The sequence below is a fragment of the Haemophilus sp. C1 genome, from assembly GCF_001276515.1.
Lineage (GTDB): Bacteria > Pseudomonadota > Gammaproteobacteria > Enterobacterales > Pasteurellaceae > Haemophilus.
The window spans coordinates 1-57671 of sequence record NZ_LDVZ01000012.1; the positions used below are offsets into that span (position 1 = coordinate 1).

A 57671-nucleotide genomic window follows, 5' to 3' on the forward strand; every position below is an offset into this window, starting at 1 on the left:
TATTATGAAACTCGAAGCAAGCAAGCAAGCAAGCAAGCAAGCAAGCAAGCAAGCAAGCAGAAGTTTAGTTTAGTCTATTTCTTATTGATAGCATTTTTATTTATTCCATATTCTGTTAGCGGTGAGCCTAAATATGTTCGAGAATATTTTGTCAAAGAAAGAGGACTTCAGTATCTTGGAGAGGGAAGTGGTGCTTCCGTATTCTATTCATTAAAAGATATGCTTGATCGAAATTCTGTAGCTTGGAGTCCTGTTCCTAAACAAATTATTGATTATATAACAAATGCTGAAACCTGCTATTTTTCACAACCAGATTCCCCTAAAGATGATTGTGAACTATTTGGTAGCAATACTTATGAAAAAAAATGGTTCCTTACTGATTTTTCAGAGAAAAAATATATGGCAGAAAAAGAAGGGGAGTGGTATGATTTTAATGCACCATATGCGAAACATTTTCTTCACCCCTTCCGAGAAGATATTCCTTTTTATAGTGAAAGTGAAAAGCAGTATAATTTACCCGTTTTGTATCGATCTTATCTATATGATAACGATGAAGCAGGAAAAACAAGCCGACCATTAAATGCGTTAATCAATAACAGGGTATATGATTTTAATGTACTTGCTATTGACAACTATCGATTTAAGTTTCCAGGTGAAACAAGAGGATTGACTCTCACTGTGAAAAACCAAAGTGAAGTACGCGGTGCCACCCTTCAGTTATTAAAAATGGTTTTACAAGATTCTCTTTGGGAGCCACGCTTTGACTCTGATGTACATCACTTAGAGACACAAAATGCCAATATTCGCTTTAATAGCACAAATACAAGATTAACTGTGCATGAGAATTACCAGGGAGACGGCTCTCGCTTTTTTATTAAATTTGATCCCAAAGAAGCAACTCAACCTGTTTTAACCTTTGATAAAGATGTGACAGGAACGTCTAATATCATTTTTGAAACGCCAATTGAAGACTTAAAAACCCTAGATGGACATCAAATTATCAAAGTAAACGGCACAGCAGATAAACACGCATTCCGTCTTTCTGGCAAACACCAAAAGGGAATTTATACGCTTTCTTTACAACAACGCCAAGATGGCTTTTTTACCAAAGTACAAGAACGCGATGATATTGCGATTTATGCACAACAGGCTCAAGCCTCCAATACTTTATTCAACCTACGTTTGAACGACAAAAACAGCGATATTTTTGACCGCACTTTACCGCGCAAAGGCTTGTGGGTGCGTTTAATTAGCGGTCACTTAAGTCAAGATGTTCAAGGCAAGACCGCACCAGTAGAAGGAAATCGTAAAGGCATACAACTTGGTGGCGATGTTTTCTCCTTACAGAATCAAGACTACCAACTTTCCTTTGGTTTAATGGGTGGACAAGCAGAACAACGTAGTACTTTCCGTAACTCAGATACAGGCAATCTTACAACAGGAAATATGAAAGGCTTTGGTGCGGGTATTTATGCCACTTGGCATCAACTTCAAGACAAACAAACAGGTGCGTATGCGGATAGCTGGGTACAATATCAACGTTTCCGCCACCGCATTAACACTGAAGATGCTACAGAACGTTTTACTTCAAAAGGTATCACCGCCTCAATTGAAGCAGGTTACAACGCGTTATTGGCAGAACACGTAACTGGAAAAGGGACTCAAATTCGTTTTTACCTACAACCACAGGCACAATTAACCTATCTTGGTGTAAATGGCGGCTTAACCGATAGTGGTAATAGTAAAGTGAATTTACTTGGCTCTCGCCAATTACAAAGCCGAGTGGGCGTTCAAGCTAAAGCACAATTTGCTTTCACTAATGGAGTCATTTTCCAACCATTTGTTGCCGTCAATTCAATCTACCAACAAAAACCTTTCGGTGTTGAAATAGACGGAGAACGTCGAGTGATAAACAATAAGACGGCAATTGAAAGCCAATTAGGTGTAGCAGTGAAAATCAAATCTCACTTAACCTTGCAAGCCTCATTCAACCGCCAAACAAGCAAACATCATCAAGCTAAACAAGGCACACTGAATTTACAGTGGACGTTTTAAGTTAAGTTGTAACAAAATAAAATCGGCAGGAAATTCTCTGCCGATTTTTTATTTTAAAAGAGCGGTCATTTTTCGTGTAATTTCCACCAATTTTTTACCGCTCTTTCAATATCAGCTAATGTAGCCAATGTAGGGTGGGCGTAAGCCCACGCGTATTATTAATAATATTCTTTTTTCGTGGGCTTACGCCCACCCTACGGGCTGTGAACGCCCTTTACCATACCAAACATTTCGGTGTGGAAATGGACGGGGATCGTCGAGTGATAGACAATAAAGCGACAATTGAAAGTCAATTAGGTGTAGCAGTGAAAATCAAATCTCACTTAACTTTACAAGCAACATTTAATCGCCAAACAAGCAAGCATCATCAAGCTAAACAAGGTGCGTTGAATTTACAGTGGACGTTTTAAGTTAAGTTGTAACAAAATAAAATCGGCAGGGAAATTCACTGCCGATTTTTTATTTTAAAAGTGCGGTCATTTTTCGTGTAATTTCTACCAATTTTTAACCACATTTTTCAATTCCAGCTAATGTAGGGTGGGCGTAAGCCCACGCGTATTATTAATAATATTCTTTTTTTCGTGGGCTTATGCCCACCCTACGGACTTAACTTTACAAACCACATTCAACCGCCAAACAAGCAAACATCATCACGCTAAACAAGGTGCGCTAAATTTACAGTGGACGTTTTAAGTTAAACCGTAAAAAATAAAATCGGCAGGGAAATTCACTGCCGATTTTTTTATTTTAAAAGTGCGGTTATTTTTCGTGTAATTTCCACCAATTTTTTACCACATTTTTCAATTCCAGCTAATGTAGGGTGGGCGTAAGCCCACGCGGATTATTAATAATATTCTTTTTTTCGTGGGCTTACGCCCACCCTACGGGCTTAACCTTACAAGCCACATTCAACCGCCAAACAAGCAAACATCATCACGCTAAACAAGGTGCGTTGAATTTACAGTGGACGTTTTAAGTTAAGTTGTAACAAGATAAAATCGGCAGGGAAATTCTCCGCCGATTTTTTTATTTTAAAAGTGCGGTCATTTTTCGTTTGATTTCCACCAATTTTTAACCCTACTTTCAATTCCAGCTAATGTAGGGTGGGCGTAAGCCCACGCGTTTAACTCAAATCGTTATTATTGATGATATTCACTTATCGTTTGATTTCCACCAATTTTTAACCGCACTTTCGATATCAGCTTGAACAAGTTCAATAGTCTGCTCTGCATTAATTACGACTGCTTTTGGATTATCTTTTACTAACGCTAAATAGCGTGCTCGAGTGCGGTGGAAAAAATCTAAATCCATTTGCTCAATACGGTCTAACTCGCCACGTCCACGAGCTCGCGCTAAACCGACAATCGGATCTATATCCAAATAAATGGTGAGATCTGGCTCAAAATTGCCTAATACAGTTTCTTTCAAAGTAAGCATAAAATGCGGGTCTAATTGACGTCCGCCACCTTGATACGCCTGAGATGACATATCGTGACGATCGCCCACCACCCATTTTCCTTGCATTAAAGCAGGTTTAATTACGTTATCCACCAACTGAATACGTGCCGCATAAAGCATTAATAACTCTGCTTTCGCAGTCACGGGTTCTTCGGTTTCATGTTTGATGAGATGACGTAATTTCTCTGCCAATGGTGTTCCACCAGGTTCTCGTGTAAATACGACGTCTTGAATACCAAGTTCATGCAAAACTCGCACAACAGACTGATGAGCGGAACTTTTCCCCGCACCTTCCAAACCTTCAATGACAATAAATTTTCCTTTCATATTTTCTTCCGCACTTTTATTTGGTATTTTTTTGGTTGCGATACCAACGTAAATATTCTTGCACTGCTTTATTATGCTCATTCAGATTACGAGTAAATTTATGGCCGCCGCTGCCATCGGCAACAAAATAATAAAAGTCCGTTTTCGCTGGATGCGCCACAGCCTGCAAAGCACTTTCACTCACCATCGCAATCGGTGTTGGTGGTAGCCCCTCAATCATATAGGTATTGTAAGGAGTTATCGTTTCCAAATCTTTCTTACGAATATTACCGGTATAGCTCTCACCCATTCCATAAATCACCGTTGGGTCAGTTTGTAGTTTCATATTAGCTTTTAAACGGTTAATAAATACCGAAGCCACTTGTGGACGCTCCTCTGCAATCCCCGTTTCTTTCTCCACAATAGAAGCCAAAATCAGCATCTGATACGGATCCGCTAATGGGAGATTTTCATCGCGCTCATTCCACGCTTTATCTAAGGCTTTTTGTAAACGAGTAGCTGAACGTTTTAATAATTCAAGATCAGTCGAGTTTGGCGTGTAGTTATAGGTATCTGGATATAACCACCCCTCCATGTTATTCCATTCGTAAACGGCTTTTGCAACGGCTGGAATATCCAATAACGCCATAATTTCTTTATCACTTTTACCTTGCAAGGTTTGTTTTAAGTGCGGTGCATTTTCAAGATCTTTTCGCCAATCTTTAAAGGTTTTTCCTTCAATCCATTTTACATTAAACTGCACTTCCTTACCTGAATTAAGCAAATCCAGTAAATCTTGTACAGTTTTAACGTTCTCAAGAGAATAAGTGCCTGCTTTTATTTTATTTAGCTCGGGTTTCAATTTAAGCAAATAAGGCAGTAATTTCCCATCATCAATTAATTTTTCTTGCTCAAAAAGTGCGGCTAATTTTAAACCTGTTGTGCCACGTTCAATGGTTAAAAGTTGATCTGCCTGCGCATTTACTGGTGTTTTTACAAATTCAGTCATTTTGTAATAACCAAAACTAGCCACGCCCGCTAAAATCAAAATTAAAAGTAAAATCGCAATTAAAAATTTCTTCATAAGGTATAAGAAAGAGAAAATAAAAAACAACAAAAGGGGCAATTAAAGCCCCCTTTCTTTTTGATACTTTGTTATTTATTAAAATACTGAATATTGGCTCTTTTACGCAATGCCTTTACCCAATCCTTTGTCGCATCTTGTAATTGAGTGTTCACTAAACGTTCATATGCTTTTTGTGTGTAGGATTCTGATGTAAGATCGCCATCACGTGTGCCAGTTACTTCCAAAATATGCCAACCGAACTCGGTTTTAAATGGTTCAGAAATCACACCTTGTTTACTTTTCACAACGGTTTGTGCAAACTGTGGTGCATAAGTTTCTGGGAACGCATAACCTAAACTCCCACCATTTGCACCTGATAAATAATCTTTAGAATACTTTAATGCGGCATCAGCGAAAGTTGTTTTACCTGCAATAATATCAGAACGGATTCTAGTTAATTCTGCTTTGGCTTGTGCATCATTTAATATCGGGTTAAGTTTTAACAAAATGTGACGCACTTCGTATTCTTTACCTGTAACTTTTTGTGCGGTGCCTTGTGATTTTGCTTCATCCAACATTTTTTGACCAAGTGCAACCACTTCTTCACGCGTTACATCAATGCTTTCTTGAATAGCTTTGTTACGTACAGCCCCCATCACCATTTGATTGGCAATTTGCTGACGAAATGTATTTAATGAAATACCTTGGTAATCTAACGCATCCAAAAATTGACCATAAGTTAAACCATTTCTTGCCGCAGTATCTTCCACAACACGATCGATTTCGCGAGGATCAATTTTCACACCAGATTCTTGAATCGCTTTTTGCACTAAAAGATCATCAATAATTTTATCAAGTGCACTTTGGCGATCGCCTTTTTTACCCATATTTGCACGAACTTGGCTTTCTAAAATAGGAATACCATCTACCGTTGCTACAACACGTTCCCCTGCTTGAGCCATAGAAGTAAAAGCAACACAACCTAAAGCAGCCAATAAAAAAGATCTTAAAACAAATTTTTTCATTTTCATCTCATCCAAAAAGAGTCAATAACGTTGGTTAGAGTAACAATTCTACTGAAGGTTCACAATAGGCAAAATTTATTTCCCTAAGATAGCAACTTCGTAACAGCCATCTTGTTTTTCAGTGCGAACTTGTACAAGCTCATCACGACTTGTTGGCACATTTTTACCTACGTAATCAGCGCGAATTGGTAATTCACGATGGCCACGATCAACAAAAATCACTAATTCAATTTTTGTGGCACGCCCAAAATCAGTAAGTGCATCCATTGCTGCTCGAATGGTTCGACCAGTAAACAATACATCATCAACCAAAATGACGGTTTTATCTTGAATATTCAAATATTGTGATGAACCACTATAAACTGGCATTTTATCTTCCTGATCAACCAAAGTTAAATCATCGCGATAAAAGGTGATATCCAGTTCCATTGAAGGTAAATTTATACCACTTAACTCTTCAACTCGACGTTGTAATAATTCGGCAATTTCCGCACCACGGCGTTTAATCCCCACAATAACAAGATCATCCAAAGATTGATGCTTTTCAATAATTTCGTGAGAAATACGCGAAATCGTGCGAAGAAAACGATCGTGGTCGATAATAATTTTTTCCATTTTTCCCAGCTTTATCAATAGTATTTCAATGCGCAAAGTATAAAGAAAATGCGCCTAAAAAGCGACGGTATTTGCACCATTTTTCTTGTTCGTTATACTATCCAAAACATCCCATCAAAGGAAATAAAATTATGCGCTACTCTATTCAAGATTTTATTCAACTCATTGCCCAACTTCGCAATCCAAATGGCGGATGCCCTTGGGATTTAAAACAAAATTATGAATCCATGATTCCCTGCTTAACGGAAGAAACTTACGAAGTAATCGAAGCGATTGAGAAAAAAGATATACCAAATTTACGCGAAGAATTAGGGGATTTATTGTTACAAGTCGTTTTCTTCAGCCAGCTTGCTACAGAAGATAAATACTTTACTTTTGACGATGTATTGCAAGATGTTGCTGAAAAAATTGTGCGCCGTCATCCTCACGTGTTTGGTGATGCAAAAGCGGGGGACGAAACAGAAGCCCTTTCCCGTTGGAACGAAATGAAAGCCAAAGAAAAACAAGGTAAAAGTGAAGAAACCTCTATTTTAGATAATGTGCCTCGTGCTTTACCTTCTCTTACGCGAGCGGCAAAATTGCAAAAACGTTGTTCAAAAGTAGGCTTTGATTGGGAAGAAATTTCACCCGTATTTGACAAAGTGCGGGAAGAATTAGAAGAAGTTCAAGCTGAAATTAACCGCACGTCGATTGAACAAAATAAAGTGGAAGAAGAAATCGGTGATTTATTGTTCGCAACCGTCAATCTTGCTCGTCACTTAAAATGTGATCCTGAAGATGCATTACGGAAAGCGAATTTAAAATTTGAACGTCGTTTTCGAGCAGTAGAACAAGTGGTTCAACAACAAGGTAAGCAAGTTAATGATGTGCCACTTATTGAGTTAGATTTGTTGTGGGATGAAGTGAAAAAACAAGAAAACTAATTGAGAAGTGCGGTAAAAATTTCTCTCATTTTTACCGCACTTTCTTCGTTAAAGTTGCTGAATATCCAATGCCATTTGGTCTAACATTTCATAACGTTTACGATACATAGAACGTTTTTTACTTGCGATATCTTCTAACTGTTTGCGTTCAATATCTAAAGGTAATTGCCAATAATTATTGCGATATTCCCCTTGATTCTCTTGCCAGAACTCATCGTAATTAAACAAAATCTTACTGCGCGCAGAAAGACGATATTTTCCTTGCGCTTTGTGTGGAATGCCCACTAGCTCACATTGCCATTTTTCAGCAAGTATTTTGAACGCATTAACCAACATAAACATTGGACGCATACCGTGTAATGCTTTCGTAGCCTGTTTCACAAGTTCTTGAGCATTGTCGCTTGAGGGGCCTTGAATCGAGGCGATAAGCAATTTATTCGGGCTCAAAAAAGTGAAAGACGCATCATATACTCGCTCGTTATTTTGGTTGCGAATATTAATAGAAAAATACCCTTCAAAGGGATCGATATGATTGATACTCAAAGATAAACGCAAATCTTCTGTTAATTGGGTTAACACGATATTTTGTTGTTCTAATAATTGTTGGCAAAGCGAACACCCCATTTTATCTTCTGCCAAACGTAAATTCTCCGTAATCGCCGTTAAACGTTCTGAAGCAGAAAAGCGTTTATCGCAAAAAGTAGTCAGCACTGTATTTACACGATAATAATCTTGTGTAAATAAAGGCTGCCATTGAGTTTCTGTATTAAGAAAATCCACTAATTGGCTACATTGCTTTTGATACAACCATTTGTAGCCATAATAGCGTAATTTTTCCCGCACTTGTTTGAGAAAAGGGCGATCCTTAGAATAAGGATACATTTGAACGTAAGTGGGGAAAATAAAATTATTTTTCGTGGACATAACTCAATATTTTGTGAAATTTAATAAAATTGTCAGTCATTTTAACGATTATCACGTCATTTGCCAAAATTCTTTTTTGTTTAAAACCCACTTTATAACTCAGATTTTGTTATAATCTTTTCCTTGAATTCCTTTTTCCCTACCCCAATATTTACCCAAATTATCGGAAAGAATTAAGAGAGATAAATTATGGCGAAGAATACCCAACGTACGATGCCCGTATTGCCATTACGCGACGTCGTCGTTTTCCCTTATATGGTAATGCCACTTTTTGTAGGGCGTGCAAAATCAATTAATGCCCTTGAAGAAGCGATGAACGATGATAAACAACTTCTTTTGGTATCTCAAAGAGAAGCAGATTTGGAAGAACCGACCCCTGAAGATTTATTTGATGTGGGTACCATTGCTAACATTATTCAGTTACTAAAATTACCTGATGGCACAGTGAAAGTGCTAGTTGAAGGTCAAAATCGCGCGAAAATTAACAGCCTTGAAGATGGCGAAAAGTGCTTTTCCGCAAAAATTACCCCTATAGAAACCACTTATGGTGATGAAAAAGAGTTAGATGTTGCGAAAAAAGCGGTACTTTCTGAATTCGAAAATTATCTCACCTTAAATAAAAAAATCCCTGCTGATGTATTAAATGCACTTCATCGCCTTGGTGATGCAGATCGTTTATCAGACACAATGGCTGCTCATTTGCCGGTAAGTGTTCGCCATAAACAAAGCGTCTTGGAACTTGCTAACGTGCAAGACCGCTTAGAATACTTGCTTGGTATGATGGAATCAGAAGCGGACATTCTCCAAGTTGAAAAACGCATTCGCGGTCGCGTAAAAAAACAAATGGAGAAAAGCCAACGTAACTATTATCTAAGCGAACAAATTAAAGCTATTCGCAAAGAAATGGATAGTGGCGAAAATGAAGATACGATTGATGAAGTTGAACAACTTCGTCAAAAAGTAGAAGCAGCAGGCATGCCCGCAGAGGTACGCGACAAAGTGGAAAATGAGTTACAAAAACTCAAAATGATGTCCGCCATGTCTTCTGAAGCAACCGTTGTTCGTAGCTACATTGAATGGATGATCCAAGTGCCTTGGCATCAACGTTCTAAAGTGAAAAAAGACATTTCGAAAGCACAACAAGTATTAGATTCCGATCACTATGGTTTAGAACGAGTGAAAGAACGTATTCTTGAATATCTTGCAGTACAAGCTCGCTTAAACAAAGTGAAAGGACCAATTCTTTGCTTAGTTGGCCCTCCAGGCGTAGGTAAAACCTCTCTTGGTCAATCTATTGCTAATGCCACTGGTCGTAAATATGTACGCATGGCATTAGGCGGTGTTCGCGATGAGGCAGAAATTCGTGGTCACCGTAAAACCTATATTGGGGCATTGCCAGGTAAATTAATTCAAAAGATGGCAAAAGTGGGTGTGAAAAATCCATTATTCTTGCTTGATGAAATAGACAAAATGGCATCCGATATGCGAGGCGATCCTGCCTCAGCATTGCTTGAGGTACTCGACCCCGAGCAAAACACTACGTTTAACGATCACTATTTAGAAGTGGATTACGATCTTTCTGATGTAATGTTTGTGGCGACATCAAACTCCATGAATATTCCAGGCCCATTATTGGATCGTATGGAAGTTATTCGTCTTTCTGGTTATACAGAAGATGAAAAACTTAATATTGCGATGCGTCATTTGTTAGCGAAACAAATTGAACGTAATGGTTTGAAGAAAGGCGAACTTACCGTCGAAGAAAGCGCAATTTTAGATATTATCCGCTATTATACTCGTGAAGCGGGCGTTCGCGGATTAGAACGTGAAATCTCCAAAATCTGCCGTAAAGCCGTGAAAAATTTATTGGTAAATCCAAAACTTAAATCTATCACGGTAAATTCAGATAATCTGCACGATTATCTTGGTGTCAAACGCTTTGAATTTGGCAAAGCCGATACACAAAACCGCATTGGTGAAGTGACAGGCCTCGCTTGGACAGAAGTGGGCGGTGATTTACTCACGATTGAAACCGCCTCCGTTGTCGGTAAAGGAAAACTCACATATACTGGTTCATTAGGTGATGTGATGAAAGAATCCATCCAAGCAGCCATGACGGTTGTGCGCGCACGTGCTGAAAAATTGGGTATCAATTCTGAATTCCATGAGAAACGCGATATTCACATTCACGTGCCAGATGGTGCAACACCAAAAGATGGTCCGAGTGCAGGTATTGCAATGTGTACTGCATTAGTTTCTTGTTTAACAGGTAATCCTGTGCGTGCTGATGTGGCAATGACGGGAGAAATCAGTTTACGCGGTAAAGTATTACCAATCGGTGGATTAAAAGAAAAACTTCTTGCGGCACATCGTGGCGGAATTAAAACCGTATTAATTCCAAAAGAGAACGTTAAAGATCTTGAAGAAATTCCAGAAAACGTGAAACAAAATCTTGCAATTCATGCGGTAGAAACCATTGATGAAGTGCTTGGTCTTGCGTTAGAAAATCCACCAGAAGGCATTGAATTTGTTAAAGTAGAGGCTAAACCTAAAGCACCACGCCGTAAAGTGACGAGTAAATCGGAAAGAGCGGTCAATTAATTGAATGTTTTAGGGCTTGTGAAAACAGGCCCTTTTTATCAACATTCACAGTATCAGCTAAAATTTCATATTTACACAACGTTAATTTGTACTTTTTCTAACTGTTCTCACATTTAAAACTTGTAAATAACAACATGCTCAAACTTCCTCCACTTTCCCTTTATGTACACATTCCATGGTGCGTTCAAAAATGCCCTTATTGTGATTTTAATTCGCACGCACAAAAAGGCGATATACCAGAACAAGACTATATTCATCATCTTCTGAAAGATTTGCAGGCCGATTTACAGCACTTTAACGATTCCATTCAACAACGAAAACTCCATTCAATTTTTATTGGTGGAGGTACACCAAGTTTATTCTCAGCAGAAAGCATTGCGTATCTCTTAAAAGAAATAAAAACACAGATTGATTTTGAAGATAATATTGAAATCACATTAGAAGCTAATCCTGGCACGGTAGAAGCTGAACGTTTTAAAGGTTATGTATCTGCAGGCATTACGCGAATTTCTATGGGGATACAAAGTTTTAATGATGACAAATTACAGCGTCTTGGGCGGATTCATAATGCAGCGGAGGCAAAAAGTGCGGTCAATTTAGCGAAAGTTTCTGGGCTAAAAAGTTTCAATTTGGATTTAATGCACGGTTTGCCGAACCAAACGTTGAAAGAAGCCTTAGATGATCTTCGTCAAGCTATTGAGCTATCTCCTCCTCACCTTTCTTGGTACCAGCTTACTATTGAGCCAAATACGATGTTTGCTTACCGCCCACCTAAATTGCCAGATGACGATGAACTTTGGGATATTTTTGAGCAAGGTCACCAACTTTTAACGGCGGCAGGCTACCAGCAATATGAAACCTCTGCTTACGCAAAGGCTGGTTTTCAATGTAAACATAATTTGAATTATTGGCGGTTTGGGGATTATTTAGCCATTGGCTGTGGCGCACATGGAAAACTGACCTTCCCAAATGGAGAAATTACCCGCTTTTCTAAAACAAAACACCCGAAAGGTTATTTGCGTGGCGAATATCTTTACGAAGAAAAAAACGTACCAGAAATTGACCGCCCTTTTGAGTTTTTTATGAATCGCTTTCGTTTGTTAGAAGCGGTACCCAAACAAGAATTTGAAGATTACACAGGTTTATCGCAAAGTGCGGTGAAAAATCAAATTGATTTTGCCATTCAACAAAACTATATTGTGGAAAACGCTGATTCTTGGCAAATCACTGAGTATGGCAAGTTATTTCTCAATGAACTATTGGAATTATTTTTAACGGAATTGTAGTTCATCCGTTAAACCTCTCATTGCTGAAAAATTACTCTTGTTTATTAAATACTCTCGTAATAAAGTAACGCAATCGTTTACTTATTAAAATAAGGAAAAGAAATGAATCAATTAGAAATGAAAAAACTCGCCGCACAAGCCGCATTACAATATGTAAAAGCTGACACAATTGTTGGCGTGGGAAGCGGCTCCACGGTGAACTGCTTTATTGAGGCTTTGGGTACAATCAAAGATAAAATTCAAGGCGCAGTTGCGGCTTCAAAAGCATCAGAAGAATTATTACGTCAACAAGGTATCGAAGTATTTAATGCAAATGATGTCTCTAGCTTAGATATTTATGTGGATGGAGCAGATGAAATCAATCCACAAAAAATGATGATTAAAGGCGGCGGCGCAGCACTCACTCGTGAAAAAATCGTCGCTGCATTAGCGAAAAAATTTATTTGTATTGTGGATTCTAGTAAACAAGTAGATGTGTTAGGTTCGACTTTCCCATTACCAGTTGAAGTTATTCCAATGGCTCGTTCACAAGTAGGCAGAAAATTAGCCGCACTTGGTGGCGCGCCTGAATATCGTGAAGGAGTGGTAACTGACAACGGCAATGTGATTTTAGATGTGCACAACTTCACTATTTTAAATCCAGTCGAAATGGAAAAAGAATTAAACAACGTTGCGGGTGTCGTCACTAATGGGATATTCGCGTTACGTAGCGCAGACGTTGTGATTGTCGGTACGCCTGAAGGCGCCAAAATTATTGACTAATTCATAATAAAAATCATAAGGAAGAAAACATGGCAAACAAAGTCTCTCTAGACAAATCAAAAATCAAATTTGTATTATTTGAAGGTGTGCATCAAAGCGCACTTGATACGCTCCATGCGGCAGGCTATACCAATATTGATTACTATAAAAAAGCACTAGATGGTAATGAATTAAAAGAAGCCATTAAAGATGCACACTTTATCGGCTTGCGTTCTCGCACCCATTTAACGGCAGAAATGATTGAGGCCGCACCCAAATTAATCGCAGTGGGATGTTTCTGTATTGGCACCAACCAAGTGGATCTAAATGCGGCAAAAGCGCGTGGAATTCCTGTATTTAATGCCCCATTCTCAAACACTCGTTCCGTTGCAGAGCTTGTATTAGGTGAGATTTTATTACTTATGCGCAATGTGCCACAGGCTAATGCCGAAGTACATCGTGGCGTCTGGAATAAATCAGCGACTGGATCTCATGAAGTGCGAGGTAAAAAATTAGGCATTATTGGTTACGGACACATTGGTTCACAATTAAGTATTATTGCGGAATCATTAGGCATGGATGTACATTTCTACGATATCGAAAATAAACTTCCGCTCGGTAATGCCAAACAGGTTCGTAGCCTTGAAGAATTACTCAGTTCTTGCGATGTTGTTTCATTACATGTGCCAGAACTGCCATCTACCAAAAACTTAATGAACGCTGAGCGTATCGCACAATTAAAACAAGGTGCAATTTTGATCAATGCTGCGCGTGGCACAGTAGTAGATATTGATGCTCTCGCTCAAGCCTTAAAAGACGGTAAAATTCACGGTGCGGCAATTGATGTATTCCCAATTGAACCTGCGTCAATTAATGAAGAATTTGTCTCTCCGTTACGCGAATTTGATAATGTGATTTTAACGCCACATATCGGCGGTTCAACAGCAGAAGCACAAGAAAATATCGGTTTTGAAGTGGCAGGCAAATTTGTTAAATATTCAGACAATGGCTCAACCCTTTCTTCGGTAAACTTCCCAGAAGTATCTTTACCAGAACATGGGGGAACAAAACGCTTATTGCATATTCACGAAAATCGTCCCGGTGTATTGAATAAACTGAACCAAATTTTCGTCGAAGCCAACCTCAATATTGCTGCGCAATATTTACAAACTGACCCGAAAATTGGTTATGTTGTCGTTGATGTAGAAACAAATGATGCATCGCCATTACTGACAAAATTGAAGGAAATCGATGGCACAATTCGTGCGCGGGTACTTTACTAAATGACAATTCGTACGTAAAACACGAGGTTTTTAGCCCCCTATAAGGGACTATACTTCACAAGCCTCTCTTGGGGCTTGTGAAAACTGACAATCCCTGTCCCTGATTCCCCCTTAAAAGGAGCTACATATTCTTTCATTAAAAAATTAGGGGCTGACGTAGACTAGCACTCTTGCTAATCTACGTCAGCCCCAAAATAATTATTCACCTATAAAAATAGACAGGCTCCCTATTTTTGACAACATGGATAGTACAAGAGCCAGCAAAGAACAAAACAACTTAAATAAAGCGAAACATTTTACATTCAGACCAAAGCTGTAAGGATTATTTGGATTACTATAATCAGCAACAAATTAAACTGAAATTCAAAGACCGACTTCGATTCTATGTCATCATCACTCCTTAAGTAAATAGTCTATTTTTGGCTAGATCAAAATTTCACCGCACTTTTGTAAGATGTTACCCCACCATTTTCTTTAACTGATACAAATATGCCAATGCTTGTTTAGGGCTTAAATCATCGGGATCCAGTTTTTCAATAGCTTCTCTTAGTGCATCCGTTTCTTGCTCAAACAATAATTCACCTTGAGTGTGATTGGTTTCACGCAATGCTTGAATTTGCTGATCAGCTGAATGCTCTGATGTTTTTTCTAATTGCGTCAATTTCTGTTTTGCCAGTTTAATAACAGATTGTGGCACGCCCGCCAAAGCTGCTACTGCCAAACCATAACTTTTACTTGCTGCGCCATCTTGTACGGCGTGCATAAAGGCGATGGTGTTATTATGCTCAAGAGCATCTAAATGAATATTGGCGATGCCTTCTAGTTGTTCCGGCAATGCGGTTAATTCAAAATAATGGGTGGCAAATAATGTAAGCGAGCGGATTTTTTTCGCTAACCATTCTGCACAAGCCCAAGCTAAGGATAAGCCATCATAAGTGGATGTGCCACGACCGATTTCATCAATAAGCACGAGACTTTGCGCGGTAGCTTGATGAAGAATATTTGCCATTTCTGTCATTTCCACCATAAAGGTTGAACGCCCCGACGCTAAATCATCAGACGCACCAATTCGAGTAAAAATACGATCAATCGGTCCAATTCTTGCGCTGTCTGCCGGCACAAAGCTACCGATGTACGCCAGCAATGTAATTAATGCAGTTTGGCGCATATAAGTACTTTTACCGCCCATATTTGGCCCAGTGATAACTAATAAATGACGATTGTGATTGAGCTCCACTGGGTTGGCGATGAAAGGATCTTTCAATACTTGTTCCACAACAGGATGGCGACCATTTTCAATTTTCACACTCACTTCATCACAGAATGTTGGCATAACGTAATTGAGGGTATCTGCGCGCTCGGCAAGATTGACCAATACATCCAATTCAGAAAGTGCAAGGCTAGCCAGCTGTAACGTGCCTAAGTGCGGTAATAATAAATCAAATAATTCATCGTAAAGTTGCTTTTCTAATGCTAACGCCGCACCTTTCGATTTCAGTACTTTGTCTTCATATTCTTTGAGCTCAGGAATAATGTAACGCTCTGCATTTTTCAGGGTTTGACGGCGAACATAATGAATTGGGGCTTTATGCGCTTGGCCTTGGCTAATTTGAATGTAATAACCATGCACTGCATTAAAACCGATTTTTAATGTATCAATGCCCGTGCTTTCACGCTCCCGTTTTTCGAGGTTTTCCAAATATTGAGTTGCACCATCAGACAACATACGCCATTCGTCTAACTCGGCATGGTAACCTTCAGCAATCACGCCGCCATCACGAATTAAAAGCGGAGGCGTTTCAATCAATGCACGTTGCAATAAATCACATTGCTCGCTGAAATCGGCAATTTGGCTGAAAAGTGCGGTTAAAAATGGCGGTGTTTTTTGTTGAACAATAGTGCGTAATGCAGGAATTTGTTCTAAGGCTGTGCGTAAGCGAGTGAGATCACGAGGGCGAGCAGAACGCAGTGCCACACGCGCCAAAATACGTTCCATATCGCCGACTAATTGCAAATAAGGCTGAAGTTCATCGACTAAATCAAAATTCAGAATTTCCGCAATCGCTTGTTGGCGTTGTTTTAATTTTTCCACATCACGAATAGGCTGATGAATCCAACGTTTCAGCAAACGACTGCCCATTGTCGTAACGCATTTATCCAAGACAGAGGCTAACGTATTTTCTGTGCCACCCGAAAGATTTTGTGTTAATTCAAGATTTCTGCGCGTGGCGGCATCTAACTGAATGCAGTCTTGGTTTTGAATTAAGCTAATGCTTTGAATATGGGGTAATGCGGTACGTTGGGTTTCTTTTGCATATTGCAATAAACAACCTGCCGCACTTAAGCCGAGAGGGGATTTTTCTACACCAAAGGCGCGTAAATCTTTTGTGCCAAATTGACGATTTAATAACGTAATGGCAGTGCTAAGTTCAAATTCCCAAATCGGGCGACGGCGTAATCCTTTGCAATGTTCAATCGCAGCCATTTCGTTAAATTCTTCACAATACAGCAATTCCACAGGCGCAATACGTTGCAATTCCGCACGTAATGTTTCTTTATCTGCAGGTTCACAAAGCTGAAAACGCCCAGAAGTCATATCTAAAGTGGCTAATCCAAATTTTTCTTTTTCTTGATATACCGCAGCAATCAGATTGTCTTGGCGTTCTGGCAATAGTGCTTCATCACTGACCGTACCAGGTGTAACAATTCGCACAATTTGGCGTTCTACAGGTCCTTTACTCGTCGTTGGATCGCCAATCTGTTCGCAAATCGCCACAGATTCGCCTAACTGCACTAATTTTGCTAAATAACCTTCCACCGCGTGATAAGGCATTCCTGCCATTGGAATGGGCTGTCCTGCAGATTGACCTCGTTTCGTTAAAGAAATATCCAACAATGCCGCCGCTTTTTTCGCATCGTCATAAAACAACTCGTAAAAATCCCCCATGCGATAAAACAACAAAATATCTGGATTCTCTGCTTTGAGTTTTAGATATTGTTGCATCATTGGCGTGTGCTGTTGGAAATTTTCTTCAGAAGTCATGTCATTACCTGTTTTGGAAACTGAATAAAGAGAGATTTTATGGCGGTTATTTTAGGTGTCGAAAGGGGAAAAAGCCAGATAAAAAAGAGCGGTGAAAATTTGTTGAGTTTTTTCACCACTCTTTCAGTTGATATTTATCCTTTAAAGACAGGCAAATAGTCAAACATTGCTAGAAAATGGAAAATAGCCACAAAAACACCAAATAATGCAATAAAGATTATTAAGCCATTTCCACCACAAACTCGGAATGTTGTTGCTGCTGCATTTATTTTGCGAGATTTATAAGCAAGAAGTGCTGGAATTATGCAGGTCCAAATTGTCGCTACTGCGCCAGCATATCCAATGGCTTTTAAGAAACCCAATGGAAATAAAATTGACATAATTAGTGGAGGTAGGAAAGTCACTGCCCATGACTTTGTTCGTCCAATTTTGCAATTATCAAATTTAAAGAAATCAGCCAAATAATCAAATACCCCTAATCCTACGCCAATAAAAGATGACAAAATTGCAGCGATAGAAAAGGCATTAATCATTTGTTTAACCGTGTTAGATTCTATTACCCCACCTAAAGCGTTAAGTAATATATCTAGATTGCCATCACTGGCAATTACAGGTGCAAATTGATCGCGAGGCAAATTTCCGAAAATTGAAAAAATCCAAAGTAAATAAAGCGTAAGAGCAATTGCTGTTCCGCCTAAAATGGCGTACTTAGCTTTTTTCTCTTCCCCATAGTAGGCTCGCATCGTACAAACAGAATGATGGTAACCGAAAGATGTTAACGCAACAGGAAACATCCCTACTGCATATTTTGCATAGTTTGTATCTTTTCCAGCAATATCTAATAAAGTATCTAAACTAATATTAGTTGCTAATCCATAAGTACTAAAAATAAAAGTAAATCCCATGAATACAATCAATAAAACAGATATTCTGTCTACAATGCGAGTGGAATGCCAAACAAAGAAGGAAAAGACTAATACAAATACGGTCGAGCAAATTGCCAATGTGGATGAACCAAAATCAATCCACGGTTTAATAAGGTTTTCTAGTATGCCTCCAGATGCAGTGGTATAAGCATAAAGTAAAATACCCCCGACAAAATACACAGCAAGATTATTAATAGAATTGACAGTTGAACCGAGCATATCTTTAGTTACAGTACTAAATGATGCTCTTAAATCATAAGTGGAATAAGCCTCAAGTAATAACCAGCCTGATAATGTCATGATTATCATCGTTAAGCAAATTGCTAATGCTGACCATATTGTCCAAGCACCCGCACCAGATGTTGGTAAACCAAGCATTCCAGCTCCGACGCAAACACTAGCAATAATACAGGCGCCACCAAAAATGGAAGGTTGTTTTTTCATAGAACATCCTTATCAATAACAAATTATTGAGTTAGCTGTTGATAAAAAAATGCAGTTCAAAATGAACTGCATTTTTCGTGATATTATTCAACTTCTTTTAAACGTGCCGTAAAGTGGCGGAGAACTTTTGGTTCATAAGTAAAAGTTAAACCTTTAATATTCTCTGCATTTTCTTTCACTTTTTGGAATGCCTCAATAATGAAATCCATATGAGTTTGCGTATAAGTTGCACGTGGTACAGTTAAGCGTAAAAGCTCTGCTGGACATGGTAGTTGTTTACCCGTCTTCGGATCTCGTCCTAATAAAAATGAGCCAATTTCTACCGCTCTTATACCTGCAACTTTATAAAGTTCGCAAGAAAGTGCTTGTGCTGGGAATTGGTCGGCTGGAATATGTGGTAATAATTTACCTGCATCTACGAACGCTGCGTGGCCACCCGGTTGTTGACAAGGCACACCAATTTTTTCTAAGCCTGCAACCAAATATTCAATTTGCGCGATACGATAAGCCAGCCATTCTTGGCGCATACCATCATGCAAGCCAACAGCCAAGCGTTCCATTGCACCACCTTCTAAACCACCATAAGTAGGGAACCCTTCTTGCACAACACAAAGCGTTCTACATTCGTGATAGACTTCCTCCATTGATTTATCTTTAAACGCTAAAATACCGCCCATTGGTACCATCGCATCTTTTTTGGCGGACATCGCTAAACCATCAGCATAGCGATAGCTTTCGTAAGTAATTTGTTCAATAGTCCAGTCTTTATAAGCTTCTTCACGTTGTTGAACAAAATAGGCGTTTTCTGCAAAACGAGCTGAATCCATGATGACTGGAATATCGTATTTACGCGCAATTTCATACATGCCTTTTAAGTTTGCAATAGAAACCGGCTGACCACCCGCAGAATTACAAGTAATGGTACATACAATGTAAGGTACATTATGTGCACCCACTTCTTGAATGCCTTTTTCTAATTTTTCTAAATCGAAATTACCCTTAAATGGATGTTTTGCTGTTGTATCAAATGCCTCTTTTATATAAACATTGCGAACCGTTGCCCCATTAATTTGGCTATGTCCTTGTGTGGTATCAAAGAAATAGTTAGAGAAAACCACCATTTTGCTGCGATCTAAACCTTTCTCACGTTCACGTTTAGCAATCAATACCGGAATATAAATTTGTTCAGCACCGCGGCCTTGGTGAGTAGGGATTGTATATTCATAACCAAAAATATCTTTCACAGCTTTAGCTAGTGCATAATAACTGCGACTGCCGCTATAGGCTTCATCGCCACGTAACATTGCAGCTTGCATATCTTGTGTAACAGCGCCAGTACCGCTATCTGTGAGTAAGTCAATAAAAATATCTTCACTATCCAATAAAAATGGATTCATACCTGATTTTAAGATCGCTTGTTCACGATACTCGCGGGTAGTTCTTTTTACTGGTTCAATAACACGAATGCGGAAAGGTTCAGGTAAATGTTTAAAATTTTCCATAGCAAAATCCCCAAAAATTAATTTGCTTAGTTTAAATAAAAAATTATTTTCTAAAATGAAAACACGTTGATGGTTAATAAGAAAGGATTAATAAATTATGGGAAAATAAAAAGATAATCTTGGATCAATAAGAACCCAAGTTTGGTTAGGAGAGAGCAAGTTGAGCATATTAAACTCCTTTTAAGAGAAGAGAAACTTAATAAAACTTAACACTGACTTCTAACTACGAAGTATTATCAGAATAATATAAAATTTAACATTGTCATCTATTATTTTTTTATTTTGTGATATGCCTCACAGAATATTTTTAATAAAAAAAGAGCGGTGAAAATTTGTTGAGTTTTTTCACCGCTCTTTGTTAGAGGAAGATTAATGTCTTGGGAGGTAACGTACTGGATCCACTGATTTGCCTTTGTAGCGAATTTCAAAGTGAAGTTTCACAGTATTTGTACCGGAGCTACCCATTTTTGCGATTTCTTGACCAGCTTTGACTTCTTGTTGATCGGTTACAAGAATTTTGTCGTTATGCGCATAAGCACTTAAGAAATCATCGTTATGTTTGATGATGATTAAATTACCGTAACCACGTAAAGCATTGCCAGCATACACTACACGACCTGATGCAGCCGCTTTAACAGCCTGTCCACGAGAACCGCTAATATCAATCCCTTTATTTCCGCCATCAGTATTGGAGAAACCCTGAATGATATTACCTGAAGTCGGCCATTGCCACGCAACATTAGAGGCGATTGGTGCAACAATATTTGCATTAATCGGGGTGCTATTGGTGTTATCTACTGGCGCGGTTGGTACTGATGGTGTTGTCGCAGGGGCAACTGGAGTTGTCACAACTGGTGCCATTGCTGGTGCGCTATTCGCTACACCTGCTCCAGATTTAATTGGTCCAATGATTGTACCATCAGAACCCATTTGCGTACCATTTGCACCCGGAGTATAGGTTACTGTGGGCGTTGTTGCAACGGTTGCCGCAGGTTGTTTTACAGGAACCGTTGTTGTCACTGTTTTTGTACCACAATTAGAGATTTTTAAAGTTTGCCCTAGACTCAAATTATAAGGCTCAGTCATATTATTCAATGCGGCTAATTCTTTTACATCAATACCTGCTAAGTAAGCGATCAAGAACATCGTATCGCCTTTGTTCACTTTATAGGTATTACCTTTGTAAGAGCCTTTTTCAATTTTGCTATAATCTGGCGCATTGGTATTTGGATTACGTGGCACATTTATATGTTGCGAACCTACGCAATCAGAAACAGTTTTAGTGATGGTTTGGGTTTGCATAGCTGGCGCAGGAGTAGCTGATTTTTGAGCAGGCTGAAATGCTGGTTGAGCAGGTGCAGCTGGCATGGCAGGCTGTTGATAAGTTGGTTGGAAATTTGGCTGTGGTGTTTGCACGCCTGTTGGAACTCCACCCATTGGCGGTACGGTGTTTTTTTGAATTTCAGGTTGCCAAGAACCGCCCGTGCTCTCGCCATTTACAGGTTGCATAATACCAGGTGAAAGGGTGTTATCTGCATTGGTAATTGGCGCAGGAGAATTAGAGGTACAAGCTGATAATACAACAATACTTAAAGGGAGTAAGAGAAACGATTTTTTCATAGTAATTCCTTATTGTTCCTTTATTATTTCATTTGTGCTGGCATTGTGTTTTTTTGAATTTCTGGCATAAAACTACCGCCAGCAACGGCACCTGTGCCTTCTACAGGTTGCATAATGCCATTTGGTAATGCATCTGGATCTTTAACTGGTTCTGATGCACATCCAACCAATACGAATCCAGCCATTAAAATAAGACCTAATTTATTCATTTTTCTATCCTAGTTTTTCAATATAAAGTAAGCAATGACAGCCAATGCCACCACTGACCAACCAATAATTTCAATAGATTTTCGCAATTTTGCTGAGAATTTTTCACCACCCCATGCGGCTAATTTTGCCACCAGCAAGAAACGCGCTAAACGTGAAATAAATGCGGTGATGACAAAAGGGAAAAATGCCATTTGCATCACGCCAGAGCAGAGCGTAAACACCTTGTAAGGAATTGGGCTAAAACCTGCCACAAACACAACTAATACGCCCCATTGCTCAAACCAACTGATGGCTTTTACCCAATGCGCACCATATCCCCATTGTTGTACAATGTTTTCCACCCAATCCGTTGCATAATAACCAATTGCATAGCCAATAACGCCACCGACGACAGAAGCAATTGCCGTATAAAATGCAAATTTCACCGCACTTTTGGGCTTTGACATAGACATTGGGATCAACATCACATCGGGCGGAATAGGAAAAAATATTGCCTCGATAAAACTTACAAAAGAGAGCCAAAAAGTAGCAAAACGATGTTTTGACCATTCCATCGTCTTATCATACATCGCGCCGAAAATTTTCATATTTATTCTCTATTTGCTAACACAAGCCATTATTCCTGCGCTAACCAATCTTGTAAAGCCGAAAGTGAGTGATGTGCAGTAAGATCTGCCTGAATTGGCGTGATAGACACATAACCATTTTTCACTGCATGGAAATCTGTTCCCTCGCTTTCATCCTCAGGTAATGCTGAAGGGCCAATCCAATAAATGGTTTCATCACGAGGATCTTTTTGCTTAATCACTTCTGTTGAGGATGCACGATAACCTAAACGACATACCTTGTAGCCTTTTAATTCCTCAAAAGGTAAGTCTGGTACATTGATGTTAATAATTTCACGAGGATTTAATAATTGATGATGTAATTTTGGAATGAGATCACACACCACTCGTGCTGCGGTTTCATAATGTTGACGACCATCTAATGAAACCGCAATAGCAGGCAAGCCTAAATGACGCCCTTCAAGAGCTGCAGCTAATGTGCCTGAATAAATCGTATCATCGCCCATATTACAACCCGCATTAATGCCCGATACCACCAAATCTACTTGGCCAGATAAAAATCCATTTAACGCTAAATACACGCAATCTGCAGGTGTGCCGTTTACACAATAATCGCCATTATCTAAATGGCGTGGGCGCAATGGCTCCACTAATGTGAGCGAGCTTGATGCTGCACTTCGATTACGATCGGGTGCAACAACAATGACTTCGGCAATTTTTCTTAATTCTGTTGCTAAAACTTGAATGCCTTCCGCGTGAAAACCGTCATCATTACTGACTAAAATTCGCATTGTACTTCCTTATGCTTCTGTATAATTTACTAACTCACGAACTAATGCCGTGGCATAACTGCCCGCTGGCAAATAAAATTTTAAACGCAAGCCTTCTGTCTCAAATGCCCAAGAAAACCCTTTTGCTTTCATCAATAATGGGCGACGTGCTGCCTTCATTCTTTCTTGTTTCATTAAAGGATCGAAGACTGAATGTTGATTTACGATTTCATTTTCAATATCACTTGCTGCCAACACATCTTCGCCAATTAAAGGGGCGGTGAGTAAAATATCTTGATTTTCTAACCGCACTTGCAAGGCATTTAAGTCTTCTTTTTCATCTGCTTTAAACCAGCTGTGCGAACCTGCTAATTGCACAATATCGTTTGGCAAAACTTGATTTGTTGCGCCCTTTGCAATACGCTCCGCCACAACTAGATTAAAAATTTCACTGCGCGCGGAGGAAAGATAAAAACTGCGTTTTTTGCGATCTTTTACCTTAATTTCCCCTTGCGCCCAACGCAATGCTTGCGTGAGGTTATAACCATCTCGACCAAAACGTTGTTCCGTAAAATAATTGGGGAAACCAAAATTTGCCACAAAATCTAACCGCACTTTAAGCTCGTCAGATTCTTCTGCACCGCGTAATAAAATATCAAAATAATTTCCCTCAAGGCTACCCGTGCGAATTTTTCGATTATGTCGAGTAACCGTTAAAATCTCTAGGCCCTCTAATTCAAATTGACTGAAATCGGGCGTTTCCATTCCAGGCATTTGTAAACAAAACCATTGTTCTGTTACTGCTCGACGATCTTTCAACCCCGCATATCCCATATTGCGTTCAGAAATGCCGGCAAATTTAGCTAATTTTTCGCCAACAAATAAGGTGTTGCAATCTGTTTTGCGTACATACAACGCAACAAACTCTCCATAGCCTGACATTTCATAGCCCAAATGCTCTTTTACAATAAAATCCGCACATTCAGCCTTTAAAAGTGCGGTAGTTTTTGGCGGAGTTTTTAATGCCAAATAAGAGAGTTGTTCGAGCATAGTTAAGGGCTCTTTTTTATAGAAAATAATTGTGTGAAATTCTATGCGACTTTTCGTGATTTATCCACTAAAATAACCGCACTTTTGTTCTTGTTGAAGGATTTTATTATGTCAAAATTGGCAGAGTTACAAGCAGAAACCCGTGAAATTATCGAAGATTTACTGAATGATGGCAGTGATCCAAATGCTCTTTATATTATTGAACATCACATTGCTCATCACGATTTTGATTTGCTAGAAAAAATCGCGGTAGATGCGTTTAAAGCCGGTTATGAAGTGTCCGAAGCGGAAGAATTTGAAGATGATGACGGTAAACCCATTTTCTGTTTTGACATTATCAGTGAAGTAGAATTAAAAGCGGAGATTATTGATGCGCAACAAAAAGAAATCCTTCCGTTATTAGAAAAACATAAAGGTATTTATGATGGTTGGGGAACTTATTTTGAAGACCCAAATGCCGATGAAGATGAATACGGCGATGATGGGGAATTTTTTGATGATGAAGATGAAGAAGAACCTCGTTTACATTAATCATTCTTTTTAACCGCACTTAATAAGTGCGGTTATTTTTTAGGTATGAGAAAAACAAACTACTCATCATTGTTGCTGTGCATTTTTTATCACATTCACAATTTCATCTTTCTCAAATTGGGTTTTAAAAACAATTTTTGTATCCGATGCAACGAGATTAAACAATTTTTCTGCGTGTTTAATTTTTTGCTGTTCTTCCGAACGTAAAGATTGATCGTCTGGTACATTTTTGCTTTCTACAATCAAATTCAACGTGTCGCCCGAGCTTGTTTTTATAATATAAGCAAAATCGGGCGAGTATGTGCCGCCGCCTGCCACTGGGATTTTGATGGAATTTTTGGGAATTTTGGTAAACACAATCACTTCTTTTACTTGATTTTTCGTTATGTTTGCGTGTTCCAATTCACTATCAAAAAACACACTTTCAAACAAAAACTCAGCCAATGGACTACCCGAATCAAACTGTGTGCCTAAATCCGAAGCATTCACTTCTGCCAACGCCTTACCTTGATTATCCGTAAATTTGGTTGGGTGAACACTGCCTCCCACACGGCTAAATCCTACTTCAAACGCATTAAAGGAATTGAGCAATAACCAGCGGTCAAACCCTGCTTTTATCGTGTGAATCGTGCGTTCATTCAGGAATTTTGAAATATCCAACACATCACGAAGCGCAAAAAATGCCTTGTGCAAAGTCTGCATTTGAATCAAAGCCGTTTGCGATAATTTCAATAAAAACTCACGATAATTCAGCGTATTAATCGGTTCAAAAACTTCATCATTCAGGCTTCTTGTTTCAGTGGCAGACAATAAACCATTATCCACACGAATTTTATTTTGTACGGTGCGTATGCCAGTTGCCGTAAATTTATCCGCATTTTCTTTCAGATAACAGATAAACAAACTCAAAAATTCATCTTCATCTTTAATTTTGTATTGCAACAAGGCTTTTTGGTTAATGATTTCCCATAAGGCTTTTAATTCATCATATTTAGCGATACGCATTTTGACTTTTTCAGCTTTTTCACCTGAACGTTTGATTTTTCCATCTTTCAGACTGCCTGAACTTTCAAAGGCTTTTGGGAATAATTTTTTCGTTTCAGCAAAGCCATTTTCCAAAAAGACATCATCGTCATCGGTTAAATCTGCTAATTGATTGCGAATCTGTTTCTTACTGAGATCAGGATAAGCCGTCTGAATTTTCTTAATTAATTCATCAGTTAAAGCCGTAAAAACAATCGGTTTTACTACCGCACTATTCACTTCATCAGTTAATTTTTTAACGAAATCCGTTTCGCTATTATCCACAAAATAATTCAAGAAAAAGGCGTGATCTTTTACTCTTGCCATATATTCATTTACAGGTAAACGTAAGCCACGACCGACTTCCTGCAATTTGCTCGTTTCAGAGCCACTAGAACGCAATTTGCAAATTTGAAACACATTAGGATTGTCCCAACCCTCTCGCAACGTCCATTTGGAAAACACAAAACGACGTGGATTAGCAAGCGATAACAAGGTTTCTTTATCGTGCAAAATTTCATTTACTTCTTGCTCGATTTTGTCGTCTTTATCGCTGTTATCCTGCGAAAAATAACCGCCGTGAGTTTTAGAAATATCGTTTAATGCCGTTTGCCAATATTGGCGTAGAAATTCATCATTTTCTGTTTGCAAACGATGTTCTAATTCCGCTTTTACCATTTGCTCAAAAACGGTTTTTAGGCTGCCTGAAAGTTGATTTTTCTCATCACGATAGCCTGCAATATCATCAATGAAAAATAATGTGAGAGGTTTAATCCGTCCACCATTTCTCGTAAGCAATTCTTTTTCCAAGACAAAATGCTCTCTAATTGCTTGTCGCATCATTTTATCCCGCACAGTATCGCTGTATGAATACGGATTGATGGTATCGCCTTTTTTCAACTCAATACCATTGCTCAACACCAGCACGCTTTTATTCATTTCAGACACAAACAAATCGCTAATGGCTTGATGAATACGGTTTAAATTTTCGCCTTTACTTAACTTAAATGCTTGTTTATCTAAAATAAACGTCGCTTCTTTGCCGTCTAAATCAATCAGTTTAATCCGCTCGCCATTGTCGCCGTCAATTTGTTCAGTAAACGCACGAATGCCTTTTACTAAATCATCATTAAATGCATCAATCGCACTTAATCGATAAAGTAAGTTTTCATATTTTTGTATGGTTAATTTAACAATTTTTCCTTGTTCATTTTTAACATTTTTGCCGTTTTCATCTTTTTTATTTACTTCAACACTAGGGAATGTTGCCCCATATCGCAAGATAAATTGAGCATTAAATTTTTGTATGTTTTGCCAAGTAACGCCATTTTTATCAAACTTATGCGGTTCATCAACAATCACAAAGGGATTAGTTGAAGCCAAGGCCTCAAAGGGCACAGAAAACTTATCTTTAATCAAACGGCTGCCGTCATTGCCCTTATCTTTTCCCGCCATTGTGTCGGAATTAATCATACCTGCGTTAATCAATAAAACGTGAATTTTCTGCTTATCTTCCGTCCCCACAAAACGCACAATTTCAGAGGGCATAAAGGCTTTTTTTGCTTTGTTTTTTTGGCTTTCTACCACATACAATTCAATTTCTGTTTCGCCATATTGCCCTGCAAAATCCTTGCGAAAATGTTCTGCAAGCGACGCGTTTTGCAAAAAGTTTTTCGTTCCTGCTTTAATGGAAAGAGTGGGTATAACCACGATAAATTTAAACACGCCCAGCACACGATTGAGCTCAAACATCGTTTTTGTGTAGGTATAAGTTTTGCCTGTCCCCGTTTCCATTGAAATATCAAGCACATTGCTATGGGATAACGCTATATCGCCCACGTTATTGGCTTGTTGGATTTTTTGCAAATTATCCGTTTTTAGGTTGCCTGCAAATTCAATTAAGGGATTTTCATCTGTTTGCACATTTTTATTTAAATGTACACGGTCAAACACTGCCAAAACGGATTCAATCGCTCGCTCTTGGTGGGACAAATTTTTTTCGTAAGTAAAACCTGCCATTTTAATACCTCGCCAATACGCTTAAATTGTTCAAGCCTTTTTTATTGGCATAGGTTTTTACCGCTTGCGCCAATTCTTTTTGCATCGTGCTATCTATATTTTCGCCAAATAACACTATGCGTTCAGGCACGAAATCCCTATCGTTATCCAAGTGTTCTATCAGGGCTTTTACGCTTTCTGATGTAAAACCACTTGCTAATAAATATAAATGCTGACGGCAGTAATAAGCGGTATAACCTACTAAATCAATGTTTTGCACTTTTTCAGGCAGCCTACAACCGTCAAACACTCGCCAAGTGGTTAAAAGCTGGTGGAGTTGTTCATCGGTTAAGTTGTTTTTCGGCAAGAAATCAATTTGTGGGTCAAAATCAGTATTCAATGCCGTCTGAAAGTGCGGTTCGGTTTTGAAAATTTTAAAACCTAAATCGCCTGTGTAATCAGGGTTTTCAGTTTGGATTTTCTTTGCAGCTAATTCTATTCTCGCTTTGGTTATTTCAAATAAACTGTGTGGTTTATTGTGTTCATTCAACCAATCTATTGCAATTTGAATATTCTTTTTGGCTTCCTGTGTTACGTTTTCTAATGTTTCGTCTAAATTTTCAGTTAATTGTACGCAAATAAATTTACGATTACCCTTATCTTCGGCATTAAGTTGCATCAAAGCATGAGCGGTTGTGCCAGAACCTGCAAAAAAATCTAGAATTATATCGTTCTGATTTCCTTTAAAAGTTGATGAAAGGACTAGTCTTTTCAATAAATCTAATGGCTTGGGTGTTCTAAAGGGAGATAGTCCTTTAGCCACATCAAATAACTCTTCCAATTCACGAATACCATCAGCAGTCAAATGTTTATTAATATTTCCAATATTTAAAATACTATGGAATTTTGAAAAATCATCTGATATTTTTCTTAATTTTCCAATCACGGTTTTGCCATAAGTTTTTGGAACTAAGACATATTCATTATTAGCGATTCCATCATCAATTTTTTTCTTAAATTCAATACCTTTGATTTCTTCGATATCTTCGTAATGTAAATTACCATATTTGCCAAATTGCTCTCGAATAGCATCTTCTTGAATCCAATACAATTCATCATTTATAACAATTTTTTTACCACGAATATCTTTAGGTCGTTTTAAATTATCAAAATTATCAATATTCTTAGCATATACAAGAACGGTTTCATGACCATTAACTACATATTTTGCGTTACCACCACCTTCAGATGTATTAATAATTAGGTCTTTTATAAAATTCTCTTCCCCAACCACTTCATCACAAAGTAGTTTTAATTGTGCTTGTTCATTATCATCAATAGAAATAAAAATCACGCCGTCATCACGCAACAATTCACGCGCAATATACAAACGCGGATACATAAACGTTAGCCACGCACTGTGTGAATTGGATTTTTTAGCAGTAAATTCCAGCACACGCTTGGCTTCTTCCAAATCCATCCCCAATTCAACCAACTGCTGCGGCGTAAATTTTCGGTCATCTTGATAAACAAAACCGTCTGAACCTGTGTTGTACGGCGGATCGATGTAAATCATCTTGATCTGATTTTTATAGGCGTGTTTTAGGTGTTTTAACACTTCCAAATTATCGCCTTGAATCAGTATGTTTTCGCTATTTTGATTTTCCGGTTTTTGGTTGTGTTCAATATCTTCCGCTAAAAGCGTTTCAGGCTGCCTGTCTTTTAAAATTTTGGCATAGGATTTGCCCAGCCAATTGAGGCTGTAGCTTTCTTTTTCTGTTTTAATGCCGTTTGATTGCAACGCTTCTGCCATTTTTTCAGGCAAAAATGCGCCTTGTTTATCAAAACAATTTGGGAAATGGCGTTTTAATATGCTTAGCTGTTCGTTTTCAGCTTGGATGTTTGATGAAAACAAGGTTTCTTTGGTGATTTCGGCCATAATTTTTCTGCTTGCTTGTTAATATAATTATTTGATTTTGCCGTATAACAGGCTAGCTTTGCAAGTGTTGACCTTGATAACACAGCCTAAATTTAAAAACAAAGCCACATTAATTTAAAATTTGTTAAAGTTAAATAATGAAAGGCTATTAAATTTTAGCCTTGCGCGAGGAATAATTTTCGTTACAATGATACGGCTTTTTTAACGGATTTTTTATAAGGAAAACATAATGAAAGTAGAAAAAAATGTAGTAGTAAGCATTGCTTACCAAGTTCGCACACAAGATGGCGTATTGGTAGATGAAGCTCCTGCAAATCAACCACTAGAATATTTACAGGGCCACAATAATTTAGTGATCGGTCTTGAAAAAGCACTTGAAGGTAAAGAAGTAGGCGACAAATTTGAAGTTCGCGTTCAACCTGAAGAAGGTTACGGCGCATACAGCGAAAATATGGTTCAACGTGTACCAAAAGATGTATTCCAAGGTGTTGATGAACTTGAAGTGGGTATGCGTTTCTTAGCGGATACTGACATTGGCCCCGTTCCAGTAGTGATTACTGAAATCGATGGCGATGAAGTTGTGGTTGATGGAAATCACATGTTAGCGGGTCAAGAATTACATTTCACGGTTGAGGTTGTCGCAACCCGTGAAGCAACGTTAGAAGAAATCGCACACGGCCACGTTCACGGTGCGCACACCCACGATGATGACGAAGAAGGTCACGGTTGTGGCTGTGGCGGTCATCATCACGAACATAATCACGGCAGCTGTGGTTGTGGCGGTCACTAATTAAAACAGCCCAAAAATTTACCGCACTTTAGCAATGAAGTGCGGTATTTCTTTATTAAAACCAGACAAAATCTGTTGAAAATCTTGGATCCTGTCGAACTTCTCGGTAGACTATAGGGCAATACACTCAAAACGTTTAGTCCTAAAATGAATAAAACACTGCTAAAACTTACCGCACTTTTTTTAGCATTAAATTGCTTTCCTGCCTTTGCTGAACAAACCGTTGATATTGAAGTTCAAGGCATCCGTGGCTTCCGTGCTGTTCGTAATACGGATCTCAATGTTAATTTGATTAATAAAGAAGAAATGGACGGTTCTGAACGCTATCAACATTTGGTAACCAACGCGGTGGATCGTGGTTTGCGAGTGTTTGGTTATTATGAATCTTCCGTACGTTTTGAACGAAAACAACGTCAAGGCAAACGCGATTTGTTGATTGCGCACGTTACACCAGGCGAGCCAACAAAAATTGCAGGTACTGATGTACAAATTGAGGGAGAAGCCGCTCAAGATGAAAATTTTAATGCGTTACGTAAAAACTTACCGAAAGAAGGCGTTTTGGTTGAACACCAAACTTACGATGATTACAAAACAGCGATTTCACGTTTAGCATTAAATCGAGGCTATTTTGATGGGGAATTTAAAATTTCACGTTTAGAAATCAGCCCAGAAACCCATCAAGCGTGGTGGCGAATGTTATTTGATAGCGGCGTTCGTTATCATTATGGCAATATTACTTTTAACCATTCACAAATCCGCGACGATTATCTCAATAATATTCTTAACATAAAATCTGGCGATCCATATTTAATGAATAATTTGTCGGATTTAACCAGCAATTTTTCATCTTCAAATTGGTTTAATTCAGTTTTAGTTCAACCTAATATCAATCATAAAAGTAAAACGGTAGATATAGAAATCATTCTTTATCCACGTAAAAAAAATGCGATGGAACTGGGTGTGGGCTTTGCCACTGATGGCGGCGTTCACGGACAAATAGGCTGGACAAAACCTTGGATTAATAGCCGTGGACATAGTTTGCGTTCAAATCTTTATCTCTCCGCACCGAAACAAACGTTAGAAGCCACTTATCGAATACCATTGCTGAAAAATCCATTAAATTATTACTATGATTTTGCCGTCGGTTGGGAAGGGGAAAAAGAGAACGATACCAATACGAGAGCGCTTACGTTGTCAGCGTTACGTTATTGGAATAATGCGCGTGGTTGGCAATATTTTGGCGGACTTCGAGCAAGATACGATAGTTTTACACAAGCGGATATCACTGATAAAACCTTACTTCTTTATCCAACTGTTGGATTTACTCGCACTCGATTACGTGGTGGTTCCTTTGTCACTTGGGGCGATGTGCAAAAAATTACTTTTGATTTAAGCAAACGAATTTGGCTATCAGAATCTTCTTTTATAAAAGTGCAAGCATCTAGTGCGTGGATTCGTACTTATGCAGAAAATCATCGTATTGTTGCTCGTGCAGAGGTTGGGTATTTACATACAAAGGATATTGAAAAAATTCCGCCCGCACTTCGTTTCTTTGCTGGTGGCGATCGTAGTGTACGCGGTTACGGCTATAAAAAAATTGCGCCTAAAAATAAAAACGGAAAATTGGTTGGTGGCTCGCGATTACTTGCGGGTTCTTTAGAATATCAATATCAAGTTTATCCGAATTGGTGGGCGGCGACCTTCGCAGATAGCGGATTAGCAGCTAATGATTACACAACTAAAGAATTGCGTTATGGCGCAGGCGTTGGTGTCCGTTGGGCATCACCAGTGGGCGCAATTAAATTTGATATTGCCACACCCATTCGTGATAAAGATAACAGCAAAAATATTCAATTTTACATCGGACTTGGTACAGAAATTTAAGGTGAATTTATGACAGAACAACTACAACCATCAGAAATTTCACCAAAATCACCTGAGCAGCCTAATAAAAAACATTGGGTACGCAAGGCTGTTTGTATTGGAAGTGCGGTCATTTTGGTGCCTGTTTTAGGTGTTGCAGGGGCACTTTCTTTCGATGCGGGGCAAAGGGGGTTAATTCAACTTGCTGATAAACTGCTTGATAGTTTTTCCGTTGAGCAAATTGAAGGCGGATTACAAAATGGCTTGGTGTTAAAGAATGTTCGTTATCAAACCGCTGGGATTGAGACACATATTGCACAAGCACGTTTACAGCTCGATTTTGGTTGTTTGTTTTCACGTGAAGTTTGTTTACGTGACTTTACCTTAAATAAACCGACGATTGCGATTAATACTGCATTATTGCCTCCATCAACGCCTGATGATTCTAAGTCTAGCCCGATGAAGCGTATTTCCTTGCCAATTAGTATCAATGCAGAAAATTTGGTGGTGCAAGATTTATCTGTAAATATTGATCAGACGAGTATTACGCTTGGAAATTTTGAAAGTGCGGTAAGTTTAAATAATGAAAAAGGCTTAACTATTGCGCCGACTGAAATTAACGATATTTCAGTAATTGCAAAAAAATTGCCTGAAGTTAAACCTGAGCTGAAAGCAAAACAACCGAATAAACCTGTAGATTGGGCTGCAATTGAGCAATCTTTAACGCCTGCTTTTTTAGGTAATGTATCAGAAATCATTCTTCCTTTTGATTTACATATTCCTGAAATTTCAGGCAAAAATTGGCGTTATCAAGCAGTGAATGAAAAAGGTGAAACACTTCACTCTATTGAAATCCCAAGCCTGATTGCACAGGCGGATACCGTCGATAACCAACTGCAATTACAAAAATTATCGGTTGAAAGTTCGCTCGGTAATCTTTATTCACAAGGTAAATTACAACTTGATGGCGATATGCCATTAGATTTAACTTTAAAATCCCATTTGGAGCCGTTGAAATCCGCTGGAAAAGAAATTCTGCCAGCGAGTGATGTGGATCTTACACTTTCGGGATCATTGAAAAAATCCACCGCACTTTCTTTGAAAATAAAAGGTGTAGTAGATGCTGAACTGAATGGCGACGTGCAATTAGCACAAGACAAAATGCCCTTAAACCTCACATTAAACGTGGCAAAAGGACAATACGCTTTTGTAAACACAATGGCACCACTTAAAATTAATGATGTGACACTTAAGCTCACAGGGGATTTACTGAATTATCACGCTGAGCTTAAAGGTGGCGTAGATGGAATGGATTATATTCCTGCATCTAAAGTGGATCTTAATGCCGACGGTAAACTTTATGAAGTAACCGTCAATAAATTAGGGATAGCTTCGTTAGATGGTAAAAGTGAATTTGTGGGTAATGCAAATTGGAAAAATGGTGCAAACTGGGATATTCAAGCCGATTTAGAAAAAATGAATATCGGTTTTTATGTACCTGTAATGCCTGCAACACTATCTGGTAAATTGCATTCGCGTGGTTTTGCAGGCTCTCAAGGCTGGCAAGTAGAAGTGCCTGTGGCCGATTTAAACGGAATGCTTTCTGCAAAACCTATCAGTTTAAAAGGCTCTGCAACACTCAATCAAAATGTACTTCTCACTGTACCTGATTTACAGGTTAAATATGGTGAAAATCATCTTAACGCAAGAGGGGTATTAGATGACCATTCTGATTTTGTATTAGATGTTGATGCACCGAATTTGCGTGGTTTATGGTCTGATTTAAGCGGTAATGTGAAAGGGCATGCTGCTATTTCTGGTCAGTTCACCAATCCAAACCTTGATCTTGATTTAGTCTCGTCTAATTTACACTTGCAAGGTTTCCAATTATCTAAAGCGAGCGCGAAAGGGAATATCAAAAGCGATCCTTTAGCTAAAGGACAATTCAATGTTAAGGCAGAGCAACTTCATTATGGTGAAAGTGTTAAACTCCGTTTACTTGATCTCGCCTTATCTGGCGATGAACAAAATCATCTGTTAACGCTTAAATCCCAAGGTGAGCCTGTTGCTGCAAATTTACAAATTAACGGACATTTTGACCGCACTTTGGAACAGTGGAAAGGCACACTTTCACAAGCAAAATTCGAAACCCCGATTGGCGATGTAAAATCCAATCAAGCGATTGCGGTGTCTTACGATAACAAACAGACTCAAGCCAATATTGCCGCACATTGCTGGCAAAACACAGATGTAGAGTTATGTTTCCCACAGGCATTCAATGTGGGCAAACAAGGGAATATTCCTTTCCAATTTAAACGTGTTAATTTGGATTTAGTGAATAAACTTATTGAACAAGATAGCCTCAAAGGAAACTTGCAGGCACAAGGTAATGTTGCTTGGTTTACGGATAAACCATCCCAATTTACCGCCAAAGTAGATGGCAATCATTTAGCCTTCTCTCAAAAATTGGATTACCGCACGTTTAAATTAGATATTCCAAAATTAACACTTAACGCCGATATTCAAAATAATAATTTGGTTTTGAAAACAGATATCAACGTACATAATCAAGGCAGAATTGTAGGCGATATTCATTTAAACGATCTTGCGAAAAATCGCCAACTTGGCGGTAGCCTTGTGATAGAACGATTAAACCTATCGATCGCAAATCAGCTACTTACTAGCGGTGAATCAGTGAATGGTGAGGTAGTCTCGAAGTTGAGTTTCGGCGGGAATTTAGAGAAACCATTATTAAATGGCCACTTCAATATTCGCAATATTCGTACCAACTTAAAATCTATGCCAGTCAATATTACTGATGGCGATATTGCCGTACATTTCCACGGTAATAATTCCACTTTACAGGGCAAAATTGAAACTAGCGATAGCCGTTTGAATTTAACTGGCCGAGCAAACTGGGCGAATATCGAACATTGGACAACAGAATTGAATGCGCAAGCAAATAATTTCAACGTGGATATTCCTTCTATGGCGAAACTACGTTTCAGTCCAAATATCACGGTAAAAGCCAATCCGAAGGAATTGAATTTAAGCGGAACAGTGGATATTCCTTGGGCGCGTATTAAGATTGATAGCTTACCAGACACCGCGGAACCAGTCAGCGAAGATGAGGTAATTTTAAATGGCCCTCATAAAAGCAAAGAAGAACTGATTAAACGTGAATTTGCCGCAAAAACGAAATCAGGAATGGAAATTCGCTCTGATTTACGCATCAATATTGGTAAAGACGTCAGCCTTGATGCCTATGGCTTAAAAACCAATCTTGATGGTTTACTTTCTGTGAAACAAGACAAAGGCAATTTAGGTTTATTCGGGCAAATCAATTTAACCAAAGGTCGCTATGCTTCTTTCGGACAAGATTTACTCATTCGTAAAGGGCTTATTAGTTTTTCTGGGCAAGCGGCACAACCTACGTTGAATATTGAGGCTATTCGTAATCCTGAAGCAATGGAAGACAGCAAAATTACTGCTGGAGTGAGAGTGATTGGCATAGCCGATAGCCCAGAAGTCACTATTTTCAGTGAACCGAGCAAACCACAAGATCAAGCACTTTCTTATTTATTAACAGGTCGTTCGTTGGAAAGCAGCGGAGAAGTGGGTTCAACGGGATCAGTTGGCGCAGCATTAATTGGTTTAGGTATTTCCAAGAGTGGTAAATTAGTGGGCAGTATTGGCGAAGTTTTTGGTATTCAAGATTTAAACCTTGGTACATCTGGCGTGGGCGATAAATCTAAGGTTACAGTAAGTGGAAATATTACCAATCGCTTACAAATAAAATATGGCGTAGGTTTATTTGATGGCTTAGCTGAAGTCACATTACGTTATCGCCTAATGCCACAGCTTTATTTTCAATCCGTCTCTAGCACCAACCAAGTGTTTGATTTGCTTTATAAATTTGAATTTTAGGAATGTTATGAATAACGCTATTTTAGAACCCAAGCATCGTGGCAATGTACGTGAAATTGCCGCAATTGATCTTGGCTCAAACAGCTTTCATATGATTGTTGCTCGTATTGTAAACGGCTCAATCCAAGTACTTTCTCGCTTAAAACAAAAAGTTAAACTCGCGGAAGGCTTAGATGAAAATGCGATGCTTAATCAAGAGGCTATCACGCGTGGCGTGAATTGCTTAGCCTTATTTGCCGAACGTTTACAAGGTTTTCCTATGGAAAACGTCAATGTAGTTGGCACTTACACATTACGCAGAGCCATCAATAATGACGAATTTTTACGTCAAGCAGCCAAGGTTTTCCCCTATCCTATTAATATTATTAGTGGGCAAACGGAAGCTAAAACCATCTACGCTGGCGTATGCCACACGCAACCAGAAAAGGGCAGAAAGCTCGTTGTGGATATTGGTGGAGGCTCGACAGAAATGATTATCGGCGATGATTTCACGCCGCTTATGGCTGAAAGCCGCCACATGGGATGTGTGAGTTTTGCGACTCAATTTTTTACCGATGGTGTCATTTCTCCAGAAAACTTTCAACGCGCGCGTCAAAGTGCGGTCAATAAAATCGAAGATTTAGGCTTTGAATATCGCAAATTAGGTTGGCAATCTGTGCTAGGTTCATCTGGAACGATAAAAACTGTTGCACACGTAATTGCCTCTAATCTTGATCCTAATGGAACCATTACTGCTGAGCGATTAAATGCTTTAATTGAGCAAACGCTACAAGCCAAGCATTTTACTGAGCTAAATATTAACGGTTTAAACCAAGACCGCGTAGATGTTTTTGTACCAGGTTTAGCCATTTTAAGTGCGGTGTTTGAAGTTTTTCATATTCAACAAATGCGCTATTCTGACGGCGCATTGCGTGAAGGTGTCATTTATAGCCTAGAGAAAAACTTTCAAGTAGCAGATATTCGAGCACGTACAGCTTGGGGATTAAGCGAACAATTCAATATTGACCAAGCCCAAGCCCACCGCGTTGCGGATAGTGCTAATTTACTCAGTGCAAAATATAAAGATTGGCAATCAACAGAATTTATTGAAGAAATGCGCGAAATCCTGCTTTGGGCAGCGCGCTTGCATGAAGTAGGCATTGTGATTAATCACAAAGGTTTACAAAAACATTCGGCTTATATCTTACAAAATATGGAATTACCAGGTTTTGATCGTGAACAGCAACGTTTGCTTACTGCGTTAGTGCGTTGGCATATTGGCACGCTTAAACCTGCTGAATTTTTTAAATTTGCACGTTATAGCGAGCAAGATGTGATGGCTTTAATGCGATTGCTTCGTCTTGCGGTTATTCTCAATAAATCCCGTCAAGCAACAGAAACTGCAAAAAATTTCACCCTTGAAATGCACCGCACTTTGAATGATTGGACATTGAATTTTGAAAGCGGATACTTAGACCGTAACCCATTAATTTGGAATGAATTGCGAGCTGAAAGTAATCTTCTGAAAGAGTTTGAAAGCAGTTTAGTTTTTTATTAATTATCTTTCTGCTCAATATTTATGGGAAAAAAATTTAGGGCAAGCGAAATACTTGCCCTATTTTTATAATTTGACGGTCTGAAATAATGCTTTTATTTCATCCAATGATAATAATCTAAATGAGCCATTCTCTAATCCATTAATAGATAATGATCCCATACTCACTCTCACTAATCGTAAAGTGGGGAAGCCAATATGCGCAGTCATTCTTCGCACTTGGCGGTTGCGTCCTTCACTAATTTTAATTTCTAACCAGCTTGTGGGAATATTTTTCCGTTCTCGGATAGGTGGATTGCGTTCCCATAAATTTGGTTCTGAAATTAACCGCACTTGAGCGGGTTTTGTCATGCCATCTTTGAGTTCTACACCTTTTCTGAGCTGTGCTAAATCGGTTTCTTCAGGGATGCCTTCCACTTGCACCCAATAAGTTTTTTCTGTTTTAAATTTTGGATCAGCCAAACGATGTTGTAATTCGCCATTATTGGTTAAAATCAATAATCCTTCACTGTCTCTATCTAATCGACCTGCCGCATAAACATTTGGAATTGAAATAAAATCTTTTAAGGTAACGCGCCCTTGTTCATCGGTAAATTGAGTGAGCACATCAAAAGGTTTATTGAATAACATAACCTTGGTTTCATCCAACGACAGCGTTTGAGGTTTTGATTTTGGCTTAAAAGTGCGGTGAAAATTAACCGCACTTTTTCCTTTAGACGGCAATTTTCCTGCCGAAAAATTTTTCTTCATTGAATTAGATTTCTATTTTGAAAGACTTGCAACATCATAGCAAAACTTCAAGCTGTAGTAATGATGATTACTTGAGTTAATCTAAAAAACTAAAAAGGCTAAGCCAGTAAAAACTGAGCTTAGCCCCAAAACTAAATTTTCAGAATCGATATTTAAATCGATTTTTTAATGGAAAATTATTTACCATCCCAAGCTTGTACTGCATCTAAACGAGCTTTGATTTTGCCTTTGGTATCTTTTTTGAAGTAGCTATCAGCTAAACCACCTTCCCAGCCACCGTAGTTTGCGTTAGGTAACATGATGAAAGTTTTACCAAATTTGCCTTGGTTTTGATCAACGAATGCACGACGGTCAGCGTTTAATTTGCCATATACGGTATCGCCAAAATCATCTAAGTTATCACCTACATAAAGCACGATTTCATAGCCTTGTTTTTCAATTTCTGCAAAACGAGCCGCTTTAGCTGATTTGTCTTTTTTCAAATAAAATGCAGATTCTTCCACGCCATTGAAACCTAAACGTTTCATATCATCGATAGTGCCTGCTTTTTCAGAGCTATCTTTGCGGTTTGTTACATAGAACATTTTACCTTTGTGGCTGTTTACGTAATTATTAAATTCTACCGCACCAGGAACTGCACGAGATTGACGCGCGTCTACCCAACGAGTCCAATCTTTACCATCGAATGGTTTGTTATTTTGAACTTGCCAGCCAGCATAAGGGCTGTTATCTAACATGGTTTCATCTAAATCAACCACAACTGCTTTTTTCTTACCTTTTGCCACTTTTGCGTGGTCAAATGCAACTTTTGCCGCATTGTACGCTTGATAAGCTAATGCTTTATATTCACCAGAATCTTGCATCCAGTTTAAGCCAAGAACAGCTTGTTGTTGCAATTGCATTTTTGCGTGTTCTTCTGATTTCATTTGGTGTGCACCACAGCCAGCTAAGACAAGAGCAGAAAGAGCAGCAAGTGCGGTCATTTTTAACGTTGTTTTCATGTTATATTCCTTTTGACTTTAGGGTTAGTAAAAACGGGGAGAGTATAGCAAGCCTTTTTATTTTTTGGGGCGATTTCTTGGTAATTCTATTAAATTTGTGATGTTCGTCACATTTTTAACGCGAAGTTTAGATGTAAAACTTACCGCACTTTCTTTTTTATCCTATCGCCTTTCCCCCCTTTTCACGGTAAACTAGCCGTAATTTTATTCATCACCAACATTTTTATGCGACTCCTTATTCTCATTCTTTTTGCCGTATTAGCTTTGTTCCAATATGACTTATGGTTTGGCCGTAATGGTTTCTTCGATTACCGCGACACTGCCGCAAAGATTGTAGAAAACCAAGCGGAAAATGAAAAACTGTCTCAACGCAACCAACGTATCAATGCGGAGATTCAAGGACTAACCAAAGGCTTTGAGGCCATTGAAGAACGTGCACGAATGCAACATGGCATGGTGAAAGAAAACGAAGTGTTTTATCACATTGTGAAAGAGAATAAATAATGGCTCGTTCAATTATTGCGGTATTGCCTGCTGCTGGTGTGGGCTCGCGAATGCAAGCGGATAAACCTAAACAATATTTAACGCTACTTGGCAAAACACTGCTCGAACACACGCTTGATGTTATGCTCTCTCATCCTGCTATATCTAAAATTCTTTTGACGGTGAACAAAGATGATCCTTATATTGCTAAGCTATCACTCCCTAGTAAAATTCAGTTAGTAGAAGGTGGCGCAACACGAGCTGAATCCGTATTAAATGGTTTAAACGCAATTGAGGAAAAAAATGCGTGGGTGCTTGTTCATGATGCTGCTCGCCCTTGTTTGCAACACGCTGATATTGATAAATTGCTAGCCATTGAAGATGAACATGGGGCAATTTTGGCAATCCCAGCAACGGATACGATTAAACGAGCGGATAATCAGCAATGTATCGTGAAAACAGAAGATCGTCGTCAACTTTGGCAAGCGATGACACCACAGTTTTTCCCAGTAGATATATTAAGAAATGCGCTTTCCACAGGGATTCAACAAGGTGCAAATATAACGGATGAAGCATCGGCAATGGAACTCGCAGGATTTCAACCGCACTTGGTGGCTGGGCGTAGTGATAATTTAAAAGTGACTCGTCCAGAAGATTTAGCATTAGCAGAATTTTATTTAACAAGGAATAAATTATGATCAGAATTGGACACGGTTTTGATGTTCATGCGTTTGGTGAAAATCGCCCATTAATTATCGGCGGCGTAGAAGTGCCTTATCATACTGGGTTTATTGCGCACTCTGATGGCGATGTGGCATTACATGCCTTAACTGATGCAATCTTGGGAGCCGCCGCTCTAGGTGATATTGGAAAGCTTTTCCCTGATACCGATATGCAATATAAAAATGCGGATAGTCGTGGGCTATTGCGTGAAGCATTTCGTCAAGTGCAAGAAAAGGGATATAAAATTGGTAATGTCGATGTCACTATCATTGCACAAGCACCTAAAATGCGCCCACATATTGATGCCATGCGTGCCAAAATAGCTGAAGACCTACAATGCGATATTGAGCAAGTCAATGTGAAAGCAACGACTACTGAAAAATTAGGCTTTACAGGAAGACAAGAAGGGATTGCTTGTGAAGCCGTTGCCCTTTTAATCCGACAATAATTGTTTATTCTTAAAAGTGCGGTGAAATTTTTAAAAGAATTTCACTGCATTTTTATTTTTGTGATCTAGATCACAGTTTTAACCTAGGAAAAGGCATACCATATTCCTGTACAGTGAGTTTGTAGCTGATAACACAGACTATAAATGAAAAGATTTGGGCGCAAGAATGGATGTTTGTGCCATTTGGCATTGCGCTGTGCACTTTGCCTATTGGGTTTGGCGGGCTGTTGTCTGACATTCCCGATTGTCCCTAATCAGTGATAATGGCAGTGGGTAATAATTCACCTTTGTTATTAAAGTGGCCATTGGTGAGAGGAAACGTCCATTTATGGACGAGGGAGCAATGGAGGGCTTCAGTTCGCCTTTTTGCTCACCAACCTTGTTGTTAGGTACTATGTTGTTAGTTGACGTTGACTAATGGAATATGTACGTTTAACGCAGATATTCCATTAGTTAAGCTATTTAGCGTGCTTAATTTTCTAAAATTCAAAAATCTTGTCTTATTACTAACTCAACCGTTCTTATTTATACGTTTAACCAAAACGTAACTGGGCCATCGTTGGTTAAACTCACTTGCATATCCGCTGCAAATTGCCCTGTTGAAACAGGTAATTTCTCGCCGCACTTTTGGATAAAGTATTCATATAATTCATTAGCCAATGCTGGGGGTGCACCTTTTGAAAAGCTTGGACGCAAACCTTTTTGTGTATCCGCAGCTAATGTAAATTGTGAAACAATAAGTAATTCACCTTGTGCTTGTTGAACATTTAAGTTCATTTTGTCATTTTCATCACTGAAAATTCGATAATTAAGCACTTTTTCAGCAAGTCTATCCGCTTTCTCTTGATTATCTTCTTTTTCTACACCAAGCAAAACCAGTAAACCTTTGCCAATTTGTCCTATTGTTTCACCGTTTACATCAACTTTCGCTTGGGTGACACGCTGGATTAAGGCAATCATTTTAATCCCTCAATAAAATTCGGTAACCATGCTTCGGCGTAGCCTTCTTGATCATCCACGTTTAGCACGTCAATTTTTAAAGTCTCGCAAATTTTTACCGCACTTTTTTCTTGAAGCGCTTGCTCCACTTTTTCCGCTGCATAGCAAAAAGTATCATAATCAGAATTACCTAATCCAACGACGGCAAAACGAACATCTGAAAAATCGCTTTGACTTTTAGCTAATTTATCAAATAGAGGTTTTAAATTATCTGGCAACTCGCCCGCACCATGAGTTGAAGTCACAACAAGCCAAATTTTTTCATTTTCGATATCGGATAAACTTGGTCCATGAAAAAGAGCGGTGGAAAAACCTTGAGTTTCTAAAACATCGTTTAAATGTTCGGCAACATATTCTGCGCCACCTAAAGTGCTGCCAGAGAGAATGCAAATGTGCATTTGATTATCCTGTATTTATTTTCTTCCCTAATTCGAGGGAAAAGTAAAAAATATTTTTGAAATGATTAAAATAAAAAGGCTTAGATTTTCTAAGCCTTTTATTACGATTAAACGTTATCAAATTTGCCAAGCAATGAACGAATATGTTCTTGCCAGTTGCGGTGTTCATTTTTCAGTTGTTCGTTTTCAGTTTGTAAACTTTCGATATTTCTGTGAGATTCTGCGTTTTTCTCTTTTAATTCTTCAACTTCTAATTGAAGCAATTGGATTGTTTCTACCGCTTGTTTAATTTTTTCTTCAAGCTGGTCTAAAATTTCTAAAGACATAATGATTTCCTTTTAAATATGGGTAAGTTTTAGAGTATTTTACCCAGTAAATTTGCCTTTTTAAAGCGTTGGAGAAAAAATTATTATGCAAACGATTACGCGGTGATAAAATAACGTCATTTTGCCATGATCTAGAAAAGTAAGCAGAAGGAGAATAATGATGAATCGTGCATTGGCTATTGAATTTTCACGAGTGACTGAGGCAGCTGCGTTAGCGGCTCATATGTGGCTTGGTCGAGGGGATAAAAATGCAGCTGACGATGCAGCAGTGAAAGCCATGCGTTATATGCTGAACTTAATTCATATGGATGCTGAAATCGTGATTGGTGAAGGGGAAATTGATGAAGCACCAATGCTTTATATTGGTGAAAAAGTCGGTTCTGGCATGGGAGAATTGGTTTCTATCGCCGTTGATCCTATTGATGGCACGCGTATGACCGCAATGGGTCAGTCTAATGCTATTTCTGTCTTGGCTGCCGGCGGTAGAAATACCTTTTTAAAAGCACCAGATATGTATATGGAAAAATTGGTGGTTGGTCCCGATGTTAAAGGTATGATTGATTTAACTTTACCTCTAGAACAAAATCTTCGCCGTGTCGCATCTAAGCTAGGAAAATCCCTTTCTGATCTCACCGTAATGGTATTGGCAAAACCTCGTCATGATGCGGTAATTAAACAAATGCATAACTTGGGCGTGAGAGTGATGGCAATTCCTGATGGTGATGTGGCAGGTTCCGTATTGTGCTGTTTGCCTGATGCCGAAGTCGATCTTCTTTACGGAATCGGTGGCGCACCAGAAGGTGTGGCTGCTGCAGCTGCAATTCGTGCATTAGGTGGCGATATGCAAGCTCGTTTACTTCCTCGTAACGAAGTAAAAGGTGATACGGAAGAAAATAAAAAAGTTGCTGACGATGAAATTCAGCGTTGTGAAGTATTAGGCGTAAAAATCAATGAAGTGTTAAAACTTGAAGATCTTGTGCGTGATGACAACCTTGTATTTACCGCAACGGGTATCACCAATGGCGATTTGCTTAAAGGTATCTCACGAAAGGGCAATTTGGCTAGCACTGAAACAATTTTAATTCGCGGAAAATCCCGCACAATTCGTAAAATCCAATCTATCCATTATCTAGATCGTAAAGATTCTGAAATTTATAAGATTTTGAATATTTAGTTGGGACAAACAAAAGTGCGGTGAAATTTCACCGCACTTTAGGTTAAAAAATAAAAAAACCGACGTTGCATTCACAAAGTCGGTTTTTAATTTGGTCTAATTCAGTATTAACCCGCAACAGCGATACGTTTCATATCAGTCATATAACCACGTAATTCTTGACCGATTAATTCAACAGGATAGTTACGAATTGCATCGTTTACATCGCAATAGCATACCTCATAAAATATCAGGACAACCATCTATGAAGCCTCACTATGCTAAAATGCATCCTCCACCTAAAACGGAAGAAAACCTATTACATTTAAGAATTTTAAACCTATCGTCAAATCTTGGCAGAAAATAGCATCATTCAAAATATGTCTAGAAAAGGGAATTACTCGAACAATACCTCTATGGGAAGTTTCTTTGGGCGATTAAAAATGGAATATTTTTATAGTCAGAAATTCAACACTAGAGGGGGAGGTAGTTGATACAGTTAGAGATCATTTGGATTACTATAGTCATCGACAGATTCAACTAAAATTAAAAGGACTGAGTCCGATACAATATCGAAAACAATCCTTTAAATCACAGTCTAACTTTTTGGAGTCAGAGCAATTTTTACCGCACTTTCGGCTTTTATAAACTAATTTCTAGCTGTTCATAAGCTTGTTTTACTTTTTCCAACGCTTTTTCAACGGATACATCACGCGCAAGTAAAACGCCTAAGCGTCGATGACCATTTACTTCACCTTTACCAAATAATCGAATATTAGTATGAGGTTGTGCCAGTGCTTTTTCGATTCCACCAAATTGCACATTTTGTGATTTGCCTTCCACAACAATAGCTTTAGACGCCGATGGGCTAATCAACGTAATTTCTGGGATTGGTAAACCTAAGATCGCACGAGCATGTAAAGCGAATTCAGAAAGCTCTTGAGAAATCAGCGTTACCATTCCAGTATCATGAGGACGAGGTGATACTTCATTGAAAATCACCTCATCACCACACACAAACATCTCTACACCAAAAATACCGAATCCACCCAATGCACCAGTAATCTTCTCAGCAATCGATTGCGCTTTTGATAATGCAATATCTGACATAGCTTGAGGCTGCCAAGATTCCCGATAATCACCATCTTCTTGACGATGACCTATTGGCGCGAGGAAACTTGTACCATTGATATGGCGTACTGTCAGTAACGTGATTTCATAATCAAATTTGACAAAACCTTCAACAATTACTCGACCAGCTCCCGCTCGCCCACCTTCTTGCGCGTAATCCCAAGCTTTTTGAATGTCATCTTTAGACTTTAAAATGCTTTGCCCATGTCCAGAAGAAGACATAATCGGTTTCACCACACAAGGAATACCAATTTTTTCGACCGCACTTTGAAAGCCTGAAAAATTATCCACAAATTGGTAAGGCGAAGTTGGTAGCCCTAACTCTTCTGAAGCTAGACGACGAATCCCTTCACGATTCATCGTAAGTTGAGTGGCTTTTGCAGTCGGCACAACATTAAAGCCGGCTTGTTCTAATTCAACCAAAGTGGCAGTTGAAATAGCTTCAACTTCGGGAACAATATAGTCAGGCTTTTCTTTCTCCACAAGCGCTTTCAATGCATCACCATCTAACATAGAAATAGTGTATGCACGATGTGCCACTTGTTGTGCTGGGGCATTTTCATAGCGATCAACTGCAATAACTTCAACGCCTAAACGTTGCAATTCAATCACTACTTCTTTACCCAGTTCACCAGAACCCAACATCATTACTTTGGTTGCATTAGGGGTTAATGCTGTGCCAATTGTTGTCATGATTTCTCCTATTTTAATAACGAATCATCGAGTGCCAAATCTTCATTTTTATTCACGCCTACACCGCGTGCGATAACATTTTTTGCAATTTCGTGTGCTTCTTCCAAAGAATGTTCGGTATAAGTACCGCATTGATAGATATTTAATTCAGGGATAGTTGTTTGATCTTGCACGCCTAAAATATCCTGCATTGAAGCCAACCAAGCTTGTGCGACTTGCTGTTCATTTGGCGTACCAATCAAGGACATATAAAATCCCGTGCGACATCCCATCGGAGAAATATCAATAATTTCAACGCTATCGCTATTTAAATGATCACGCATGAAACCCGCAAACAAATGTTCAAGAGTATGAATACCTTTTGGAGGAAGAATTTCTTTATTTGGAATACAAAAACGTAAATCAAAAATGGTAATGTCATCACCTTTTGGCGTACGCATCGTTTTTGCTACACGTACTGCTGGTGCATTCATTTTGGTATGATCCACTTTAAAACTATCAAGTAATGGCATAAAGTTTTCCTTATAAATCAGTAAATAAAAAATAAATTTGAATAAATGTTCATTTTTTGCAAATTCTAATGAACTTTATGGCAAGGCGCATTGTCTTATGTAACAAGCAACTTGCAGTTGTTTTAATAAAATTGGTTCCTTAGGTTATTTGCCCCACATTTATTGTGGGGCTTTTTTATCCCAAATTTTTATTTAAAAAATTTTCAGAAAATGTTGAACTTTCTTATAAAGTGCTAGTCTCATAGAACAAGCAACTTGCAGTTGTTTTAATAAAATTGGTTCCTTAGGTTATTTGCCCTGCATTCATTGTGGGGCTTTTTCTTGCGCATTTTATAATAAGAATGGTGCACTAAAAAACAATAACGCAACATAACGAACCAGTTTTCCAAGAAAGATAAAGAGACTACTTGCCACAAAATTTAATCTTAACCAACCTGCTATGGCACAAAATAAATCACCAACGACAGGCAGCCAGCTTAAAAGTAAAGTAATCGCCCCATAACGCCGTAGCTGATTTATTGCCCATAAAGTGCGGTGATTTTTTGGATCAAATTTTGGCATCCATCGCCCCATCCCGTAAGTAGTTAAACTCCCCAATCCATTGCCAAGCGTGGCGAAAAAAACGAGTGCCAATATATCTGTACTAAATAAAGATCCCAGCGCCAATCTAGGGACTGTAAGAGCAACAAACACAACTTCTGAATTACCTGGTAATACTGTTGCACTCAGAAATGCGCTGACAAACATAAGGCATAGCGCATGAGTTTGCCAAAAATCAGCGCTAAAAAATGAAAAAATATCCATTATCTTGGCGAGATAATTTCTCGTGTGCGAACATCAAACACGTCCATTCCCGCATTTAATCCCGCTTGCACACCTAAATCCGCATCTTCAAATACGATACAACGACTTGGATTTGCTTGAATTAATTCCGCACAACGTAAAAAAGTTTCTGGATGCGGTTTATGTTCTTTTACATCATCTGCACTGACAATGGCATTAAAGTAAGGTGCGATAGCCAGTTTATCCATCAACATATCAATAATTTTACGGTGTGAGCCAGATCCAAGAGCAATCGGCTTTTTCTGATGAAAAGATTTAACAATTTCAAAGGTTGGCAATAACTTTGATTGAGTCGGAATAAGTTGATAAGACAACTCGCGTTTTGCAGCCAACACATCCTCAATTCGATCAAGTGGCATATTCGCCGCTTTCATCATTTCTCCCGCAATGGTTCGAACCGTCGCTCCGCCGAAGTTATACATAATTTGGCAATCAAATTCATAGCCAAATCGCTCTCCCACCATCGTCCAAGCCTGTGCATGCACGGGCATGGTATCGATTAAAGTTCCATCCATATCAAAAATCAATCCTTCATATGGATTGAACATCTCATAATCTAACATTTTTACATCCTTACAAATTTTTTACCATTTTGCTACAAAACTGTGATCTGTGCACTGTTTTATTTCAGTAAAGTGCGGTAAATTAATGAACAAATTTTGAACTAACAAAAACAAATGCGGTTATTTAAGCAACTAGAACGTTGGAAAATTCGCAAGCAAATAAATCAATCTATTATTGATGTGGTATTTCGTTTACGAGATCGATTAACTAATTACTGGCAAGTTGATGTGAATACGCCTCAAGTGGATTTTATGCTACTCCACATTGCTTGCAGCTTAGGTCGAATAGAACGAGGGGCTTGCGTTTCACCACTTTATCCAGAAATGTTCGAAGAAATTCAAAGTGCGGTCATTTTTCCACAAGTTTTAGCCATCCATCAAGATTTGCTCAAGTTGATGCCATTTTCCATTCCTGAAGCAGAACAAACTTATTTTTTAGCAAACATTCATTCTTTGATTCTTGAACAGAAGCAATTAAGGCATGTGATGTAATATCAATAAGTCCACTTATAAAAAATGACCTAGCTTTTAAACTAGGTCATTTTGATATCTTAACGATATTTATCTAGAAATTTGTAATACTGCACACCAATCTTTGTCGCAAGATCTTTGATAATTCGACCACCATAAACAGAGGGGACTTTCAGGCTTTCAAAAATAGATAAACGTCCATCGTCGCCCAAAATCGCCTCCGCTACAATTCGTCCCGCAAGACCAGTCAAAGCAACACCGTGACCAGAATAACCATGAGCAAAATAAATGTGCGGAGAAATACGACCAAAATGTGGCGTTGAGTTTAACGTCATATCAATCGGGCCAGCCCAGCCATAATCGATTTTTACATGTTCAAGTTGCGGGAATACGCGTAACATATTTTTCCGCATAATTGCGACCATATCTTTTTCTGAGCTAGAATCACTACCAAAGAGCAAGCGATTGTCTGCACTTAAACGATAATAGTCTAATAATAAATTGTTATCGCACACCGACATTCCATTATTAATTACGGAATCAGCAACCGCTTGGCTTAGCGGCTCTGTGGCGATAATAAAACTTTCCACAGGTAATATTTTACGATTAATTCCGTGATGAATAGATCTCGGGAGAGCATCAATATAAGCATTGGTGGCTAAAATAACGTCTTGACAAATCACCGCACTTTTAGCTGTTTTAACCTCAATGCAACCATTTTTCTCAACCATATCCACTACAGGAGATTGTTCAAAAATTTGAACACCCAGATCAACACAAGCTTTCGCTAAACCTAAGCAATAATTAAGTGGATGCAAATGCCCTGAGTTACTATCAAATAAGCCGCCTACATAAATATCACTGCCTAAGTGCTGTTTTAATTTAACCTTATCCCAAAGCTGCATATTCTGATAGCCAAAATTCTCATGACTTTCTTTTTCAATTTCAATTAAGTCATCCATTCGGCGTTCATTTAATGCCAATGTAGCATAGCCTTTTTTCCAATCGCATTGAATGCCATATTTTTCAATACGCTCATCAATAATATCAATGGCTTCTAATGACATATTCCAAAGTTTATGCGCTTTATCTTCGCCAACTTGTTTAACGTATTCATCAATGCCTTCTTCAAAGCCATTAATTGCCTGCCCACCACTGCGACCAGAAGCACCAAATCCTACTCTTGCGCCCTCTAAGACAATGACTTTTTTTCCTTTCTCCGCCAGTTCTAATGCTGCAGATAAACCAAAAAATCCAGCCCCGATCACACATACATCAGCATGTTCAATTTGAGTGAGCGGTGGGAATTGAAAATCTTGGTTACGAGAGTCGAAATAATAAGAGCGAACGTGTTCTTGATAGGCAAAATTAAGCATAAAAAATCTCTTAGGAAAAAACTGGCAAAATCTTACCCCGAAAGGGAAATATGTCAAACCTTTTAGAAAAAATGCTATACTGCGCACGCGCAAAATTTGCGTGTTTTATGATGAACGATAACCCTCGGAGGTCAATAAATTGAAAAAATTCTTTGCTCACTCACTCAAAAATCTTTTCCTTTCCACCACCGCACTTTTCGCGGCTTCCGCTTTTGCCAATAACAAACTTTACGTCTATAACTGGACAGACTATGTGCCTTCTGATTTAGTCGCACAGTTCTCTAAAGAAACTGGCATCGAGGTAATTTATTCTACCTTTGAAAGCAACGAAGAAATGTACGCGAAACTCAAACTTACTCAGAATACAGGCTCTGGCTATGATTTGGTGTTTCCATCAAGTTACTACGTAAATAAAATGATTAAGGAAAAGATGCTTCAACCGATTGATCAAAGTAAATTGACCAATATTCATCAAATTCCTAAACATTTATTAAACAAAGAATTCGACCCAGAAAATAAATATTCATTACCTTATGTTTACGGCTTAACAGGTATTGAAGTTAATGCTGATGAGATTGATCCTAAAACTATCACCAGCTGGGGGGATTTATGGAAACCTGAATTTAAAGGCAAAGTTCTTATGACCAGTGATGCGCGTGAAGTGTTCCACGTAGCATTATTGCTTGATGGTAAATCGCCAAATACCACCAATGAAGAAGACATCAAAACAGCTTATGAGCGTTTAGAAAAACTTTTACCAAATGTAGCAACCTTTAACTCTGACTCGCCAGAAGTCCCTTACGTACAAGGTGAAGCTACAATTGGTATGATTTGGAATGGTTCTGCTTATTTAGCACATAAAGAAAATCCATCTCTCCAATTTGTGTATCCAAAAGAAGGCGCAATTTTCTGGATGGATAACTATGCGATTCCAACTACAGCAAAAAATGTTGAAGGTGCGCATAAGTTCATTGACTTCTTACTTCGTCCAGAAAATGCCAAAGTTGTGGTAGAACGCATGGGCTTTTCTATGCCAAATGAAGGAGTCAAAGCATTACTCAGCCCAGAAGTTGCCAACGATCCTAAACTATTTCCACCAGCATCAGAAGTAGAAAAAGGGATTATGCAAGGTGATGTTGGAGAAGCGGTCGATATTTATGAAAAATATTGGAGCAAATTAAAAACCAATTAATTTCTAAATTTAGAAAACAAAAAAGTTCGGTGAAAATTTGATCTGTACCCCAAAAGTTGGACTAACCAAACCAACAATTGAGGTGCAGATTTTATTATGGGTAAACACTACATAATCGAATTTAAATTACAGGTTCTTCAATCTATTCTTAATAGAAAAATGAGCATTAAGAAGCCACTAGTATTTATAATAAACAAAGCTAATGGTATCATTTTCTATCAGATGGAGGCATATCGTCGATTTCATTACTGAAAATGGCGGTATTCAAAGTATGTCAAGAAAAAGGAATTTCTTAGATATATGTGACATATAGAAAGTTTCTTTGGACTATTAAATTCACCGCACTTCTTATATAGCTAATATAAAAAAGGAGCATCAAATGATGCTCCTAAAATTTAAACCTGACTTAAGCATGTTCTTCTGCTTTTTCAACCGTTCCTTTGACAGTCAAACAAATTTCCGTTGAAATCAAATGAGAAAGCGTTGAAGCCAAATATTCTATTTTTTCAAGATTGCCATTGCCTGATTCATCAAAATAACCTTGCTCTCTTAAATTTGCAATGAACATAGAGAAGACGGCTTTATCAAAGAACTCTGGTGCATTAATACCATGTAACACAGATAAACGCTGTGCGACAAGTTGGCTTTCTTTTTCGAGTTCTGCACGTGAAATATCTGGTTGTTTTTGCAAAATTGTCACAGTAATGTAATAACGTTGCAAGATTTCACGCATTCCTGCAGACCAAAGTTGTAAAATACGTACTTTTGATTTATTGATAGATAAGAAATTATCATTAGAGTTAATCACCTGTTGGCGCGAAAATTCATCAATAATTTGGTGAATTTGAGTTTTTAACTCTTCTTCACTAAAGTGCAAGAATAACTCACCTTTTAAGAACGGATAAATCTTGCCGACAGCCTCCACTAATAAATCTTTTTGAATCGCCTCGTAATGCAAAATGATGCTTGCGACCAAAGACGGCAATACAAATAAGTGTTGAATGTTATTGCGATAGTAAGTCATCAAAACGGCCGATGCGCGTTCCAAACGCACAATTTCTCCAAAGTTATCCTTTTCGACTAACACGCCAACACGATCAAGCGTTAATACATGATTTAACATCATTTCAGGCGTAGCCGTTGGCAAGACAACATCTGCGGAATAAGGCACGTTTTGTAGTAATTGTTGGTAACTCGCCAATTGTTCTAAAAGTTGCTCACGAGAAAGTGCACGCTGACGAGAAGACAGTAATGCGGTTCCAACTAAATTCATTGCATTCACCGCGGCAGCTTTATTAATGTTTACCATCACCTGTTTTGATACAGAATCAACTGCGGGAGCAAACCACTGTGGTTTTTCTTCGTGATTTTGCTCTTTCCAATCAGGAAAATGTTGGCTCAAATAGTTTGAAAGCGTAATTGGCTCACCAAAATTCACAAAACCTTGACCAAGATTGCGTAATTTTTTTATTACTCGAATAACCAAACCTGCATTTTCTTTTTCTTTCGCTGCTCCACGCAATTCTTTTGCGTAAGTATCCACTTCTAATACATGCTCATAGCCTACATAAACTGGAACAACGGAAATTGGACGAGTTTGATTATGTTGCAACGCTTGAAATGTCATCGACATCATGCCTGTTTTTGGCGCAAGTAAACGACCAGTGCGCGAACGCCCCCCCTCAATAAAATATTCTACCGAATAACCACGATGGAATAACTCTGATAAATATTCGCGGAAGATTGCAGAATATAATCTATTTCCTTTAAAAGTGCGGCGAATAAAGAATGCGCCCCAACTGCGGAACATTCTACCCACAGGCCAGAAATTTAAATTAATTCCTGCTGCGATATGCGGTGGAACAAGCCCTTGATGATAAAGCACATAAGAAAGCAATAAATAGTCGATATGACTACGGTGACAAGGCACATAAACAATCTCATGACCTTCAAGTGCTAATTTACGTACGCGATCTGCATTTTGCACATCAATACCAGAATAAAGTTTATTCCAAAGCCAACGTAAAAAACGATCAGCCGCTCGTAAACTTGAATGGCTTACATCTGCAGCAATTTCATCCAAAATCTTATGTGCTTCTTTTTGAGCTTTTTCAATACTGATATTTTTCGATTTTGCTTCATCTTCAATCGCACGTTGAATCGCTTCTGATTGCAATAATTTATTAAACATAGCTTGGCGATTCGGTAAACGCGGACCAGTGGCAGAAATGCGCTGTTTAGCAAAATGCATTTTTGCAACTCGAGCTAGCTTTTGCGCAATTTTTTCATCGGAGCCATGCTCATTCACCATATAACGTAATGAAACGGCTTGAGAAAAACGTACAAAAGTATCACGCCCAAACCAAATAGCAGCAAAAGTTTTTTGCATGCCATTTAACAAACGCAAGTTAGGCAAGCCAGATTTATCTTCATGCCCAGGAGAACGCCCCCAAAGGACAGAAACTGGAATAAGTTGCACATCTAAACTCTCAGAAGTGCGGTGTAATTCGAGGTATTTATTGAAGATCGTGGTGGTTTCATCTTTCGCACCTTTCGATTTAAAAATGCGGCGTCCCTCATCTAAATAGACATAACGAGGCAACTTCACACCTGCAATTTCATTTTTCTCAGCAGGATCAGGCAAACCTAACGCCAAACAATTTCGACGGAAAATAACGAAATCGGTTTGAGAAGTATAAGGCAAAACATAAACAACAGGTTGGTGAATATTGAGGGAAAGCTCTTCTATCGGATTGGCTGGAATTGGATTATTTTTCACTAATAATGACAGAGGCAAGCTCAATAATTGGCGATACATATTTACAAAATTTGCCATGATAAATTTTCTCTTTGTTGTAAATTTGAAATATTTTAACACATCCGATCTCAACTACTTCAAAAAATTTGGTGACAAAATGTGACCTAAGGCACAGATTTAAAAAATAACTATTGCAACTTCACAAAATCTGTATACAATAACAGTTATCTGTATTTAAAAACAGGAGTGTATATGAGACCATTAACAGCACGCCAACAAGAAGTGTTGGATTTATTAAAACGTCATTTAGAAACAACAGGCATGCCACCAACACGAGCCGAAATCTCTCGAGAGTTAGGCTTTAAATCACCCAATGCGGCAGAAGAACATTTAAAAGCGCTTTCACGCAAAGGTGCGATTGAAATTATTCCAGGCGCATCTCGCGGTATCCGCATTTTAGACAATAGCGCAAATGAAGAATTTGATGGTTTACCACTTGTGGGGCGCGTAGCGGCTGGAGAACCGATTCTTGCAGAACAACATATCGAAGCAACTTATCGCGTAGATGCTGATATGTTTAAGCCACAAGCAAATTTCTTACTAAAAGTTTATGGTCAATCCATGAAAGACATTGGTATCTTAGATGGTGATTTATTAGCTGTACATAGCACCAAGGATGTACGTAATGGACAAATTGTCGTTGCCCGTATTGAAGATGAAGTGACGGTAAAACGCCTTGAGAAAAAAGGTTCTATCATTTATCTACACGCAGAAAATGAAGAATTTGATCCAATCGTGGTAAATCTTGAAGAACAAGAAAACTTTGAGATTGAAGGCATTGCCGTAGGGATCATTCGCAATAATGCTTGGATGTAATCTGAGTAAATCAGCGAATAAAGTGCGGTAAAAATTTCCTGTGTTTTACCGCACTTTTCTTAATCTAAAATTCTGAATTTGCCATTCTTTTTACCGCTCTCTATAATGCAATCAATCTTGAATTTAAATAAAGGATGGAAAAATGCAGTTTTCCAAAATGCACGGATTAGGCAACGATTTTGTTGTGGTTGACGGTGTTACTCAAAATGTTTTTTTTACGTCAGAAACCATTCAACGCTTAGCTGATCGCCACCGTGGAATTGGTTTTGATCAGCTTTTGCTTGTTGAGCCACCTTATGATCCTGAACTCGATTTTCATTATCGTATTTTCAATGCCGATGGAAGTGAAGTTTCGCAATGCGGAAATGGTGCCCGCTGTTTTGCTCGTTTTGTGACATTAAAAGGATTGACTAACAAAAAAGACATCGCGGTTAGCACGCAAAAAGGCAATATGGTTCTAACGGTAAAAGACGATAACCAAATTCGTGTGAATATGGGCGAACCTATTTGGGAGCCAGCAAAAATTCCATTTACCGCAAATAAATTCGAGAAAAATTACATCCTACGCACAGACATTCAAACCGTCTTATGTGGTGCCGTTTCAATGGGAAATCCTCATTGTGTTGTACAAGTAGATAATATTCAAACAGCAAATGTTGAACAACTTGGTCCTTTGCTAGAAAGCCACGAACGCTTTCCCGAACGTGTCAATGCTGGTTTTATGCAAATCATCAATAAAGAGCATATTAAACTTAGAGTTTATGAACGTGGTGCTGGAGAAACCCAAGCCTGTGGAAGCGGAGCTTGTGCAGCTGTTGCAGTTGGAATTATGCAAGGTTTATTGAACAATCGAGTTCAAGTCGATTTGCCAGGCGGTTCATTAATCATTGAATGGAATGGCGTTGGTCATCCACTTTATATGACAGGCGAAGCGACCCATGTATATGACGGTTTTATAACCCTTTAATCTTCTTATCCCCATCAAATTATTAAAGATGGGGATTTTATTTCCTATTCACGCAAACGTTTTCGTTTTAGTGTTTTTCCTTTATAATAGCCCGCGATTTTTACCTCAAACACAACTCAAAGGTACCCGTATGTTTCAAACTTTTCGTGGCTCTCCCGCCCTTTCTGAATTCCGTATTCAAGGCTTAATGCAAAAATTCCAACAAAATCAATTACCGGTGAAATCGGTTTATGCGGAATATTTGCATTTTGTGGAATTAAATCGACCGCTTGTTAGCGAGCAGGAAGCAAAATTAAAAGCGTTGTTACATTACGGTCCAACTTTGGCAGAACACGATGCCAAAGGCGAAACCTTTATCGTGATTCCACGTGTCGGTACTATTTCTTCTTGGTCTTCTAAAGCGACGGATATTGCGCATAACTGTGGTTTAAATGAAGTGGAGCGTATTGAGCGTGGTTTGGCGTATTATTTTGAGTTAAGCCAACCGCTTGATGAAAAAACAACTGAAAAATTGACCGCACTTTTACATGACCGAATGATGGAAACCGTGGTGCGCAACCCGCAAGATGCTGAGATTTTATTCCGTCATCAAGATCCGAAACCGTTTAAAACCGTGGATATTTTGAAAGGTGGACGTGAAGCATTGGTGACAGCCAACGTAGAATTAGGCTTAGCACTGGCAGAAGATGAAATTGATTATTTGGTGGAAAACTTCACCCAATTAGGGCGCAATCCGCACGATATTGAACTTTATATGTTCGCGCAAGCCAACTCTGAGCACTGCCGTCATAAAATCTTTAATGCGGATTGGATTATCGACGGCAAAAAACAGGATAAATCCCTGTTTAAAATGATTAAAAATACCTTTGAGAAAACCCCTGATTTCGTGCTTTCAGCCTATAAAGATAATGCTGCGGTAATGGAAGGCTCAAAAGTCGGCCGTTTCTTTGCGGATCAAGATGGGCAATATCGCTATCACAATGAAGATGCACATATCTTAATGAAAGTGGAAACCCACAACCACCCAACCGCAATTTCGCCATTCCCAGGTGCCGCAACAGGTTCAGGCGGTGAAATTCGTGATGAGGGTGCAACGGGTCGTGGCGCAAAACCAAAAGCAGGTTTAACTGGTTTCTCCGTATCAAACCTTATCATTCCAAACTTTGAACAACCTTGGGAAAATCCACTTTCCAAACCAAACCGTATTGCTTCAGCCTTAGATATTATGATTGAAGGCCCATTAGGTGGCGCGGCATTTAACAACGAGTTTGGTCGCCCTGCGTTATTAGGTTATTTCCGTACCTATGAAGAGAAAGTTAATAGCTTCAATGGTGAAGAAGTGCGAGGTTATCACAAGCCGATTATGTTAGCGGGCGGTATCGGTAATATTCGTGGCGAACACGTTCAAAAAGGCGAAATTCCAGTCGGTGCGAAATTGATCGTATTAGGTGGCCCAGCAATGAACATCGGTTTAGGCGGTGGGGCAGCGTCTTCTATGGACAGTGGTAAATCAAAAGAAGACTTAGATTTTGCCTCTGTTCAACGTGAAAACCCAGAAATGGAACGCCGTTGCCAAGAGGTGATTGACCGTTGCTGGCAATTAGGCGATGAAAACCCAATTCTCTTTATCCACGATGTGGGCGCGGGTGGTTTATCAAACGCGATGCCTGAATTGGTGCACGATGGTGAACGTGGCGGTAAATTTGACTTACGTTCCATCCTTTGCGATGAAAAAGGCATGTCGCCATTAGAAATTTGGTGTAATGAATCGCAAGAACGTTATGTCTTAGCGGTTGCGCCAGAAAAACTCGAATTATTTACCGCACTTTGTGAACGTGAGCGTGCGCCATTTGCGGTCATTGGTGAGGCAACGGAAGAGAAACATTTAACCTTGCACGATAGCCATTTCAACAATAATCCGATCGATTTGCCAATGAATGTGTTATTGGGAAAAACCCCGAAAATGACGCGTGAGGTTTCGTCAAAAAC

Annotated in this window: 49 protein-coding genes and 2 pseudogenes (1 of these 51 running past the window's edge); 22 read left to right on the forward strand and 29 right to left on the reverse strand. The window is 38.7% G+C overall.

What is annotated here, in order from left to right; genetic code table 11:
- Positions 1-11 precede the first annotated feature (11 nt).
- Positions 12-2055: pseudogene (locus tag ABW51_RS05805) on the forward strand (autotransporter outer membrane beta-barrel domain-containing protein); the annotation flags it as partial.
- A gap of 203 nt (positions 2056-2258) precedes the next feature.
- Positions 2259-2465 carry an autotransporter outer membrane beta-barrel domain-containing protein gene (locus tag ABW51_RS09825; protein ID WP_442902639.1) on the forward strand — a complete coding sequence of 69 codons (207 nt, stop codon included), beginning with the start codon at positions 2259-2261 and terminating at the stop codon, positions 2463-2465.
- 742 nt (positions 2466-3207) lie between these two features.
- On the opposite strand, the gene tmk is transcribed toward ABW51_RS09825, so the two are convergent.
- The 4 genes from tmk to pyrR all read right to left on the reverse strand — a co-directional run bounded on the left by tmk (position 3208) and on the right by pyrR (position 6525).
- Positions 3208-3840 carry a dTMP kinase gene (tmk, locus tag ABW51_RS05810; protein WP_053465951.1) on the reverse strand — a complete coding sequence of 211 codons (633 nt, stop codon included), beginning with the start codon at positions 3838-3840 and terminating at the stop codon, positions 3208-3210.
- Between the two features lie 16 nt (positions 3841-3856).
- Positions 3857-4903, reverse strand: coding sequence for an endolytic transglycosylase MltG (gene mltG / locus ABW51_RS05815; protein ID WP_053465993.1), 1047 nt, complete (start codon positions 4901-4903; stop codon positions 3857-3859).
- Positions 4904-4974: 71 nt separating this feature from the next.
- Positions 4975-5910 (reverse strand): peptidylprolyl isomerase, encoded by a 936-nt coding sequence (locus tag ABW51_RS05820; protein WP_053465994.1) that lies wholly within the window; start codon positions 5908-5910, stop codon positions 4975-4977.
- Positions 5911-5985: 75 nt separating this feature from the next.
- Positions 5986-6525, reverse strand: coding sequence for a bifunctional pyr operon transcriptional regulator/uracil phosphoribosyltransferase PyrR (gene pyrR / locus ABW51_RS05825; protein ID WP_053465952.1), 540 nt, complete (start codon positions 6523-6525; stop codon positions 5986-5988).
- 131 nt (positions 6526-6656) lie between these two features.
- On the opposite strand from pyrR, the gene mazG reads away from it, so the two are divergent.
- Positions 6657-7448, forward strand: a complete 792-nt coding sequence (gene mazG / locus ABW51_RS05830) for a nucleoside triphosphate pyrophosphohydrolase (RefSeq protein ID WP_053465953.1) — start codon at positions 6657-6659, stop codon at positions 7446-7448.
- Positions 7449-7496: 48 nt separating this feature from the next.
- Here the strand turns inward: mazG and ABW51_RS05835 are convergent, their stop codons facing one another.
- Positions 7497-8372, reverse strand: a complete 876-nt coding sequence (locus tag ABW51_RS05835) for a VirK/YbjX family protein (protein ID WP_053465954.1) — start codon at positions 8370-8372, stop codon at positions 7497-7499.
- A gap of 189 nt (positions 8373-8561) precedes the next feature.
- Between ABW51_RS05835 and lon the strand changes: the two genes are divergently transcribed.
- From lon to serA, 4 genes are all read left to right on the forward strand, one after another.
- Positions 8562-10973, forward strand: a complete 2412-nt coding sequence (gene lon / locus ABW51_RS05840) for an endopeptidase La (RefSeq protein WP_053465955.1) — start codon at positions 8562-8564, stop codon at positions 10971-10973.
- A 134-nt stretch (positions 10974-11107) separates the two neighbouring features.
- Entirely contained in the window at positions 11108-12259 is a 1152-nt protein-coding gene (gene hemW / locus ABW51_RS05845) for a radical SAM family heme chaperone HemW (protein ID WP_053465956.1), read from the forward strand.
- 102 nt (positions 12260-12361) lie between these two features.
- On the forward strand, positions 12362-13021 hold the full coding sequence (gene rpiA, locus ABW51_RS05850; RefSeq protein ID WP_053465957.1) for a ribose-5-phosphate isomerase RpiA: 660 nt from the start codon (positions 12362-12364) through the stop codon (positions 13019-13021).
- A 29-nt stretch (positions 13022-13050) separates the two neighbouring features.
- Positions 13051-14283 carry a phosphoglycerate dehydrogenase gene (gene serA / locus ABW51_RS05855; protein ID WP_053465958.1) on the forward strand — a complete coding sequence of 411 codons (1233 nt, stop codon included), beginning with the start codon at positions 13051-13053 and terminating at the stop codon, positions 14281-14283.
- 457 nt (positions 14284-14740) lie between these two features.
- Here serA and mutS read toward each other — a convergent pair whose 3' ends face one another.
- The 9 genes from mutS to truD all read right to left on the reverse strand — a co-directional run bounded on the left by mutS (position 14741) and on the right by truD (position 24414).
- On the reverse strand, positions 14741-17326 hold the full coding sequence (gene mutS, locus ABW51_RS05860) for a DNA mismatch repair protein MutS (RefSeq protein WP_053465959.1): 2586 nt from the start codon (positions 17324-17326) through the stop codon (positions 14741-14743).
- A 134-nt stretch (positions 17327-17460) separates the two neighbouring features.
- Positions 17461-18696 (reverse strand): aromatic amino acid transporter, encoded by a 1236-nt coding sequence (locus ABW51_RS05865; protein WP_053465960.1) that lies wholly within the window; start codon positions 18694-18696, stop codon positions 17461-17463.
- Positions 18697-18779: 83 nt separating this feature from the next.
- Complete coding sequence (tnaA, locus tag ABW51_RS05870) at positions 18780-20198, reverse strand: tryptophanase (RefSeq protein WP_053465961.1); 1419 nt, start codon at positions 20196-20198, stop codon at positions 18780-18782.
- 87 nt (positions 20199-20285) lie between these two features.
- The gene (gene tnaC, locus ABW51_RS10560; RefSeq protein WP_071819912.1) at positions 20286-20366 is read right to left on the reverse strand and encodes a tryptophanase leader peptide; all 81 of its coding nucleotides are present in this window, start codon (positions 20364-20366) and stop codon (positions 20286-20288) included.
- 201 nt (positions 20367-20567) lie between these two features.
- Complete coding sequence (gene nlpD / locus ABW51_RS05875) at positions 20568-21818, reverse strand: murein hydrolase activator NlpD (protein WP_053465962.1); 1251 nt, start codon at positions 21816-21818, stop codon at positions 20568-20570.
- 23 nt (positions 21819-21841) lie between these two features.
- Positions 21842-22027, reverse strand: coding sequence for a hypothetical protein (locus ABW51_RS05880; protein ID WP_053465963.1), 186 nt, complete (start codon positions 22025-22027; stop codon positions 21842-21844).
- A 9-nt stretch (positions 22028-22036) separates the two neighbouring features.
- Positions 22037-22615 carry a YqaA family protein gene (locus ABW51_RS05885; RefSeq protein ID WP_053465964.1) on the reverse strand — a complete coding sequence of 193 codons (579 nt, stop codon included), beginning with the start codon at positions 22613-22615 and terminating at the stop codon, positions 22037-22039.
- Between the two features lie 29 nt (positions 22616-22644).
- Positions 22645-23385, reverse strand: coding sequence for a 5'/3'-nucleotidase SurE (surE, locus tag ABW51_RS05890; RefSeq protein WP_053465965.1), 741 nt, complete (start codon positions 23383-23385; stop codon positions 22645-22647).
- A gap of 9 nt (positions 23386-23394) precedes the next feature.
- A complete protein-coding gene (gene truD / locus ABW51_RS05895) occupies positions 23395-24414 on the reverse strand; it encodes a tRNA pseudouridine(13) synthase TruD (protein ID WP_053465966.1) in 1020 nt (339 codons plus the stop codon).
- A gap of 108 nt (positions 24415-24522) precedes the next feature.
- Between truD and rraB the strand changes: the two genes are divergently transcribed.
- A complete protein-coding gene (gene rraB, locus ABW51_RS05900) occupies positions 24523-24945 on the forward strand; it encodes a ribonuclease E inhibitor RraB (protein WP_053465967.1) in 423 nt (140 codons plus the stop codon).
- A 66-nt stretch (positions 24946-25011) separates the two neighbouring features.
- Here the strand turns inward: rraB and ABW51_RS05905 are convergent, their stop codons facing one another.
- Positions 25012-27987, reverse strand: a complete 2976-nt coding sequence (locus ABW51_RS05905; RefSeq protein ID WP_053465968.1) for a type III restriction-modification system endonuclease — start codon at positions 27985-27987, stop codon at positions 25012-25014.
- A gap of 1 nt (position 27988) precedes the next feature.
- Positions 27989-29905: a site-specific DNA-methyltransferase gene (locus ABW51_RS05910; protein ID WP_053465969.1), complete on the reverse strand. Its 1917-nt coding sequence runs from the start codon at positions 29903-29905 to the stop codon at positions 27989-27991.
- A 229-nt stretch (positions 29906-30134) separates the two neighbouring features.
- Between ABW51_RS05910 and slyD the strand changes: the two genes are divergently transcribed.
- The 4 genes from slyD to ppx all read left to right on the forward strand — a co-directional run bounded on the left by slyD (position 30135) and on the right by ppx (position 38022).
- Positions 30135-30695 (forward strand): peptidylprolyl isomerase, encoded by a 561-nt coding sequence (gene slyD / locus ABW51_RS05915; RefSeq protein WP_053465970.1) that lies wholly within the window; start codon positions 30135-30137, stop codon positions 30693-30695.
- 147 nt (positions 30696-30842) lie between these two features.
- Entirely contained in the window at positions 30843-32579 is a 1737-nt protein-coding gene (tamA, locus tag ABW51_RS05920; protein WP_053465971.1) for an autotransporter assembly complex protein TamA, read from the forward strand.
- Positions 32580-32588: 9 nt separating this feature from the next.
- Entirely contained in the window at positions 32589-36485 is a 3897-nt protein-coding gene (gene tamB / locus ABW51_RS05925) for an autotransporter assembly complex protein TamB (RefSeq protein ID WP_053465972.1), read from the forward strand.
- A gap of 7 nt (positions 36486-36492) precedes the next feature.
- Positions 36493-38022 (forward strand): exopolyphosphatase, encoded by a 1530-nt coding sequence (gene ppx, locus ABW51_RS05930; RefSeq protein ID WP_053465973.1) that lies wholly within the window; start codon positions 36493-36495, stop codon positions 38020-38022.
- Positions 38023-38085: 63 nt separating this feature from the next.
- Here the strand turns inward: ppx and ABW51_RS05935 are convergent, their stop codons facing one another.
- Positions 38086-38769 (reverse strand): rRNA large subunit pseudouridine synthase E, encoded by a 684-nt coding sequence (locus tag ABW51_RS05935; protein ID WP_053465974.1) that lies wholly within the window; start codon positions 38767-38769, stop codon positions 38086-38088.
- A 176-nt stretch (positions 38770-38945) separates the two neighbouring features.
- On the reverse strand, positions 38946-39770 hold the full coding sequence (hel, locus tag ABW51_RS05940) for a lipoprotein e(P4) (protein ID WP_053465975.1): 825 nt from the start codon (positions 39768-39770) through the stop codon (positions 38946-38948).
- A 225-nt stretch (positions 39771-39995) separates the two neighbouring features.
- Between hel and ftsB the strand changes: the two genes are divergently transcribed.
- The 3 genes from ftsB to ispF are packed head-to-tail and all read left to right on the forward strand — an operon-like array spanning position 39996 to position 41424.
- Positions 39996-40274 carry a cell division protein FtsB gene (gene ftsB, locus ABW51_RS05945; RefSeq protein ID WP_005627159.1) on the forward strand — a complete coding sequence of 93 codons (279 nt, stop codon included), beginning with the start codon at positions 39996-39998 and terminating at the stop codon, positions 40272-40274.
- Entirely contained in the window at positions 40274-40951 is a 678-nt protein-coding gene (gene ispD / locus ABW51_RS05950; RefSeq protein WP_053465976.1) for a 2-C-methyl-D-erythritol 4-phosphate cytidylyltransferase, read from the forward strand. The genes ftsB and ispD overlap by 1 nt, the downstream gene beginning before the upstream one ends.
- Complete coding sequence (gene ispF / locus ABW51_RS05955; RefSeq protein WP_009500705.1) at positions 40948-41424, forward strand: 2-C-methyl-D-erythritol 2,4-cyclodiphosphate synthase; 477 nt, start codon at positions 40948-40950, stop codon at positions 41422-41424. The genes ispD and ispF overlap by 4 nt, the downstream gene beginning before the upstream one ends.
- A gap of 70 nt (positions 41425-41494) precedes the next feature.
- Here ispF and ABW51_RS10155 read toward each other — a convergent pair whose 3' ends face one another.
- The 4 genes from ABW51_RS10155 to ABW51_RS05970 form a co-directional block, all read right to left on the reverse strand.
- On the reverse strand, positions 41495-41662 hold the full coding sequence (locus tag ABW51_RS10155) for a hypothetical protein (RefSeq protein WP_197271845.1): 168 nt from the start codon (positions 41660-41662) through the stop codon (positions 41495-41497).
- 287 nt (positions 41663-41949) lie between these two features.
- The gene (gene dtd / locus ABW51_RS05960) at positions 41950-42384 is read right to left on the reverse strand and encodes a D-aminoacyl-tRNA deacylase (protein WP_053465977.1); all 435 of its coding nucleotides are present in this window, start codon (positions 42382-42384) and stop codon (positions 41950-41952) included.
- The gene (mioC, locus tag ABW51_RS05965; protein WP_053465978.1) at positions 42381-42821 is read right to left on the reverse strand and encodes an FMN-binding protein MioC; all 441 of its coding nucleotides are present in this window, start codon (positions 42819-42821) and stop codon (positions 42381-42383) included. Before mioC ends, dtd begins: the two co-directional genes overlap by 4 nt.
- A gap of 107 nt (positions 42822-42928) precedes the next feature.
- Positions 42929-43147 (reverse strand): cell division protein ZapB, encoded by a 219-nt coding sequence (locus tag ABW51_RS05970; RefSeq protein ID WP_005627167.1) that lies wholly within the window; start codon positions 43145-43147, stop codon positions 42929-42931.
- A gap of 160 nt (positions 43148-43307) precedes the next feature.
- Between ABW51_RS05970 and glpX the strand changes: the two genes are divergently transcribed.
- Positions 43308-44321 (forward strand): class II fructose-bisphosphatase, encoded by a 1014-nt coding sequence (gene glpX, locus ABW51_RS05975; RefSeq protein ID WP_053465979.1) that lies wholly within the window; start codon positions 43308-43310, stop codon positions 44319-44321.
- Between the two features lie 107 nt (positions 44322-44428).
- On the opposite strand, the pseudogene ABW51_RS10160 reads toward glpX, so the two are convergent.
- Positions 44429-44527, reverse strand: a pseudogene (locus ABW51_RS10160) (ketol-acid reductoisomerase); the annotation flags it as partial.
- A 229-nt stretch (positions 44528-44756) separates the two neighbouring features.
- On the opposite strand from ABW51_RS10160, the gene ABW51_RS10565 reads away from it, so the two are divergent.
- Positions 44757-44948 (forward strand): IS3 family transposase, encoded by a 192-nt coding sequence (locus ABW51_RS10565; protein WP_442902641.1) that lies wholly within the window; start codon positions 44757-44759, stop codon positions 44946-44948.
- Here ABW51_RS10565 and purT read toward each other — a convergent pair.
- The 4 genes from purT to ABW51_RS05995 all read right to left on the reverse strand — a co-directional run bounded on the left by purT (position 44943) and on the right by ABW51_RS05995 (position 48042).
- Entirely contained in the window at positions 44943-46124 is a 1182-nt protein-coding gene (gene purT / locus ABW51_RS05980; RefSeq protein ID WP_053465980.1) for a formate-dependent phosphoribosylglycinamide formyltransferase, read from the reverse strand. The two genes, ABW51_RS10565 and purT, sit on opposite strands and share 6 nt — an antisense overlap.
- A gap of 8 nt (positions 46125-46132) precedes the next feature.
- Positions 46133-46636 carry an S-ribosylhomocysteine lyase gene (luxS, locus tag ABW51_RS05985; protein WP_009499584.1) on the reverse strand — a complete coding sequence of 168 codons (504 nt, stop codon included), beginning with the start codon at positions 46634-46636 and terminating at the stop codon, positions 46133-46135.
- Between the two features lie 330 nt (positions 46637-46966).
- Positions 46967-47440, reverse strand: coding sequence for a YqaA family protein (locus tag ABW51_RS05990; protein WP_053465981.1), 474 nt, complete (start codon positions 47438-47440; stop codon positions 46967-46969).
- Positions 47440-48042, reverse strand: a complete 603-nt coding sequence (locus ABW51_RS05995) for a beta-phosphoglucomutase family hydrolase (RefSeq protein WP_005635675.1) — start codon at positions 48040-48042, stop codon at positions 47440-47442. The genes ABW51_RS05990 and ABW51_RS05995 overlap by 1 nt, the downstream gene beginning before the upstream one ends.
- 114 nt (positions 48043-48156) lie before the next feature.
- On the opposite strand from ABW51_RS05995, the gene ABW51_RS06000 reads away from it, so the two are divergent.
- The gene (locus ABW51_RS06000; RefSeq protein ID WP_053465982.1) at positions 48157-48534 is read left to right on the forward strand and encodes a PRD domain-containing protein; all 378 of its coding nucleotides are present in this window, start codon (positions 48157-48159) and stop codon (positions 48532-48534) included.
- A gap of 59 nt (positions 48535-48593) precedes the next feature.
- Here ABW51_RS06000 and ABW51_RS06005 read toward each other — a convergent pair whose 3' ends face one another.
- Positions 48594-49889, reverse strand: coding sequence for an NAD(P)/FAD-dependent oxidoreductase (locus ABW51_RS06005; protein WP_053465983.1), 1296 nt, complete (start codon positions 49887-49889; stop codon positions 48594-48596).
- A 139-nt stretch (positions 49890-50028) separates the two neighbouring features.
- On the opposite strand from ABW51_RS06005, the gene ABW51_RS06010 reads away from it, so the two are divergent.
- A complete protein-coding gene (locus ABW51_RS06010; RefSeq protein ID WP_053465984.1) occupies positions 50029-51081 on the forward strand; it encodes an extracellular solute-binding protein in 1053 nt (350 codons plus the stop codon).
- Positions 51082-51487: 406 nt separating this feature from the next.
- Here the strand turns inward: ABW51_RS06010 and plsB are convergent, their stop codons facing one another.
- The gene (gene plsB, locus ABW51_RS06015) at positions 51488-53917 is read right to left on the reverse strand and encodes a glycerol-3-phosphate 1-O-acyltransferase PlsB (RefSeq protein WP_053465985.1); all 2430 of its coding nucleotides are present in this window, start codon (positions 53915-53917) and stop codon (positions 51488-51490) included.
- 174 nt (positions 53918-54091) lie between these two features.
- Between plsB and lexA the strand changes: the two genes are divergently transcribed.
- From lexA to purL, 3 genes are all read left to right on the forward strand, one after another.
- Positions 54092-54715, forward strand: coding sequence for a transcriptional repressor LexA (gene lexA / locus ABW51_RS06020; protein WP_053465986.1), 624 nt, complete (start codon positions 54092-54094; stop codon positions 54713-54715).
- A 142-nt stretch (positions 54716-54857) separates the two neighbouring features.
- Entirely contained in the window at positions 54858-55682 is an 825-nt protein-coding gene (gene dapF / locus ABW51_RS06025; protein ID WP_053465987.1) for a diaminopimelate epimerase, read from the forward strand.
- 130 nt (positions 55683-55812) lie between these two features.
- Positions 55813-57671, forward strand: the 5' portion of a protein-coding gene (purL, locus tag ABW51_RS06030) for a phosphoribosylformylglycinamidine synthase (RefSeq protein WP_053465988.1). It continues 2035 nt past the right edge of the window; the window shows 1859 of its 3894 coding nt (coding positions 1-1859); the start codon lies at positions 55813-55815; its stop codon lies beyond the right edge, outside the window.

Excerpts from the sequence above, each read along its gene's own strand:
- tnaA (WP_053465961.1), bottom strand. The coding sequence starts at position 20,198 with ATGGAAAATTTTAAACATTTACCTGAACCTTTCCGCATTCGTGTTATT.
- dapF (WP_053465987.1), top strand. The coding sequence starts at position 54,858 with ATGCAGTTTTCCAAAATGCACGGATTAGGCAACGATTTTGTTGTGGTT.
- ispF (WP_009500705.1), top strand. The coding sequence starts at position 40,948 with ATGATCAGAATTGGACACGGTTTTGATGTTCATGCGTTTGGTGAAAAT.
- dtd (WP_053465977.1), bottom strand. The coding sequence starts at position 42,384 with ATGATTGCCTTAATCCAGCGTGTCACCCAAGCGAAAGTTGATGTAAAC.
- rraB (WP_053465967.1), top strand. The coding sequence starts at position 24,523 with ATGTCAAAATTGGCAGAGTTACAAGCAGAAACCCGTGAAATTATCGAA.
- hel (WP_053465975.1), bottom strand. The coding sequence starts at position 39,770 with ATGAAAACAACGTTAAAAATGACCGCACTTGCTGCTCTTTCTGCTCTT.
- luxS (WP_009499584.1), bottom strand. The coding sequence starts at position 46,636 with ATGCCATTACTTGATAGTTTTAAAGTGGATCATACCAAAATGAATGCA.
- truD (WP_053465966.1), bottom strand. The coding sequence starts at position 24,414 with ATGCTCGAACAACTCTCTTATTTGGCATTAAAAACTCCGCCAAAAACT.
- tmk (WP_053465951.1), bottom strand. The coding sequence starts at position 3,840 with ATGAAAGGAAAATTTATTGTCATTGAAGGTTTGGAAGGTGCGGGGAAA.
- ABW51_RS05970 (WP_005627167.1), bottom strand. The coding sequence starts at position 43,147 with ATGTCTTTAGAAATTTTAGACCAGCTTGAAGAAAAAATTAAACAAGCG.
- ABW51_RS05935 (WP_053465974.1), bottom strand. The coding sequence starts at position 38,769 with ATGAAGAAAAATTTTTCGGCAGGAAAATTGCCGTCTAAAGGAAAAAGT.
- ftsB (WP_005627159.1), top strand. The coding sequence starts at position 39,996 with ATGCGACTCCTTATTCTCATTCTTTTTGCCGTATTAGCTTTGTTCCAA.
- ABW51_RS05905 (WP_053465968.1), bottom strand. The coding sequence starts at position 27,987 with ATGGCAGGTTTTACTTACGAAAAAAATTTGTCCCACCAAGAGCGAGCG.
- tamB (WP_053465972.1), top strand. The coding sequence starts at position 32,589 with ATGACAGAACAACTACAACCATCAGAAATTTCACCAAAATCACCTGAG.
- lon (WP_053465955.1), top strand. The coding sequence starts at position 8,562 with ATGGCGAAGAATACCCAACGTACGATGCCCGTATTGCCATTACGCGAC.
- ABW51_RS06000 (WP_053465982.1), top strand. The coding sequence starts at position 48,157 with ATGCGGTTATTTAAGCAACTAGAACGTTGGAAAATTCGCAAGCAAATA.
- purT (WP_053465980.1), bottom strand. The coding sequence starts at position 46,124 with ATGACAACAATTGGCACAGCATTAACCCCTAATGCAACCAAAGTAATG.
- tamA (WP_053465971.1), top strand. The coding sequence starts at position 30,843 with ATGAATAAAACACTGCTAAAACTTACCGCACTTTTTTTAGCATTAAAT.
- mazG (WP_053465953.1), top strand. The coding sequence starts at position 6,657 with ATGCGCTACTCTATTCAAGATTTTATTCAACTCATTGCCCAACTTCGC.
- mutS (WP_053465959.1), bottom strand. The coding sequence starts at position 17,326 with ATGACTTCTGAAGAAAATTTCCAACAGCACACGCCAATGATGCAACAA.
- pyrR (WP_053465952.1), bottom strand. The coding sequence starts at position 6,525 with ATGGAAAAAATTATTATCGACCACGATCGTTTTCTTCGCACGATTTCG.
- lexA (WP_053465986.1), top strand. The coding sequence starts at position 54,092 with ATGAGACCATTAACAGCACGCCAACAAGAAGTGTTGGATTTATTAAAA.
- ABW51_RS05885 (WP_053465964.1), bottom strand. The coding sequence starts at position 22,615 with ATGAAAATTTTCGGCGCGATGTATGATAAGACGATGGAATGGTCAAAA.
- slyD (WP_053465970.1), top strand. The coding sequence starts at position 30,135 with ATGAAAGTAGAAAAAAATGTAGTAGTAAGCATTGCTTACCAAGTTCGC.
- ABW51_RS05990 (WP_053465981.1), bottom strand. The coding sequence starts at position 47,440 with ATGGATATTTTTTCATTTTTTAGCGCTGATTTTTGGCAAACTCATGCG.
- glpX (WP_053465979.1), top strand. The coding sequence starts at position 43,308 with ATGAATCGTGCATTGGCTATTGAATTTTCACGAGTGACTGAGGCAGCT.
- ABW51_RS06005 (WP_053465983.1), bottom strand. The coding sequence starts at position 49,889 with ATGCTTAATTTTGCCTATCAAGAACACGTTCGCTCTTATTATTTCGAC.
- ispD (WP_053465976.1), top strand. The coding sequence starts at position 40,274 with ATGGCTCGTTCAATTATTGCGGTATTGCCTGCTGCTGGTGTGGGCTCG.
- ABW51_RS05995 (WP_005635675.1), bottom strand. The coding sequence starts at position 48,042 with ATGTTAGATTATGAGATGTTCAATCCATATGAAGGATTGATTTTTGAT.
- nlpD (WP_053465962.1), bottom strand. The coding sequence starts at position 21,818 with ATGAAAAAATCGTTTCTCTTACTCCCTTTAAGTATTGTTGTATTATCA.
- ABW51_RS05880 (WP_053465963.1), bottom strand. The coding sequence starts at position 22,027 with ATGAATAAATTAGGTCTTATTTTAATGGCTGGATTCGTATTGGTTGGA.
- rpiA (WP_053465957.1), top strand. The coding sequence starts at position 12,362 with ATGAATCAATTAGAAATGAAAAAACTCGCCGCACAAGCCGCATTACAA.
- ABW51_RS05820 (WP_053465994.1), bottom strand. The coding sequence starts at position 5,910 with ATGAAAAAATTTGTTTTAAGATCTTTTTTATTGGCTGCTTTAGGTTGT.
- ABW51_RS05865 (WP_053465960.1), bottom strand. The coding sequence starts at position 18,696 with ATGAAAAAACAACCTTCCATTTTTGGTGGCGCCTGTATTATTGCTAGT.
- ABW51_RS05835 (WP_053465954.1), bottom strand. The coding sequence starts at position 8,372 with ATGTCCACGAAAAATAATTTTATTTTCCCCACTTACGTTCAAATGTAT.
- tnaC (WP_071819912.1), bottom strand. The coding sequence starts at position 20,366 with ATGCTCAACTTGCTCTCTCCTAACCAAACTTGGGTTCTTATTGATCCA.
- ABW51_RS10155 (WP_197271845.1), bottom strand. The coding sequence starts at position 41,662 with ATGTCAGACAACAGCCCGCCAAACCCAATAGGCAAAGTGCACAGCGCA.
- mltG (WP_053465993.1), bottom strand. The coding sequence starts at position 4,903 with ATGAAGAAATTTTTAATTGCGATTTTACTTTTAATTTTGATTTTAGCG.
- ppx (WP_053465973.1), top strand. The coding sequence starts at position 36,493 with ATGAATAACGCTATTTTAGAACCCAAGCATCGTGGCAATGTACGTGAA.
- surE (WP_053465965.1), bottom strand. The coding sequence starts at position 23,385 with ATGCGAATTTTAGTCAGTAATGATGACGGTTTTCACGCGGAAGGCATT.
- ABW51_RS05910 (WP_053465969.1), bottom strand. The coding sequence starts at position 29,905 with ATGGCCGAAATCACCAAAGAAACCTTGTTTTCATCAAACATCCAAGCT.
- hemW (WP_053465956.1), top strand. The coding sequence starts at position 11,108 with ATGCTCAAACTTCCTCCACTTTCCCTTTATGTACACATTCCATGGTGC.
- serA (WP_053465958.1), top strand. The coding sequence starts at position 13,051 with ATGGCAAACAAAGTCTCTCTAGACAAATCAAAAATCAAATTTGTATTA.
- plsB (WP_053465985.1), bottom strand. The coding sequence starts at position 53,917 with ATGGCAAATTTTGTAAATATGTATCGCCAATTATTGAGCTTGCCTCTG.
- mioC (WP_053465978.1), bottom strand. The coding sequence starts at position 42,821 with ATGCACATTTGCATTCTCTCTGGCAGCACTTTAGGTGGCGCAGAATAT.